We start from the raw sequence: 56,721 nt of genomic DNA, 5'->3' as shown, positions 1-56,721 counted from the left end.
CAGCCTTTGCGCATGGTGGGCGCTGGGTTTCATCATGCGGGCGTTCGTTGCGAGTTGGCCGCCCGGACCGTTCCAGGCTGCGGGAAAGGGTGCGGATGAACAGGAGACGGCCGATGAGCGCTAACGCCTTGGCAAAAAGATGCGAGCGCAAATTCGTCGATGTCGTGCTGGGCGATGTCGAGCATGACGGCACTTTCTCAGGCTATGCCAGCCTGTTTGGCCGCGTCGATCTCGGCAAGGACGTGGTCGAAAGGGGCGCGTTTGCCAACTCGCTTTCGAGGCGCAAGGCGTCCGGCATCCGCATGCTGTTCCAGCATGATCCGAACGAGCCGATCGGGATCTGGACCGAGATCACGGAAGACCAGCGCGGCCTTTTCGTGCGTGGTCGGCTCAACAGCGACGTGGGCCGCGCCCGCGAAGTGCTGAGCCTGATGCGCAGCGGCGCGCTGGACGGGCTGTCTATCGGCTTCAAGGCCTTGAAGACCAGGCGTGACGTGGCGCACGGCGTGCGGCGCATCTTCGAGGCCGATCTTTGGGAAATCTCGGTGGTGACATTTCCGATGCTGCCCGACGCACGCATCGAAACCGTGAAGGGCAAGCGCAGCCGGTTGCTGCCCACTCTCAAGGAATTCGAGACCTGGCTGCGGCGCGAAGCCGGGCTTTCAAGGAATGACGCGCGCACCGTCATGACCAAGGGTTTTGAAAGCCTTGTGCGCACGGTGGATGCCGCGCCCGGGTCGCCCAAGGACCTTGCCACGCGCATCCGCGAATTCACACGCATCATCAACAAAAAAGGACTGTCCATATGAGTGCAATTGAGAACCCTGCACCGATCGAAACGAAGTCGGCGGGCGGCGACTATCTCGACCTGAAGGATGCCTTCGGCGACTTCATGACCACGTTCGAAGCCTTCAAGGAGAGCAACGACGAAAAGCTGGCGGAACTGGAAGGACGCCTGGGAGGCGATGTGCTGACCACCGAGAAGGTGGAGCGCATTTCGCGCGCCCTGGACGAGCAAAAGCGGGCGATCGACAATCTTGCGCTGAAGAAGATGCGGCCGGTGCTGGGCCGCGACGGGCAGGCGGCGCCCTCGGAGCATAAAAGCGCGTTCGAGGCCTATATGCGACAGGGCGATGACCGGCTGCTGCGCTCGCTCGACGCCAAGGCGATGTCCTACGGGTCGGGGCAGGACGGCGGCTATCTGGTGCCGCCCGAGACCGAAACGGAAATCGGCAAGCGGCTTTCGACGCTGTCGCCGATCCGCTCTATTGCCTCGGTGCGGCAGGTTTCGGCGGCGGTGCTGAAGAAGCCGTTTTCGGTGAGCGGTCCGGCGGTCGGCTGGGTGGCCGAGACGGCGGCGCGCCCGCAGACCAATACGGCGACGCTGGCCGAGCTGCAGTTTCCGACCATGGAACTTTATGCCATGCCGGCGGCGACCGCGTCTTTGCTGGAAGACGCAGTGGTCGATCTCGACCAGTGGATTTCGAGCGAGGTCGAGGCTGCGTTCGCCGAGCAGGAGGGTGCGGCTTTCGTTTCGGGTGACGGCAACAGCAAGCCGAAAGGCTTCCTGAGCTACGCCAAAATTGCCGAAAGCGCCTGGGAGTGGGGCAAGGTTGGCTACACGCTGACCGGAGCGGCAGGCGCGCTGCCGGCTGAGGATGCCTCTGACGTGCTGATCGACACGATCTACGCGCTGAAGGCGGGCTATCGGCAAAATGCCAACTGGGTGATGAACCGCAAGACGCAGGCGACAATCCGCAAGCTGAAGGACGGTGACGGCAACTATCTGTGGCAGCCGCCTGCGGCACCCGGCCAGAAGGCGATGCTGATGGGCTTCCCGCTGGTCGAGGCCGAGGACATGCCCGACATCGGCAACGACGCGACGCCGGTCGCGTTCGGCGATTTCGGCCGCGGCTATCTCGTGGTCGACCGCACGGGGGTCCGCGTGCTGCGCGATCCTTACTCGGCCAAGCCCTATGTGCTGTTCTACACCACCAAGCGCGTGGGCGGCGGCGTGCAGGATTTCGACGCGATCAAGCTGCTCAAGTTCGGCACGGTTTGAGCATAGACGGCGCGTTTGGATCGCGCTGACAAGCATAAGAAGCGGCCCCGATTGCACAATCCGGGGCCGCATTTGTTTTCCTCGCTTCATAAGGCAATCGAATGACATTGATGCGAACCGTCGCTGCGGCGGTCGAACCCGTGACGCTGGCCGAGGTGAAGGCGCATCTGCGTCTCGACCATGCTTCGGAGGACGAGCTTCTGGACGGCCTGATCCGTGCCGCCCGCGAGGAGGTCGAACGCGCGACCGGCCTTGCGCTGATCGACCAGGACTGGCGGCTGGTGCTGGACGAATGGCCGGCCAATGGCACGGTCGCCATCGCGCTGCACCCGGTAAAGGCGATTACGTCGGTGACGGCATATGGAACCGAGGGCGAGGCTTCGCTGGTCGATCCGGCGACGTATCAGGTGGATACGGTGTCGAGGCCGGCGCGGCTGCATTTCGAGGCAGTGCCGAAGGCGCTGCGCGCCATGAACGGCATCGAGGTGGATTTCAAGGCTGGCTTCGGCGAGGCGGGGACGGACGTGCCGGACCTGTTGCGCCGCGCCATCCTGCTTCTGGTCGCGCATTGGTACGAATTCCGGGCAAGCTTCGGACCGAACGACCAGCCGGTGGGCTATCCTGCCGGCTATGAGCGGCTGATTGCCGGCTATCGCCTGCGGAGGCTGTGATGCAGGCGACATTCCTCAATCCGGGTGTGTTGCGCACCGAACTGGCGCTGGAGGCGGCAGCGCGCATTGCCGATGACCTCGGCGGCTTTTCCGAGAACTGGGCGGAAGTGGCGACGGTATTCGCGAGGATCGAGCCGCTGGCGGCGCAAAGCCGCTTCGGGGCGGACCAGACGCTTGAAACGGTGACGCACCGCATCACGCTTCGGCATCGGGACGGCGTGGCAAGCGGCATGCGGTTCAGGCGGCATGAGCGGCTGTTCGACATTCTCACCGTTCACGATCCCGATGAAAGCGGACGCTATCTGGTCTGCAGGGTGAAGGAGAAAGGCGCATGAACCTGACCATGGCGATAACGCTGGACGGGCTGGTTCGCGCCCTGCGCTGGAAGGCGCACGATCTCGCCGAAAGCACGGAAAACGGCTACGCTGGCAGTCGCAATATCCCGTCCGGGGAGCCATTGGCTCGCATTGGGATCGATGGCGAGCGGGCGCAAGGAGCAGGCGATGAACTCTCCAGCCGCTGACCTGCAAAAGGCGCTGTTTTCCAGGCTCAACGGTGATGCAACGCTTGTTGCCATCCTGGGCGGACAGAAGGTGTTCGACCAAGCACCGGACAAGACGGCGTTTCCTTATGTGACCTTTGGACGGACCAGCATATTCGACTGGAGCACCGGCACCGAAAGCGGCACCGAACAGCTTTGCACATTGCATATCTGGTCGAACGCCAAGAGCAAGAAGGAAGCGTTCGAGATCACGGCCGCGATGCGCGCGAGGCTCGATCAGGCACCGCTGGAACTAAGCGCGCATCATCTGGTCAATTTCCGCTTCGAGTTCGCAGAAGTGCTCTTCGACGAGGACCAGGCTGTCTACCACGGACTGCTGCGCTTCCGCGCCGTGATCGAAGACATCTGATCCGCCTGCGCGGATCGTCTCATTTTCCAGACAAGGAGACCGACATGGTCGCACAGAAGGGTAAGGACCTTCTTTTGAAGATCGATTCCGATGGGCTGGGTGCGTTTGTCACCGTTGCAGGTTTGCGTTCCAAGCGCATCGCCTTCAACAGCGAGACGGTGGACGTCACCGACGCGGATTCGGCCGGACGGTGGCGCGAATTGCTGGCCGGAAGCGGCGTGCATCGAGCGGCAGTCAGCGGTTCGGGCATATTCAAGGACGCCCAATCCGACGCCTTGATCCGCGCACGCTTCTTCGCCGGCGAGATCGGCAAATGGCAGATGGCAGTGCCCGACTTCGGGGTCGTGGCCGGCGCGTTCCAGATCACATCGCTGGAATATACCGGCGCGCATGACGGCGAGGTGACGTTCGAGATGGCGCTCGAATCTGCCGGGCCGGTCAGCTTTGCGGTGACGCCATGAGTGCCAATAGACGCCGGGGCGAGATTTCCGCCGAGCTCGATGGTCGGCAGGTCAGGCTTTGCCTGACGCTTGGGGCTCTGGCCGAACTTGAGGCAGCCTACGCCGCCGACGATCTCGGTATGTTGGTCGAGCGCTTTTCGACGGGCCGGCTGTCGGCGCTGGACATGATACGCATTATCGGCGCCGGCCTGCGCGGTGCGGGCGAAGACGTGAACGACGACGCCGTCAGGTCGATGCAAACGGCGGACGGCGCGGCCGGGTTCGCCGCCATCGTGGCTGACCTCCTGACGACTACGTTTGGAGTGGCATCGGCCAACGATACGTCCGCAAACCCTTAGCTGCCGCAGCGGGCCGAACGGCGTTTCCCTGGGACGACGTCATGGCGGTTGGCTTTGGCCTGCTGCGGCTTTCACCAAGTGCATTCTGGGCGATGACGCCGATCGAGTTCGAGCGGGCTGCGCGACCGTTTTCAAGGCGTGTCGCAGCACCGGCAAGGGCTGATCTGGCCAGACTGATGCGCGCGTTCCCGGACAATTTGAGCAAGGAGGCCGGTCTTGGCTGAAGATGTGGTCGTGGCGATCAGGGCGGATACCGCGCCTTTTCAGGCTGCACTGGCGAATCTCGAAAAACTGTCGGGAAGTTTCGGCTATCAATTGGCCGGCGCGCTGAAGGGTGCGACCGTAAACGGCAAGCAGCTTGACGATGTGTTGCGCAGGCTGGGTCTCAACCTGGCCGGCATGGCGCTGTCGCAAGGATTGAAGCCGCTGACGAACCTGGCCGGTTCGCTGTTTGCCAATCTGTTCGGCGGATTGGCAGGGGCGCTGCCTTTCGCAAAGGGCGGGGTAACGGGTGCGCCGATCCCATTTGCCTCGGGCGGCGTGGTGTCTTCGCCGACTTACTTCCCGATGGGTGGACAGCTTGGCCTGATGGGCGAAGCCGGCAGCGAGGCGATCCTGCCGCTACGGCGCGGAGCCGACGGCAGCCTTGGCGTCGCGGCCTCGACGGGAAGTACGCCGGTGAATGTTGTGTTCAACGTCACGGCGCAGGATGCGGCGTCGTTCCGCAAATCCGAGGCGCAGATCACCGGCATGCTGGCGCGGGCGGTATCGCGCGGAACGCGGACATTTTGAGGTGAATGGTGTCGGATCTGGCAAGCTTCCATGACGTTCTTTTTCCTGTTGCCGTGTCGTTCGGCGCGACGGGTGGACCGGAACGGCGCAACGAGATCATTTCGCTGACGTCAGGACGGGAAAAGCGCAACAGCCGCTTCGCAAATTCGCGCCGCCATTATGACGCCGGTACGGGGCTGCGATCGCTGGACGATTTGCAGGAGGTGATTGCGTTCTTCGAGGCGCGACGTGGTTCGCTGCACGCTTTCCGCTTTCGCGATCCATTCGAGATGAAGTCATGCGCGCCGGCTTCGGTTCCTTCCGCCACGGATCAGATAATTGGGATCGGAGACGGCGCGGCTTCGCGCTTTGCGCTGGTGAAAGTGTACGGTTCGGGTGCCGACGCCTATCGGCGGTCGATACGAAAGCCGGTTGCGGCAACGCTGCGCGTGGCGGTGGCCGGGTTGGAACGTTCCGACGCGGATTTTTCGTTCGATGATGCAACCGGTGAAGTTGTTTTCACTGAGGCTGCCAGGCCGGGCGCTGGCCAGCAGGTTACAGCCGGCTTCGAGTTCGACGTTCCAGTACGCTTCGATACCGAGCGTATCGCCATCAGCCTGAAGGCGTTCAAGGCCGGGCAGATTCCATCGATCGCACTTGTGGAGGTGCTGCTGTGAGCGAGTACCCGCAGGCATTGATCGACCATTTCGGCCTCGAAGTCACAAGCATCTGCCATTGCTGGCGTTTGACCAGGAAGGACGGAGCAACACTGGGATTTACCGATCACGACCGTAAACTGTTCGTGAACGGCACATTGTTCGAACCCGAAAGCGGGCTTAGTTCAAGCGAGGCGCGCCAGTCGCTTGGTCTTTCGGTCGACACCGTGGACGTGGAGGGCGTGCTGTCGTCCGACCGCATCACAGACGAGGACATCGCCTTTGGCCTCTACGACGACGCTAAGGTCGAGACCTATCTGGTCAACTGGCGGCAGCCTGAGCAGTTCGCCAGCATCAAGGTGGCGACAATCGGCAAGATCACGCGCCGCGACGGCAGTTTCGTTGCCGAACTTGAAAGCCCGGTGCACCAGTTGGATCAGCCGAACGGTCGCTATGTGACGCGAAAGTGCGACGCGGAACTGGGCGATGCGCGCTGTCGCGTGCTGCTGGACCAGCCGGCTTTCAATGGGTTGGGCGAAGTGGAAGAGTTCGATGCGGCCGAGGAACTTCGCGTTTCCGGGCTGAGCGGATTCGAGGCGGGATGGTTCTCGTTCGGCACGTTGATATGGACGAGTGGGGCGCGGACGGGACAAACGGAGCGGATCGTCGACCATCGGCGCGACGGCGAACAGGTGATGTTGGTTTTGCAAGCCATTGTCGGGCCGATCGTTCAGGCAGGTGACGCATTCAAGGTCGTTGCCGGTTGTGACCACAGCTTTGCGACATGCAAGGCCAAGTTTGACAATGCGTTGAATTTTCGCGGTTTTCCACACTTGCCGGGAAATGATGCAGCCTATGCCTATGTCTCCGATGGCGGCAATTTCGACGGTGGCCCGGTGGTGCCATGAAGGTGGCAGAAACCTTGAAGCAGCCGGGTGCGGACGAAATCGTCGCGGAAGCCTTGTCCTGGTTGGGCACGCCTTATCGGCATCAGGCTTCCAGCAAGGGAGTGGGCTGCGATTGCCTCGGCTTGATCCGGGGCGTGTGGCGTTCGCTTTATGGCAATGAACTTGAAGCGCCGGGCGACTATGCGCCCGACTGGGCCGAAGCCGGCGGAGAAGAGCGGCTGCTTCTCGGAGCGGCGTGCAAGCTGGAGCCAAAGCCGCTGGATGCGTTTTCCACCGGTGATGTCTTGATCTTTCGCTGGCGGCCGCATCTGCCGGCAAAGCACGCCAGCATAGCGGTAAGCCAAAGTCATTTCATCCATGCCTACCAGGGCGGTGGATCAGTGGTGAAATCAGCACTTGTGCCGCAGTGGCGCCGGCGTCTTGCGGGCGTGTTCGTCTTTCCGAATTTCTGAATTTCCTACGCCGGAGCATTTCATGGCGACAATCTTGCTGCAGGCGGCGGGCGCCTATTTGGGCGGCTTTCTTGGTTCGGTCGGCGGTGCCGTCGGCTCTGCCGTCGGCGCGCTTGCCGGTTATGCGATCGACCGCGCGCTGATCAACGGCACGCAACGCATAGAAGGCCCTCGGCTGGCAAACGCCAGGCCATTCAGCGCGGAGGAAGGAGCGGCAATTCCGCGCCTTTACGGCACGGCCAGGCTTGGCGGGACCTTGATCTGGGCGACGCGTTTCGAGGAAAGCCGCACGACCAGACGACAAGGCAAGATGGGACCGAAGGTTACGGAATTTTCGTACTACGCCAATGCCGCGTTCCTGCTGTGCGAAGGGGAGATTGCCGGCATAAGGCGGGTGTGGGCCGATGGTCGGGAAATCGACCGGGAAACTGTCGAGTTCAGGATCTATCGCGGCAGCGAAGACCAGCCGGCCGATCCGCTTATCGAAGCCAAGCAGGGCGAGGGCAATACGCCTGCCTATCGCGGTGTTGCCTATGTCGTCATCGACCGGCTCGACATCGGCAACTTCGGCAACCGTATCCCGCAACTGCAGTTTGAAGTGATCCGCCCGGTGGGCGCGCTGCACTCTGCGGTCAAGTCTGTGGCGTTGCTGCCCGGTGCTACAGAGTACGGCCTTTCGCCCAAGCTGGTGACGCTTCAGAAGCGGCCGGGCGAACAGCAGGCGCTTAACCGCAACGTGCTTTTCGCGGGCACCGACATCGCGGCCTCTCTCGATGAATTGCAGATGACGTGCCCGAACCTGAAGCACATTGCGCTGGTGGTGACATGGTTCGGCGACGATCTGCGCGCCGGGCATTGCCGGGTCCGCCCGGCGGTGACGACGAGCAATGGCGGCGGGCTTTCGAGCAACTGGCTGGTGTCGGGGACGGCGAGACAGGGCGCGATGGTGGTTTCGCAACATGACGGCGGCGCTGCTTACGGCGGCACGCCTTCGGACCGCAGCGTGCTCGACGCCATTGCCGAGATCAAGGCGCGCGGGCTTGGGGTGACGCTTTACCCCTTCATCATGATGGATATTGCCGATGGCAACGGCTTGCCGAACCCCTATGGCGGTTCGAACCAGCCAAGCTATCCTTGGCGGGGGCGCATCAGTTGCGATCCGGCGCCTTTGCAGGTGGGCACCGTTGACAAGACGGTAGCTGCGCGGGCGCAGGTGGCTTCGTTTTGCGGTAGCGCGCTGCCGTCCCAATTTGCCGATGGCGGCAATACGATTTCGTTTTCTGGAACGCCAGGAGATTGGGGTTATCGGCGCTTCATCCTTCACTATGCGCGCCTCGCGTTGAAAGCTGGTGGCGTCGATGCGTTCCTGCTTGGCAGCGAGTTGCGCGGCCTGACCACGGTGCGCGACGATGAAGGAGCATTCCCGTTTGTCGGCCAACTGGCGGCGCTTGCGGCTGATGTGCGGGCCGTTCTGGGGCCGGCAGCGCGCCTGACTTACGGTGCCGATTGGAGCGAATATTTCGGCTATCACCCGGCGGACGGCTCGGGCGATGTGCTGTTTCACCTCGATCCGTTGTGGGCGCATCCGGCGATCGATGCGGTTGGCATCGACAACTACATGCCGCTGTCGGACTGGCGTGATGGCGACTATGCCGGAGGCAATCCGGACGGATTTGCCGGGCCGTATGACCCGGTGGGTCTGAAGGCCGCGATAGCTTCCGGCGAAGGGTTCGATTGGTACTACGAGAACGACGAGGCGAGGGGCGCGCGGCAACGGTCGCCAATCGCCGACGGTGCCTACGGCAAGCCCTGGGTGTTTCGCTACAAGGATATCGTCAACTGGTGGTCGAACCCGCATTTCAACCGGATCGGCGAGATCGAGGCCGCGTCGCCAACCGCATGGGTGGCTCGGGGCAAACCGATCTGGCTGACGGAGCTTGGTGCGCCGGCGGTGGACAAGGGGCCGAACCAGCCGAACATGTTTCCCGATCCGAAGTCGGCTGAGAGCGGAGCGCCCCACTTTTCCAATGGTGGGCGTTCGGACCAGGCCCAGCGCCGCCTGATCGAAGCGCATCTGGCGCATTGGGACCCGGCGACGGCGGACTTCGACGAAGCCGGAAATCCGGTTTCGGAAGTGTATGAAGGCAACATGCTCGACCCGGAGCGGATTTGTCTCTGGGCCTGGGATGCGCGGCCGTTTCCGGCGTTTCCGCAGCGGACCGATTTGTGGTCGGACGGCGCGAACTGGTCATCGGGACACTGGCTGAACGGGCGACTGGCAAGCCCGGATATGGCTTCGCTGGTCAACGCAATCCTGGCCGATCATGGCCAGCCGCCGGCATGGGTCGAAGGCGCGGAGGGCACGGTCCACGGCTATGTCGTGGCGGATCCTTCTTCGGCAAGGGCAGCGCTGGAACCGCTGGTCGACCTCTTCGATCTCGCCGTGATCGAGCAGCCGGATGGGCTTGTTTTCGAAAAGGCAGGTGCTGGGCGGACAGGGGCCATCGAAGTCAGCGAGTTGGCGGGCGAGGAAGGCGTGCCGTTGGTCGAGACGGTTCGCAATCCGGATCACGGTTTTCCAGCCGAGGCGCTGCTGACCTTCACCGATCCGATGGCTGACTATCAGGCCGGGACGGCCCGGACGCGGCGGCTGGGTGCGGTTGGCAACCGGCAGCAGACGATTGTCTTTCCGGGCGTGATCGAGACGGGACAGGCAAGTGCCTTGATCGAGGATTGGCTGCAGCGGACCTGGTATCAGCGCGAGACTGTCAGCTTTTCCGTTGCGCAGCCGAATGCGGACATCGTTCCGGGCGCTGTGGTCAGGTTGCCGGGATCAGGGAGCAGTTCTGATTTCCTGGTGACCAGCGTCGAGGACGGTTTGGTGCGAAGGGTGGCCGCGCGGCAGGTTGCCTTTGCGCCGCCGAGCCCTTGGCGCAGCGTGAAGAACCAACCTCCGGCTGCGACGCTGGTGCCAGTTGGCCAACCGCATGCGGTGTTTCTCGATCTGCCGAGCGGCGTAGGTGAGGGGACGCCTGCCGAGCAGTTTCGTGTCGCGGTCTGGCAAAAGCCGTGGCGTAGCCAGATCCTGTTCACCTCGCCGGAATTGACCGGATTTACCCCGCGGGAAACGGTGCTGCGGCCGGCGATGCTCGGCCGCTTGCTTGAACCATTGGAACTGGGCATCGAGGGGCGGATTTCTGGCGCGCAGTCGGTGGCAGTCGAGCTTTTCGATGCCGAGGTCTCGAGTGTCAGCCGGCTCCAATTGCTGAATGGCGCGAATGCGGCTGCGGTTCGATCTCTATCCGGGGCCTGGGAGGTCCTGCAATTTCAATCTGCCGAGGAGGTCGCGCCGCAGAAGTGGCGGTTGACGGGGCTGCTCCGGGGGCAGTTGGGCACCAACGATGCGATGATTGTGGGCTCCGCTGCCGAAGCCGATTTCGTCATCCTCGACGATGGCGTTGTTCCCGCAGGGCTTTTGCCCGGGGAGATAGGCCTTGAGCTCAACTGGCGGGTTGGCCCGTCGGGTTCGGATATCTCCGATCTTCAATTCGTGACGAGCCAGCAAATCGGAGGCTTGCGCGCACAGTTGCCGCTTTCGCCGGTCCACTTGCGGGCGAGGCGCTCAGAGGGCGATTTCCTGCTGTCGTGGGTAAGGCGTGGCCGCATCGGCGCAGATAGCTGGGAGGCTGCCGAAATCCCGCTGGGCGAGGAGCGCGAGGAATACAGGTTGGAACTCGCCGGACCGGGCGGCCCGGTGGTGCGCACGGTGACGGTGGGCCAGCAACAATGGCTCTATCCGGCAGCCGATATCGCTTTGGATTTCGCAGTCGTGCCGCCAGCGCTGGATATCACGGTCCGGCAACTGAACACCTCGGTCGGGTGGGGAATTCCCGCGACTGCGCGCCTGGCGCTCATCTGAAATCGACCATCAACAAGCTAGCAAAGGAGCCGCGCAATGATCGCGACAAAACCATGGTATCTCTCGCGTACGATCTGGGCCTCGATCGTAACCATACTGACCGGTGCCGCCGGCCTGACGGGCTTGCCGCTTGACGGGCTGGACGGATCGGCGCTCACCGACACCCTTCTTCAAGCTGTCAGCGCGATTTCCGGCCTGATCGCCGTCTTCGGCAGGTTGTCTGCCAAGGAGCGAATAGGCTAGGATCGTGCCACGGCATGGCTGGGCGGGAGCCATGCCGTTTCTGGCACGCATTTGCCAAGCCGGGTGGGGGAAAATGTTGAGTAGGCATGGTGTTCATTCCGCGTTCAGCCGCAATTGGTTAGGACGTCGAGCATGAAAAAGTTTCGTCACCTCTTGCGAACGGTTCTGCCGGTGGTCTGCGCATCCGCACTTGGGATTTCCGAGGCGATCGCGTTGCCGGTGGCCGCGCCTCAACTCACAAATCCGGTCATCAATGTTGCCGCCGATTGCTACTCGATCGGCCAGCAGGTCGCCGCGCAGGCTGGAGGAACGTTGGCCAAGGCCTCTGAAGCAAGCAGGGGCGGCCAGCCAGTTTGCGTCATCGTTGTACTGGTTCCCGGCAAGGACGGGCAGCGTCCGCGCCGCGAGGAAATCGTGGTGCCGCAGGGTTGAGCGCCCGCGCGTTTCAATGGTTGTGGAATCGCCTTATAGCTGGCCGTGATTTCGGCTAGCTGGCCTTCGATCGAAAGGGACCGGTCATATGCGCGTACTCGTCGTCGAAGATGACAAGGACCTGAACAGGCAGATTTCCGACGCCCTGATAGATGCCGGCTACGTCGTTGACCGGGCATATGACGGCGAGGAAGGCCATTTTCTGGGCGATACCGAGCCTTACGATGCCGTGATCCTCGATATAGGCCTTCCGCAGATGGACGGCATCAGCGTCGTCGAACGCTGGCGGCGCGATGGAAAAAAGACGCCGGTGCTCATGCTGACAGCGCGCGACCGCTGGAGCGACAAGGTCGCCGGTATAGATGCTGGTGCCGATGACTATGTGGCAAAGCCTTTCCACATCGAGGAGGTTTTGGCGCGTTTGCGTGCATTGATCAGGCGTGCGGCCGGCCACGCCTCGTCCGAACTGACCTGTGGTCCGTTGCGGCTGGACACTAAGGCATCGAAAGCCGATGTGAACGGGGTGCCGTTGAAGCTGACCTCGCTCGAATTCCGGCTGCTGGCCTATCTCATGCACCACATGGGCGAGGTTGTATCGCGCACCGAACTCGTCGAGCATCTCTACGATCAGGACTTCGATCGCGATTCCAACACGATCGAAGTGTTCGTGGGTCGCTTGCGCAAGAAGATGGGCATGGACCTGATCGAGACAGTACGCGGCATGGGTTACCGCATCCGTGAGCCGGAGCAATAAGACGCCAAGCTCTCCCACCACCCGAGCGACCGGAAGTTTCGCGCCGCGCATTTGGCTGCGCTCGCTGACGTTTCGGGTCATAGCGCTCTCGACCATATGGGCAGTTCTTGCCCTGGTCGTCATCTTCACTTTGATAACGACGCTTTATCGGCAGGCGAGCGAACGCGGTTTCGACAGCCTGCTTTCGGCTCACCTGTTCAACCTGATCGGATCCGTCGGAGTGTCGGAGCAGGGAGTGCTGACTGGAGCGCCGGATCTCGGCGACTTGAGGTTTTCCGAACCGCAGTCTGGCTGGTATTGGTCCGTCGAACCGGCATCGAAGGAACTTGCCGGTAATCTCAGGTCTTCCTCGATGACCAAGGGCATCCCTTCGCCAAGCGTTTTGGAGGTGCCGTTCGATTCCGAGTTCCAACGCAAGTATCTGGCCGAGGGCTTGGACGGCGAAGAGGTTCAGGTTTTCGAAAGCGAATTTGTGCTGGACGCGAAAAACCGCATCGCCCGCTTCCGCGTCATGGGCAACGAGACCGAACTTGAACAGGAGATAAGCGCGTTTCAACGCCGGCTGCTGACCTATCTTTCGCTGTTCGGTTTCGGCATGATAGCCATCAACGCGATTGCCATCTTGTACGGGTTGCAGCCGCTTCGGCGCGTGCGCAATGCTCTCGCCATGGTGCGACAGGGCACGGCTCAACGGCTGGGAGGGAGGTTCCCGGCTGAAATCGAGCCGCTGGCCAACGAAACCAATGCGCTGATCGAAAACAACAAACGCATCGTCGAGCGATCCCGAACGCAGGTCGGCAATCTCGCCCATTCGCTGAAAACGCCGCTTGCCGTTCTGCTTAACGAAGGCCGCGCGCTTGGCGGAGACAAGGGAAAGCTGATCACCGAACAGGCAACATCGATGCAGCAGCAGGTCGAATATTACCTGCAACGCGCCCGCATGGCTGCCCAGCGTGACAGTGTCGTCTATCGCACGCCAGTCAAGCCGCTGGTGCAGAGAATGGTGCGGGTGATGGAGAAGCTCAATCCGAAAATCGATCTGAGGCTGACGCTGCCGCAAGAAGAGGTCATTTTTGCTGGCGAGCGCGAAGATCTCGAGGAGGTTCTGGGCAATCTGCTCGAGAACGCGATGAAATGGGCAAAGAGCGTGGTGGCGGTCACTGTCGGACTTGTTGCGGACGAGGAAGGAAATGCCAGCCTCTTCGAAATCAGCATTGAGGATGATGGCCCGGGAATTCCTGAGGGCAAGGCGCGTGAAGCACTGAAGCGCGGAAAACGACTCGACGAAAGCAAGCCGGGTACCGGCCTTGGACTGGCGATCGTGGCCGATCTCGTCAACGAATATGGAGGCAAGCTGGCCTTGGAGCGGGCCACGCTGGGAGGGCTCAAGGCGGGTATCGTATTGAGAAACGTGGAGTGACGTCTACGGCCAACTACGAATGGCGCCGATTGCTTTTCGCACAGTCGGGCTTTCATCGGCCCGAATACGGTAACTACGGATTTCCAAAGATGATTTTCGATCGGACTGGCGCTTTTTCAGAAGCTTCCAGTGGATCAAGATGATACGATTCGGCCAAACTTCGGTCAAAGATCGAAACTATCGCGATGCGCGATCCGATAGCGCGGCAACGGGGACTTGTCTGGCATGAACTATCGCATAGTGCTTGTCGTTGGACTGCTTGCGCTTTCAGGCTGCGGCACGACCGGACTTCGCAGCGCCTCGACTGGCGTATCTGCGAGCGGGACGGCTTCAAACAGCGGCCTGGCTGGTACGACAGTGATTTCCGCAATGGGTGGCGGACTGGTCAGCGGCTCGATCGGATCTGGTCTCTCCGAAAGTGAGAGGCGCAAGGGTCTGGAAGCGGAATACAAGGCGCTGGAATACACGGCGGGCGGTCAGCCGGTGGCCTGGAAAGGCGACCAGGCCAACCACTATGGCGAAGTTGTCGCGGCGCAGCCCTATAGGGTTGGCTCACAGGATTGCCGGCAATATACCCATACCGTCGTCTCCGGCGGTCCGGCAGCGTCGGCTCGTGGCACGGCCTGCCGCAACGCCGATGGCAGCTGGACGCCATTGACTTAAGGGCGATTGGCGAAAGTCCTGCTGCGGCATTGGATGTTGCGCCAAGGCAAAGATGGCAGCGACGGCGAAGGCTATCTGGTCGCAAGTCAGCCACGAATGTGGCGATCAAGTTGACATCACGAAGATTCGTCAAAGGGTCGCAGCGTGTCCGTGTTGGCAGTCCGACGCACTACGGCTATTTAGAACGCCATGCTATTCTGGGTTATTGCCGCTGTTTTGACGCTGGTTGCGAGCTTGGCGGTATTGCTGCCCCTCGCGGCGAAGCCAAAGGCTGAAATTGACGGCGCGCGGCACGATCTCGAAGTCTATCGCGACCAGCTTTCCGAGCTGGACCGTGATGTGGCGAGAGGATTGATCCAACCGGTCGAAGCCGAACAGGCACGGGCGGAAGTGGCTCGCCGCATCATCCGTCTTGGCGGTGAAGAAAAGTCTGGCGACCCGGTACAGCGACCAGCATCGACCAGCTTGCGGTTGATTTCCGCCGCGGCGGTGTTGGCAGTCCCGCTGATCAGTTGGGGCACATATGCCCGGCTTGGATCGCCGGATATTCCCTCACAACCGCTTAGCGAGCGGATGCTCAAGAACCCGGCTGAGAGCTCGGTCGACGAACTCGTGGCGCGTGCCGAGGCACATCTCGAAGCTAACCCGACCGACGGGCAGGGCTGGGACGTTCTTGCCCCGGTTTATCTGCGCATGCAGCGCTTTGGCGATGCCGCAAACGCTTATCGCAACGCCATACGATTGCTGGGCTCAAGCTCTGACCGTCAATCGGGCCTGGGTGAGGCGCTGGTGAATGCCGAGCAGGGCAAGATTTCGGCAGAGGCAAAGTCGGCTTTTGACGAAGCGCTAAAGCTTGATGCGGCCAACCCGAAGGCTGCCTTCTTCGTGGCAATGGAAATGGCCCAGGATGGCCGCAAGGACGAGGCGATTGCAACCTGGCAGAAGATGCGCGCAGGTTTGCCTGAGGGGTCGCCCTGGCTGGAAGCAGTGGATCAGGCGCTCGCCCGCGCAGAGGCACCGGACGTGCCTGTGGCGAACGGGCCAAGCAAAGACGAGATGGAGGCCGCCGCCGCGATGTCTCCCGAAGACAGGGCGTCGATGATTGCCGGCATGGTTGCCCGCCTTGACGAAAAGCTGAAGCAAAATCCCAAGGATACGGAAGGCTGGATGCAGCTCATCCGTTCGTATCTTGTTATCGGGGAAGCCGACAAGGCCAAGGATGCGCTCAAGCGGGCGGTATCGGTTTTCGGCCCCGGTAGCGAGCAGGCGAAAGAGTTCATCGCCTTTGCTTCTTCGAACGGGCTTGAGGTTGCGGAGTAGGCGATGACACGCAAGCAGAAAAGACTGTCGGTGATTGTTGGCGGCCTCGCTTTTCTAGGCGCGGCGACAGGGCTCACTTTCTATGCGCTTGGCCAGAAAGCATCGTATTTCTATATGCCCGGCGACCTGGCGACGGCTAGCCTCCAGCCGGGGCAACGTATCCGCCTTGGCGGGCTGGTCGAAAAAGGCACCATCCAGCGTGGGCAAGGCACCACAGTCGCCTTTGCCGTGACCGACACCCAGAAATCCGTAAAAGTGACCTACACCGGCATCCTGCCCGACCTTTTCCGCGAGGAGCAGGGCGTGATCACGGAAGGCTCGTTCGGGACCGATGGCACCTTCGTTGCAGATAGTGTTCTGGCCAAGCACGATGAGAATTACATGCCCAAGGAGGTGGCCGACAGCATGAAGGCCAAGGGCATCTGGCAGGAGAGCACGAATGAATAGCGGGTTGCCTCGCCATGGTTGAAATCGGCCATTTCGCGCTTGTTCTCGCCCTGGCGCTGGCGCTCGTGCAGACAACAGTGCCCCTGATCGGCGCACGTATCCACAATGAAAGGATGATGGCGGTTGGGGGGCCGGTTGCCCTGACAGGGTTTGCCCTGACCGCGCTATCTTTTGCCGTGCTGATGATCGCCTATGCGCGCTCGGATTTCTCGGTGCAGACGGTGTGGGAGAACTCGCATTCGCTGCAGCCGTTCCTGTTCAAGATCACAGGTGTGTGGGGCAATCACGAAGGCTCGATGTTGCTCTGGGTGCTGATCCTGACCTTCTTTGGCGGGCTGGTGGCGCTGTTCGGCAGCAACCTGCCGCCGACGCTCAAGGCCAATGTGCTGGCCGTGCAGGGCGCCATCGGAACTGCGTTCTTCCTGTTTATTCTGATCACTTCCAACCCGTTCACGCGGATTTCGCCTGCGCCGATTGAAGGCCGCGACCTGAACCCGGTGCTGCAGGATATCGGGCTCGCCGTTCATCCGCCGCTGCTCTATCTCGGCTATGTCGGCTTTTCGATCTGCTTTGCGTTTTCGGTCGCCGCGTTGATCGAGGGTCGGATAGATGCCGCCTGGGCACGCTGGGTGCGGCCGTGGACGCTGGTTGCGTGGGTGTTTCTGACAGGCGGCATCGCCATGGGCTCGTACTGGGCCTATTACGAGCTTGGTTGGGGCGGGTTCTGGTTCTGGGACCCGGTCGAAAACGCTTCGTTCATGCCGTGGCTGGCCGGCACCGCACTGCTGCATTCGGCAATCGTGATGGAGAAGCGGTCGGCATTGAAGATATGGACGCTGCTTCTGGCGATCCTGACGTTTTCGCTGTCGCTGCTCGGAACCTTCCTGGTGCGCTCAGGCGTGCTCACGTCGGTTCACGCCTTTGCGACGGATCCGGAGCGCGGCGTCTTCATCCTGGGCATATTGCTGCTGTTCATTGGCGGCTCGCTATCGCTGTTTGCGCTGCGGGCCTCGTCGCTGACGCAAGGCGGTCTGTTCCAGCCGATCTCGCGCGAAGGCGCGCTGGTTCTCAACAATCTGTTCCTGACCACGGCGACCGCGACGGTTTTCATCGGCACGCTCTACCCGTTGTTCATCGAGGCGGTATCGGGCGACAAGATTTCGGTTGGCGCGCCGTTCTTCGACCTGACCTTCGTTCCGTTGATGATCCCGCTCTTGCTGATCGTCCCGTTCGGACCGTTGCTGGCGTGGAAGCGCGGCGATATCTGGGCAGTCTCACAGCGCCTGATGTTCGCTTTTGGAGCTGCGCTGCTGGTGGCGCTGGTCACGGGTTTCCTGATCGATGGTTCCTCCGTGCTGGCGGCGTTCGGCACCGGGCTGGCAGCTTGGCTGATTTTTGGCGCTTTGACTGACCTCGCCATCAAGGCCGGTATCGGCAATGTCGCGCCTGCCGTAGCGGTTAGGCGTCTTGCCGGCCTGCCGCGTTCAGTCTTCGGCACGGCGCTCGCCCATCTGGGGCTTGGGCTTACTGTGCTGGGACTTGTGGGAACGCTTTGCTTCGGCACCGAACACATCTTGACGATGAAGCCCGGCCAGACTGTCGAGGCGTCGGGCAAACTGGTGCGCTTCGATGGACTTGCGGAATATAAGGGACCGAACTTCGACGAGGAACGGGCGCACTTTTCCTTGCTCAACTCGGCCAATGCCGTTGTCGATGAAATCTACTCGGCCAAGCGGCTCTATCCGGTGCGGCAGACGACGACGACCGAAGCCGGCATCAAAACGATGGGTTTCAGCCAACTCTATATTTCGATCGGTGATGATGGCGACGATGGCTCACTTGTGGTTCGCGTTTGGTGGAAGCCTTTTGTCACGCTGATCTGGGGTGGCGGACTGGTGATGATGGCGGGCGGCGCGATGTCGCTCATGGATCGGCGGCTGAGGGTCGGCGCGCCGTCACGCCGGCGCAAACCGGTTGGCGCTACACCGGCGACGGACGCTGCCTGATGCGCAGGCTGGCACTTGCAGGCCTTTGGCTGGGTCTGGCGCTGCTGTTCTCGTCTCATGTACAGGCGGTAACGCCGGATGAGATGCTGAAAGACCCTGCGCTTGAAGCGCGGGCGCGGGCGCTGTCCGAAGGTCTGCGCTGCCTGGTCTGCCAGAACCAGTCGATCGATGCATCGGACGCCGATCTAGCCCGCGACCTGCGCATCCTTGTTCGCGAGCGCCTCACGGCAGGCGACACCGACGATCAGGTAATGAATTACATCGTTTCGCGCTACGGCGAGTTCGTTCTGCTGAAGCCGCGTTTCGACCTGCGCAACGCCCTGTTGTGGGGTGCGCCGTTCTTGCTTTTGCTGGGCGGCGTCGTGTTCGTCTATGCCGCCTCCAGGAAGAGGCAGCCCGTCGACGCTGCGAAACTGAGCAAGGAAGAGCAGGACGCGCTCAACGATGTCCTGAACCGGGACTGATCCCGCCTTAAGCTCGGAATACTTTCGTACATTACCAAACTTTCATGCACCGGAAATGGCGCTGTAATGTAGCGGGCTCTATCTCTCTTTCCGAGGATGCGTCGCGCATCTCTTGCAAAGAGGATCGAAATCCATGTCTAGCGCCCCCAAAATTTTCTCTCGCAGCCGCAAGGGTCTGGCCGCCGCTGTCGCATCGCTGGCAATCGCCGGCGCAGTCGGCCTCGGCGCCGTAACCGCTGGAACGGCACCTGTTCTGGCCGATGCGGTCCGTGTCCAGGCACCGCAGGTACCAAGCTTCGCCGATGTCGTGTCCAATGTTTCCCCCGCTGTCGTCAGCGTGCGCGTGAAGGCAAAAATCCAACCCGCGGCCGACGATGGCTCAGGGTTCTCATTCGGCCCGGATGGCTTGGACAATCTCCCGCCGGATCATCCGATGCGCCGTTTCTTCAAGGATTTCCGCGGGTTTGGCGATCAGAACGGTCGCCCGCATCGCTTTGACCGGCGCGGCGACAACAACAAGCCCCGGCCAGTGGCTCAGGGCTCCGGCTTCTTCATTTCCGAAGACGGATATCTTGTGACGAACAATCACGTCGTCGATGAGGGCACGGCCTTTACGGTTGTGACAAATGACGGCAAGGAACTCGACGCCAAGTTGATCGGAACCGATCCGCGCACCGACCTCGCAGTTCTCAAGGTCGATAGCGGCGACAAGTTCACCTATGTCGATTTTGCCGATGACGCCTCGGTTCGCGTTGGCGACTGGGTGGTTGCCGTTGGCAATCCCTTCGGTCTCGGCGGCACCGTGACGGCCGGCATCATTTCGGCGCGTGGCCGCGACATCGGCGCGGGTCCATATGATGACTTCATCCAGATCGACGCAGCCGTGAACCGGGGTAACTCCGGCGGCCCGGCATTTGACCTCAACGGCCAGGTCGTTGGCATCAACACCGCGATCTTTTCGCCCTCCGGCGGCAATGTCGGTATTGCGTTTGCGATTCCCGCCTCCACTGCCAAGCAGGTCGTGCAGGACCTCATGAAGGACGGCTCGGTGGCCCGTGGCTGGCTAGGCGTGGAAATCCAGCCTGTCGGAAAGGATATCGCCGAGTCTCTTGGCCTGCCATCTGACAAGGGCGCGTTGGTTTCCAACTCGCAGGATGATGGCCCCGCCAAGAAGGCTGGAATCGTCGCTGGCGACGTGATCACGCAGGTCGATGGCAAGAACGTCGATTCGACGAGGGAACTCGCCAGGCTGGTTGCCGGATATACACCGGGTCAGTCGGTTGATGTGACGCTCTGGCGCAACGGCAAGTCTGAGAACGTGAAGGTCAATCTCGGCGAATTGCCCAAGGCTGAAAAGCAGGCTTCGGCGGATGACCAGTCAACGCCAGCCACGCCGACGGATTCACTGGCCGACCTTGGCCTGACGGTCACTCGCTCGGATGACGGCAAGGGGCTCGTGGTGACGGACGTCGATCCTGATAGCGATGCAGCAGACCGTGGCATCCAGGCTGGCGACATCATCACGGCGGTAAATTCCGAGGAAGTCGGTAGCGCGAAAGATGTCACCAATGCGATGGCGCAAGCCGAAAAGGCCGGCAGGAAATCGGTCCTCGTCCAGATCAGCCGCAACGACAGCAATCGCTTCGTCGCGTTGCCCCTCGACAAGGGCTGAACGGCACGTTCCTGAGCGTGGATGTTTCGTCCCCCGAACATCCACGCCAACAGCGGCACCGAAGCATCGAGTCAGTTATTAGTCTTTCGGTGCCGGCGGCAGCGGACCACAGCGTCCGCTGCCGCGCTGACACAAGGATCCGCGCAACATGCCGTCCACTCGACCTGCAGAAATCGCGTATAGTGATCCAATGAAGATTCTCGTCATTGAAGATGATCGTGAGGCCGCGGATTACCTTCAGAAGGCATTTTCTGAAGCTGGGCATACGGCGCATGTGGCCGGCGACGGGGAAACCGGCTTCGCGCTGGCCGATTCCGGCGACTATGACGTCATGGTGGTGGACCGCATGATGCCAAGGCGCGACGGGCTTTCGGTGATTGCAGCGCTCCGTTCTCGCGGAAACACGACGCCCGTGTTGATCCTGTCGGCTCTCGGCGAGGTGGATGACCGGGTCACGGGTTTGCGGGCCGGCGGCGATGATTACCTTACCAAGCCCTACGCATTTACCGAATTGCTTGCGCGCGTAGAGGTGCTGAACCGTCGCGCAGGCGCAAGGGAAAGCGAGACGGTTTACAGGGTCGGCGATCTTGAACTGGACAGGCTGTCCCATTCCGTGAAACGCGCGAGCCAGGAAATCACCTTGCAGCCGCGCGAGTTCCGCTTGCTGGAATACCTGATGCGCCATGCGGGCCAGGTGGTGACCCGCACCATGCTGCTTGAAAACGTGTGGGACTATCATTTCGACCCGCAGACCAACGTGATCGACGTTCACGTGTCGCGCTTGCGCAGCAAGATCGAAAAGGGCTTCGACAAGCCGATCCTGCACACCATTCGGGGTGCAGGATATATGCTGAAGCACGGCTGACGCCGCATGGCCCTATCCATGCCGGCCATCATGAAGACCACGGCAGCGCGGCTTTCGGCGCTCTATCTTCTGCTTTTCGCGCTGTGCGCAATCCTGCTGGTTTTCTACATCACGTCGCTCTCAGCGCGCATGCTGATCACGCAAACGCAGGAAACCATCAACGACGAAGTGCTGGGTCTTGCCCAGGCTTACAAGCGCGGCGGCTTGCCTACCCTTGTGCGCGTCGTTGAACAGCGTTCGCGCCAGCCAAGCGCCAACCTCTATCTGATCGCGGACGCGAATGGCCAGATACTGACCGGAAACGTGCAGAGCCTGGAACCCGGAGTGCTGGGCAACGAGGGATGGACGACGCGACCTTTCTACTACCGCCGATATGGAGAAGGAGAACTCGACCGACAAAGGAGCGAGACCAGTCAGAGCCAGACCAAGGAGGAAAGCGGGCGTGGTCACGACGCAGTTGCGGTTGTTCTCACGCTTCCCAACCAGATGATCATGCTTGTGGGCCGTGATCTCGGTGAGCCGCAGCGCTTTCGCGACGTGGTGCGCAGGGCGTTGATGCTCGCCCTTGGCATGATGGGACTCGGCGGTATCCTGATCTGGTTTTTTGTCGGGCGCGCGGCGTTGAAACGCATCGACGGGGTTTCGTCCGCAAGCAAGCGCATCATGGGCGGCGATCTGAGCGGAAGATTGCCGGTAACGGGCGCTGGCGATGAATTCGACCGGCTATCGCAAAACCTCAATACCATGCTGGCGAGGATTGCGACGCTCAATGAGGGGCTGAAGCAGGTTTCGGACAACATCGCCCATGATCTGAAAACACCGTTGACGCGGCTGCGCAACCGGGCTGAAGCCACGCTTGCCGGCAAGCACAAGGTCACCGATTACCGCGAAGCGCTTGAAGCGACGATTGCCGAGTCCGACCAGCTCATCAAGACGTTCAACGCCATTCTCATGATTTCCCGCCTCGAGGCGGGCTATTCGTCGGAGAATCTGGCGAAGGTCGATCTGGCGGCGGCCATTCACGATGTTGTTGAGCTTTATGAGCCCGTGGCGGAAGAGGGCGGCGTTTCGCTGGAAGCCGCGCCTATGGACAACATCGAGATCGACGGCAACCGCGAATTGATTGGGCAGGCACTGTCGAACATCGTCGACAACGCGATCAAATATTCGACCGATGCCAGCGAAAAGCCAACCGTTCTTGTGACACTGGAAAGGGCGAATGGGCAAATTCGGCTGGCCGTGACCGACAATGGCCAAGGCATACCCGACGAAGACGACAGGGCGCGCGCCACGGAGCGTTTCGTCAGGCTTGAGAAAAGCAGGTCGCAGCCCGGATCAGGGTTGGGTTTGAGTCTTGCCAAGGCGATCATGAAATTTCATCGCGGGAGGCTTGATCTTTTGCCCGCCAATCCCGGATTATCTGTCGTGATGAGTTTTCCCGAACAAGACAGGTCCTGATCCCCGATGGCGCCACGCATGGCAGCAGATCGTGCCCAAGCAGATTGGCTTTTGCAGCCGGTGGCGCAACTAGAACCGCTCGATGGCGAACGTGCCGAACAGGAAATCACCGAACTTGCGGTCATAGCCGCTGAGGAGGGGCTTCCAAGGCTTGCACGGCTTTTGAAGGCCAATGGTGTCGCGCGCCGATTTCTTCTGGCCGCCTTTGACCTTTCGCCGTTCCTGCGCGATCTGGCGCGGCGACGCCCTCAAATGCTCGACGTCCTTTTTGACCAATCGGTCGAGCAAAGGCTGCATGCGATAGCGAATGAAATTGCAGCGTCCTGGCATGTGGAGGGCACGAGCGAAGCCAGCCTGATGGCGGAACTGCGCCAGCTCAAGACCGAAGCACACTTTCTGATTGCCTTGTCTGATCTCGCTGAGGAGAGTGATACCGTTTTGACGGTGCGCCGCTTGAGCGACCTTGCCGACAGTTGCACCGCGGCGGCAGTCAATTTCCTGCTTGTCGATGCAAACAGGCAAGGGAAGCTCAAACTGGTGGACCCAGCCAACCCATCACTGAAGTCCGGCTGGATTCTGCTTGGCATGGGTAAGCTTGGCGCGCACGAGCTGAACTTTTCCTCGGACATAGACCTGGTGGTTTTTTTCGAACCCGATGGACCGGCCGTTGTCGATCCTATGGAGGCTACCGATACTTTCTCGCGGTTGACCCGCAGGCTGGTGCGCATTCTCCAGGACCGGACCGAAAACGGCTATGTGTTCCGCACCGACTTGAGGCTGCGGCCAGACCCCGGCTCCACGCCGTTGGCCATTCCGGTAGAGGCGGCGCTGAATTACTACGAAGGCCGCGGCCAGAATTGGGAGCGCGCCGCCATGATCAAGGCGCGGCCCGTCGCCGGGGACGTGGAGGCGGGCGAAGCCTTCCTAAAGGAACTGCAGCCCTACATCTGGCGCAAGTATATGGACTATGCGGCGATAGCCGACGTGCACTCCATCAAGCGCCAGATACACGCACACAAGGGCCACGGCGAGATCGCCGTGAAGGGGCACAACGTGAAGCTCGGGCGCGGCGGCATTCGCGAGGTCGAGTTCTTCGTGCAGACCCAGCAGTTGATAGCCGGCGGCCGTTTTCCTGAACTGCGCGGTCGTGAAACAGTTCCGATGCTTGCCAAGCTTGCGGACCGCAACTGGATCACGGCGGAAGCGCGCGATGCCCTGACGCAGCAATACTGGTTCTTGCGCCGCGTGGAACACGCCATCCAGATGGTGGCCGACGAACAGACGCACATGCTGCCCGAAGACGACGAAGGCTTGGCGCGCATTGCGCATATGCTTGGCTACGCTGACGGCGACGCTTTCTCGACCGCGTTTCGCGCCTCGCTGCAGCAGGTGGAGCGCCACTATGCTGCTCTGTTCGAAACCGCGCCTGAGCTTTCGGCCGGCATAGGCAACCTGGTTTTCACCGGCGATGTCGATGATCCGGACACCTTGCAGACGCTGCACCGCCTTGGCTTCCAGCGGCCAAGCGATATCTGCCGCGTCATCAGGGCGTGGCATTTCGGGCGCTACAGGGTCACCCGTTCTGCCGAGGCGCGTGAAAGGCTGACGGAACTGACGCCGGCGCTGCTTGAGGCATTCGGCAAGACGCGGCGCGCCGATGAAGCCTTGATGCGCTTCGACGAGTTTCTCGCCGGTCTTCCAGCCGGCATCCAGCTTTTCTCGCTTCTTCAATCAAATCCAGCTCTGCTGAAGCTGCTTGCAACCATAATGGGAGCGGCGCCCCGGCTGGCGGCGGTGATCACGCGCAGGCCGCACGTGTTCGATGGATTACTCGATCCGGCACTGCTGAGCGAACTGCCGGACCGCAAATATCTCGCGGCCCGGCTTGCCGCGTTCATCGAAGGTGACCGTCCCTATGAGGACGTGCTCGACCGCCTGCGCATTTTTGCCTCCGAGCAGAAGTTCCTGATCGGGGTCAGGCTGCTTGCCGGTTCAATCGATGCAAGGCGGGCAGGACGGGCCTTTTCGGACCTTGCCGATCTGACCATCGGTGCCGCTCTCGATGCGGTTGCGGCCGAATTTGCGGCGCGCCATGGCCGCATAGCTGGCGGAACGGTGGCATTGCTGGGCATGGGCAAGCTGGGCAGCCAGGAACTGACGGCTGGATCCGACGTCGATCTGATCCTGCTCTACGATCATGATGCCGATGCCGATGAATCGGACGGCGACAAACCGCTTGCGCCGGCGCACTACTACAGCCGCATGACCCAGCGGCTGATCGCGGCCGTGTCGGCGCCGACAGCCGAGGGTGTGCTCTACGAACTCGATCTTCGCCTGCGCCCCTCGGGAAACAAGGGACCGGTGGCTACGCATATCGAGTCGTTTCGCAAGTATCAGCGCCAGGATGCCTGGACCTGGGAGCAGATGGCTATCAGCCGCGCCCGTCCGATTGCCGGCGATTCCGGCCTGTGCGACGAGCTGCGAGCTGAAGCCGCCGCTATTGTAGCCCTGCCGCGCGATGCCGCCAAAGTACGCCGCGAAGCCTTCGACATGCGCAAGCTGATCGAAGAGGAAAAGCCGCCACGCGACCTCTGGGACATCAAGCTGATCCCCGGCGGGTTGATCGATCTGGAATTCATCGCACAGGTGGCCGTGATAACCGGCCAGTTCGAGGGGCCGCCTGGCACAACGGCAACGGCGGATGTTCTGGCGCATCTTTCCTCTGGTTATGCAGATGCGCAGGTGCGTCGGGAATTGAGCGATGCCTACGCGTTCTATCTGGCTGTGACCCAGATGACGCGGCTATGCCTCACCGGTGCATTCGACAGGAATGATGTTCCGCCCGGGCTTTCCGATCTTCTGCTCGCCGCGACCGACCTGCCGGACTTTTCCGTGCTGGAAGCTCATTTGAAGGATGTGTCGGCAGGCGTCAGGAAAAGTTTCGACCAGCTTTTCAGGACAAAGCGGAAATGATCACGCCGCTGCCTTGAGCTGGCGGACGGGCTTTTTCAGCGGGATGCGGACGGAAACGATGGTGCCGGTCCCTTCGGTCGAGCGGATCTTGAGGGCTCCGCCATGCAGTTCTGCCAAGGAACGCGAGATGGCCAGCCCAAGTCCCGAGCCATTGTGGTTCTTGGAAAACTGGTTCTGAACCTGTTCGAAGGGCCTGCCTAGTTTGCTCAAGGCCTGTTTGGGAATTCCGCAGCCATTGTCTTCAATGGTCAGGATCAGTGCGCCGGAAGCATTGCGTGCTCGGAGCGAGATACGGCCGCCTTGCCCAGTAAATTTCACCGCGTTGGATAGCAGATTGATGACGATCTGCTTGATGGCGCGCCGGTCGGCGACAAGCGTCAGGGCGTCCGCAATATTGGTTTCCACCGTGATGGCTTTGGCGGCCGCCTGCAGGGAAACGACGCGCACCGTTTCGCGTATCAATGGGCAAAGGTCGATCGCCTCGCGCTCCATCGAGAATTGGCCGGCCTCGATCTTCGACATATCAAGAATGTCGTTGATGACGCCGAGCAGATACTTGCCGCTGGAGTTGATGTCGCCGGCATATTCGTCATAGCGGTCGGAACCGAGAGGACCGAAAAGCCGCTGTTGCATAAGCTCCGAAAAGCCGATGATGGCATTCAGCGGCGTGCGCAGTTCGTGCGACATGTTGGCGAGGAATTCGGACTTAGCCTGGTTGGCGGCTTCCGCGCGTTCCTTTTCCTTCACATACTTGCGGTTAAGTTCGGCAAGCTCGCGCGCCTTTTCCACTTCCGCCCTGCGAGCAAGGCTGAGATCGTGGATGGTGGACATGAGCCTGCGCTCGCTGTCGACCAGCTTGTCTTGGTGCTGCTTGATCTGCGTGATGTCGGAGCCGACCGAAACGGTGCCGCCGTCGCGCGTCTTCAACTCGTTGACCTGGAGCCATCTGCCATCGGCAAGTTGACGCTCGTAAGAAGCGCCCCCGTGCATGCCGTTCATGTTGGCAAGACGCCGCTCTGAAGCGAAGGCCAGCATGCGTTCCTCCAGAATGGCGCGGGATGCACCCGGCATCACATCGCGGTCCGAGAGGCCGTTGTCCTTTTGGTATTTCGAATTGCACATGACCAGGCGGTTGGCAGAATCCCAGAGGACGAAGGATTCGTTGATGTTTTCGATGGCCGTGCGCAAACGTAGGTCGGCAGCTTCCGAGCGCAGGGCGAGATGCCGCTGCTCGGTGACATCGACGGCGATGCCGATGAGCTGGATTTCGGAGGCGTCGGGGTCCATGACCTGTGCGCGGGCACGCATCCAGATCCACTGCCCATCGGCGTGACGCATGCGGAAGACCTGGTCGATGTGATCGATTTCCCGGGACACTACCCGATTTGCAATCTCGAACAGATTGCCGTCGTCGGGGTGAATGATGGCGTCGACTTCGCCAAAGGAGAGCATTGCTTCGCAGGGCTCGTAGCCAAGCATGTCGTACATGGACGACGACCAGTACATCTTGCCGCGGACCATATCCCAATCCCAAAGGCCGCAACGGCCGCGTACCAGCGCCATGTCGATACGCTGGTGTCCTTCGAGATAGAGGCGGTCTGCGGCCTCGGCTCGCGCTGCCTGACTGAAATACGCGTAGAGGATGACGATGAGCACGCCGGCCGTCAGCACAAAAAGCGTAACATTGAGCGAAACGGTCTTGCGCCAGTCGGCAAAAACGGCGTCCTGAGGCACCAAGGCCGCTGCTGCGCCACCGTCTTGAAGCGCCACCGCTGCGTACCAGTCCTGACCGTTGACCTTGACCTCGAGAATTCCGGCCTTTTCACCGAACAGGAACAGCGGTTGCCCTCCGGAGACAATGCTGTCCAGGTTGCGGCCATACCAGCCAGTTGAGCGGGGCGTCACGGCAGTGATCTTGAATTTGCCATCGGTGATGGCAAGGACATGGCCCGGCACCATCGCTGCCTGGCGACCAACCGTCTCCAACAATTCCTGTGCGGTTTCGTTTGATGCCGTGATGTCGTCTGCAGATGCCAATTGACCTGCAGCGAGTGTCAACAGCGCCTTGGCACTGCGATCGACATCGTCGTGCCAGTTCATCAGCGAAATACAGCGCACCGCTGCGATGACGACAAGAAACAGGATTATCAGCGCGGGAATGAGTCTGCGCAAAAAAGGTTCGGCGGCAAGCAGCCGTTGGTAGGCGGGTTGGGCGATGAGCCGCGTGTTGCCTGCAAGGCCACCGCAGCGCTCAAAAGCCGTCCCACCGGGCGCGCTCCACGCGTCCGCCTTGGCCATGAAATGGCTCTCCCCAAAAGCTCTATTATGCTTGGCGATCCGGTTACACCGCACGTCCGAATCGCCATTAAAGAATCAAAGGTGATTCGCCTTGTCCAGTGGCCAGGCCAAAAAAGATGAAAAATCGGCAAACAATATTCGAGCGAGAGACAACAACGCTCAATTTGGCCTGCGTTCGCAGGTCAAATCAAGCGAGCGTGCGATCGATGATATCCCTGAGATCGGCTGAAAGGTCTGGAGTGCTGGCAATCGTCAAAAGAGCCTCTCTTGCCTTTGCCTGCCGCCCCGGTTCCAGGGACCGCCAGGACCGCAGTGCCGTCGCCAATCGTGCCGCGACTTGAGGATTGCGTTTTTCGATCTCAAGCACCGTCTCGGCGAAGAACCTGTAGCCAGCACCGTCGGCGCGATGAAAGCCGGTCTGGTTCCCACTGGAAAAGGTTCCAATCAGGGAACGCAATCGGTTTGGATTCGTCGAAGAAAATGCAGGATGCGTCATCAGCGCACGCACCGTTTCGACGGCCTGAGGCCCTGGTATGCTGGCCTGAATCTGGAACCACTTATCCATCACCAGCGGATCGGATGCGAACTTTGCCGCAAACGCCGCGATCGCAGCGTCCGCCTGCGTCGATCCCGGATGTCGGTGCGCAAGCACCATCAGGGAGGCCGCCAGATCGGTCATGTTGGTTGCGGCTTTGAAATGCCGCGCGGCGGTTTCCACGCCTCCGTCCAGTCGTGACAGATAGTCGAGCAGCACATTGCGCAATGCGCGGCGGCCCGCGCTCGCTGCGTCGGGACTGAATGGATTGTTGTCACCCAGACTTGCGTAGAGGGTCTCGAAACGACCCTTGTTGGTGAACGCGATGAAGGTGGCAAGCGCCTCACGTGCGGCAAAGATCGCGTCGGGGTCGATCTCCTTGCCGATTTCGCGCGCGATGTCCGCTTCGCTTGGCAACGTCAAGGCAAGCGCCCGGTAGGCCGGCTCCAACCCATCATTTGCGGCCATGGTTCCGGCAAGTTCACCTAGTCTCATCGTGAACTCCGGCTTCTTGCCGCCGCGCTGGCGGCGGAATGCGGCGATCAGGGCATCGGTCAAAAGCGTATTCACAGCCTGCCAACGCGAGAATTCGTCCCGGTCGTGCGCGGCCAGGAAGAACTGATCGTCGGCCTTTTGCATGACCGATAATGTTACCGGCGCCGAGAAGCCGCGATTGAGTGAGAGCGCAGGTCTTTCGGTAAGTCCGCTGAAACGGATGGTATGACGGCGCTTGCGAACGTGGATGACGCCATTCTCGACGGTCGCGCCGTCGACCGCTTTGTACGCCAAATCCTTGCCGCCTTTTCCGACCAGGCCGAAGGCCAGTGGAATGTGCATCAGCCGCTTACGGCTTTCCGATGGTGTTGGCGGAACCGATTGCTCGATTTCGAGCGTTAGCTGCTTTTCCGTGGCGTCATAGTGCGAGCTCACAGTCAGGTTCGGCGTTCCGGCCTGATTGTACCAGAGCGCAAACTGCGACAGGTCGCGTCCTGAAACGTCCGCGAATACCTGGACGAATTCCTCGATTGTCGCGGCCTGTCCGTCGTGGCGCAGGAAATAAAGGTCCATGCCCGCTCGAAACGTTTCCGCGCCAAGCAGGGTGCGGATCATGCGCACCACTTCGGAACCTTTTTCGTAGACGGTTGCCGTATAGAAGTTGTTGATCTCGCGGTATCGGCGTGGCCGCACCGGATGCGCCAGCGGTCCCTGGTCTTCCGGGAACTGGAGTGCACGCAAAGTTCGAACTTCGGCGATGCGTTTGACACCGCGCGAACGCTGGTCAGCCGAGAATTCATGATCCCGGTAAACGGTCAGCCCCTCTTTCAGGCAGAGCTGGAACCAATCGCGGCAAGTGATTCTGTTGCCTGTCCAATTATGGAAATACTCGTGCGCGATAATCGCCTCGATATTGGCGAAATCGGCGTCTGTCGCCGTCTCCTCGTCGGCCAGAACATATTTGTCGTTGAAGATGTTGAGGCCCTTGTTCTCCATCGCTCCCATGTTGAAATCGGAGACGGCAACAATGTTGAAAACATCGAGATCGTATTCGCAGCCGAAGACCTCCTCGTCCCATTTCATTGAGCGTTTGAGGGCGTCCATTGCGTAGCCGGCCAGCCGTTCTTTGCCGTGCTCGACATAGATGCCCAGCGCGACATCGCGCCCTGACATGGTGACGAAGCGATCTTCGATTTTGCCGAGATCGCCCGCCACGAGCGCAAAGAGATAGGAAGGTTTGGGGTGGGGGTCTTTCCAGACGGCATAGTGCCAGCCATCGGCAAGGTCGCCGCTCTCGACCGGGTTGCCGTTGGACAGGAGCAGCGGAGCCTCCTTGCGGGAAGCCTCGATGCGAACTGTATAGACGGACAGGATATCCGGACGATCGAGGAAATAGGTGATGCGCCGGAAGCCTTCCGCTTCGCACTGCGTGCAATAGACATTGCTCGAACGGTAGAGACCCATCAAAGCTTCGTTGTGGGCCGGATCGATCAGGGTTTCGATGACGAGCGTGAAGCGCGCTTTGGCAGGCGGAGAATTCAGGACAAGTTGATCCGGACCGGCGACATAGGCTGATGGAAGCACTGCCTTCCCATCCACCTCGATACGCCGCAGCGTCAAACCATCTCCGTCTAGCACAAGCGGCGTGACAGTCGGTCCTTCGGCGCGGCGCTCGACCGTCAGCTCAGCGACGACGACGGTGGCTTCCGGCGAAAGGCGAAAGGTCAGCCGCGTTTGCGGAATGAGATAGTCGCTTGGCCTGTAGTCCTCCAGCTTGAAGACCTGGCCGGTATCGGTGCGCATCCGCTTGCTTTCCTTCCGTTTTTGGTTAGGCGAGGCAAAGCCGTTGGCCCAAGACATCCAAAGCCCGGTTCTTTACATCAAACGGGGCCTCGTCAACATGTCCGCGACACCAGCGCACACCCAAACGGCAACAAAGGACGCCACTTCAACGTGACTTCACTGGAAGTCCCCGCTTCACGGGGCGTTCTCACCGCAATTGCGCTAAAAATCATGTCGGTGACGATTTTCGTTGCCATGTCCTCGCTGATCAAGGCCGCGGGACCGTTGCCCGCAGGTCAGATCGTGTTCTTCCGGTCTTTCTTTGCCGTTTTTCCAATCCTGGTTTTCCTGTTCTACAAGCACGAACTCCGTACCGCCTTCGCAACCAAGCGTCCTGTTGGCCACATTTTTCGCGGCGTGGTCGGTGTGTGTTCGATGGGCTTTACTTTTTTCGCGCTGACCCGGCTGCCCTTGCCCGATGCGATAACGCTAAACTACGCGCAGCCATTGCTTGTTGTCGTATTCAGTTCGCTTTTCCTTGGCGAGGCGATCCGCTTTTACCGCTGGAGCGCGGTTGCGGTCGGGTTGATAGGTGTCGTCATCATCTCATGGCCGGAATTGACGCTGCTCAGTTCGGGTTCCGCCATGGACGACCAGGAAGTGCTGGGCGTCATGGCGGCTCTCGCCGGCGCGGGCAGTTCTGCGGTGGCAGCACTTCTGGTCCGTAATCTGGTTCACAGCGAGCGCACGGCCACCATCGTCCTATGGTTTTCCATGATGGCAAGCGTGCTGGCCCTTTTGACGCTGCCATTTGGCTGGGACGCTATGAGCTCGGCCCAAGTCATGCTGCTGATCACTGCCGGCTTCTGCGGCGGCATAGCGCAAATCTTCATGACCTCAGCATACCGGCACGCGGAGGTTTCGGTGGTTGCTCCGTTCGAATACACCTCGATGATCCTGGCCATCATCGTGGGTTATGTCATCTTCGACGATGTTCCGACGGCCTATATGCTGGTCGGCGGCCTGATCGTTGTCGCGGCTGGGATCTTTATCATCTTCCGAGAACGGCAGCTTGGATTGGAACACGCGCGCGCCCGGAAAGTCATACCATCCCAAGGGTGAGCAAGATTCGGCTGGCCGCTATGCTAGCGATCGCAACTTCATTTTCACTTCGAGGAAGTCGCGCCAGGCCAGGCGCTTGTGCGCAGGCGTTCTGAGCAGATAGGCGGGATGCAGCGTCGGCATCGCAGGGATAGTCGCTCCCGATGCGGCAGAATAGGTGCGCCAGTTGCCCCTCAAGCGCAGGATGCCTTCGGTGGTGTTGAGCAGGGTCTTGGCCGAGGCTCCGCCAAGATGAACCAGCACTTTGGGGCCGACCAGTTCGATTTGCCGTTCGATGAAAGGCCGGCAAATCTCTGTTTCATGCGGCGTTGGCGCGCGGTTGCCGGGTGGCCGCCAAGGGATCACATTGGCGATGTAGACAGTATCCCTGTCGAGCCCGATCGCCGCCAGCATCCGGTCGAGTAGCTGGCCGGAGCGACCTACGAAAGGCCGCCCTTCCATGTCCTCGTCTCGCCCCGGCGCTTCGCCGACAAACATGATGTCGGCCTGCGGGTTGCCATCGGCGAAAACCAGGTTTTTCGCGGTAGATTTCAGGTTGCAGCCGTCGAATGAGGCCATCCGCTCGCGCAATTCCTCAAGGTTCATTGCCCCGGCAGCCAACTGCCGCGCCATGGCTGCCTGTTGCTCGTCTGGGACTGCCGCTATGGTCGCACGTTGAGGGGAGGGCGCGGGTTGGGCAGCCGCCGGCTGGAGGCTGCGCCTTGGCTCGCGCGGCTGAACAGACGCGTTCGATGTTTTGGGCGGCGCATCAGCTTGCCTTGCAATCTGCTCAAGCCGGTTCACCGGGTCATCGGCCAGCGCATCGTCCACCCCTGCTTCGGCATAGAAGGCAAGAAGGGCGGTGAGATCGGAGAGCGTGTCGAAGGTGGCGGTAGTCATGGCGGCACATTCGACGTATGGACCCCGCTTTGCAAGTTCACATTGAGCGGATTGTCGGATTTCACGTGGAGGGGATGCGGGGATCCTGTACCAGATAGAACGTCCAACGGGGCGTGTAATCGGTGACGAGGAATTGAAACGATACCGATGCCAGCGGATCGACCTGTCCGGTAGTGAAAAGCAGCCGGTCATAAGGTTCGAAATCGCGGTCAAACTTCGCGAAGTTGCTGGATATGATGTTGGTCGGCGACTTGTTGCGCTGGTCGAAGGAAAGGCCGTCACCGAATACGCTCGGTCGGTCGAGTATTTCCTGCAGCTCGAATTCGAACTCGATCCAGGGGTGGCCGCTGTTGTTGAGCGCCTCGATGCGCATGTAGAGGACGCCGTTGACATAGTCTCCCGAAGGGTCGAACGGCCGTATCTCGCGCCTCGCTCGAATGGTGAGCGTTACCGGCGTTGCCGATTGGAATTCCTCGGAAATGACAATCGGGTCGTCCTGGGTGCCTTTCCCCGACACGCCGGTGATCTCGAACCCACCCAGTTCATCGGAAAATGTGTAAGGCCCGGCAGCCCAAAGTTTTTGCTCATCTGCCCTGGCAGCCCACCCAAAAGCCGCCACCAGGATGAACATCAAAGCCACCAGCGGCCCTGCATGGCCGGGCAGCCGCAGAAAGCGCGTCAATGACAAGCCCTGCCGTGCAAAGGTGCGCATTCGTCCACTATGGCGGATAAGGATGGAGCCGCACACTCAAAAAACTGCGATGATCCTGCCAGGCAAAGGTGCGCAATTATTTGACGTTTACGTGAACGTAAAATATTGTGAGCCAACCGTTTGCCGAGGGAAAACGCCGGTGTTCTGATGCCACCGGTTTTCCGTCGCGATTTGATGCGCTATGGAGCGCAAGAGCCAGCAAAGTACCGGCCAGCCAGTGCGGAGGGATTGATGAGCGATATCGAGCGCGAGAGCATGGAGTTCGACGTGGTTATCGTCGGCGCGGGGCCGGCTGGGTTGGCCGCTGCGATCCGTCTCAAGCAGGTCAATCCGGACTTGTCGGTGGTTGTGTTGGAAAAGGGCGGCGAGGTCGGCGCACATATCCTTTCAGGCGCGGTGGTTGATCCGATTGGCATCGATCGTCTGCTGCCGGGTTGGCGCGACGAGAGCGATCATCCCTTCAAGACACCCGTGACGGACGATCATTTCCTTGTGCTCGGGCCGGCCGGATCCGTCCGCCTGCCGAATTTCCTGATGCCGCCGTTGATGAACAACCACGGCAACTACATCGTCTCGCTAGGCAATGTGTGCCGTTGGCTTGGCGCGAAAGCAGAGGCGCTGGGCGTCGAGATCTATCCGGGATTTGCCGCCGCCGGCCTGCTTTACGATGAGGCTGGTGCCGTCACCGGCGTCTACACAGGCGATATGGGCGTGGAGAAGGACGGTTCGCATGGGCCGGCCTACGCCCCCGGCATGGCGCTGATGGGCAAATATGTGCTGATCGGGGAGGGCGCGCGGGGCTCGCTCGCCAAGCAACTGATCGCCAAGTACAATCTTGCGGACGGGCGCGACCCTGCCAAGTTCGGCATTGGCCTGAAGGAACTGTGGCAGGTCCAGCCGGAAAATCACAAGCCGGGACTGGTCCAGCACTCGTTCGGCTGGCCGCTCGACATGAAGACCGGCGGCGGCTCATTCCTCTACCATCTGGAGGACAATCAGGTCGCCGTTGGCTTCGTCGTCCACCTCAACTACAAGAACCCTTATCTTTCGCCGTTCGAAGAGTTCCAGCGTTTCAAGACGCATCCGGCGATCCGTGGCACGTTCGAGGGCGCCAAGCGCGTCGGCTATGGAGCGCGCGCCATCACAGAGGGCGGCTGGCAATCCGTGCCCAAGCTGTCCTTCCCCGGCGGTGTGCTGATGGGATGTTCTGCGGGTCTGGTGAACGTGCCGCGCATCAAGGGTTCGCACAATGCCGTGCTTTCCGGCATGCTGGCGGCCGAAAATGTCGCCGAGGCAATCGCGGCGGGCCGTGCCAATGACGAGTTGTCGGCTTATGAAGATGCATGGCGCGGCAGCGCCATTGGCAAGGATCTGAAGAGGGTACGCAACGTCAAGCCGCTTTGGTCGCGCTTCGGTACGATTGCCGGTGTCGCTGTCGGCGGGCTCGATATGTGGTTGAATACGCTATTTGGCTTCTCGCCTTTCGGCACGCTGAAGCACGGCAAGACCGACGCCGCATCGCTGGAGCCGGCGTCCAAGCACCAGAAGATAAATTACCCGAAACCGGACGGCGTGCTGACTTTCGACCGTCTGTCCTCGGTATTCCTCTCAAATACCAACCATGAGGAAGATCAGCCTGTCCATCTTCAGGTCAAAGACATGGCGATGCAGGAGCGGTCGGAGCATGATGTTTTTGCCGGGCCCTCGACGCGCTATTGCCCGGCCGGTGTCTATGAATGGGTGGATGCTGACGGCAATGCGGCCGCCGATCCATCGGCCAAGGATGTGCATTTTGTCATCAATGCGCAGAACTGTGTTCACTGCAAAACATGCGACATCAAGGACCCGAACCAGAATATCAATTGGGTTCCGCCACAGGGCGGCGAAGGTCCCGTCTACACGAATATGTAGTGGGCCATCATCGCGCCGTCCGGGATACCGGCGGCGCGAAGCTGTGACGACAACGGGTACTAACCGCGCAGTTGTTCAGCAGAAACGGTCGCCGTTTCGTCTTCTTCGTCAGGCCGGTCATTCCCAGGCTTGATCGAGAACTCGACCAAGACCGGAAGATGATCGGAACCAACGCTTTCCAGGCGTTCAGCGGAGTGGATGAGGACATCCCCCTTGCTGAATACATTGTCGATTGGCAGGCCGGCAAAGCGTATTGAATCGGGCAACTGAAGGAACAGCCAGGTTGCGCCGACCGAGGGCATGAGCGTCAGGTCGCCTGCATCGGCAATGTTGCGAGCCGCCGCGCTCCACGGCGTTGCATTCAGGTCTCCAGCTAAAATTGTTGTTGGAGCGAGCGAGGCGATGGACGGCGAAAGCAGCGCGATCTGGCGCGCCTGTTCGAAAGGCCACGGCCAGCCCAGGTGAATTGCGGCAACGTCGATCTCAGCCCCGGCAAAATCGACGGTCGCCGTAGCCAGCGCGCCGCGCTCGAAGCAATGTGTTTCCGTGCCTTGTGCGAACGGCCGGCGTGAAAGAATTGCGGCGCCAAAAACCCCGTTTGGCCGCGGGCAGGTCACGCGATAGGGATAGGCGCTTTTCAGCAGGTCCAGTTTCCCGTCCCACATGGTTGAGACTTCGTCGAGAGTAACGACATCGGGCGTGGTCCGCCCGATCAGCGACAAGACCTTTTCCGGCGTGCGATTATCGAAGCGAAGATTGATCTGCAGAAGCCGATAAACTGCTCTATCTGTCGGTTTGGCTTCGAACGCGGCATGCACGGTCTTCAAGCCAATGAGGTTCAGCGTATCCGTCGTTGTGGAAAACGCTGCGACCGCAAAGACCAGAGCTGAAACGGCTTGCACCAGATGGGTCGTCGCTAAAAGCGGCAGCGCCAAAATGGCCACGACGATGGCAAGATGCACGCGAAAATGGCCAAACGAGTCGAAAGCCGGGTGCAGCGATCCGAAAAATCCCAGCAGCAGCGGAATGGTTGCCGCAGTCAGGCAAAACAGGATCGAAGACTGGAAAAAGGGTGAAACCCGGCTCATGCGCGTTGATTGGCCAAGGAATTGCGGCTCATTGATGGTAAGGCCCGCAGTCCGTATGTTTCGGGCGAATTTTTACCGATAACTAATGGAGCCGAGATGCGATCAGCCGCGAGGCCTTGGATAGTTTTGCTGGTGATCGCTCTGGGAGCCAGTGTGCCGAGCACCCATGCCAGCGCCGAGACAACTGAACGTGTTGAAAACTACGCGATTTCCGGTAGCTCAGGCATCGAGCTTTACCGGTCGATTGGCGAGCGTGGCCCCAAGGTCGGCGTTGCACGAGCCATAGCGCACACCAACTTCAAGCTGACGTGGTCGCGGAAATACGAACCACAGGACGATGGCGGCTGCACCTTGGTTTCGGCGCGTCCAAAGCTGATCATCACTTACACATTGCCCAAGCCCGCCGGCAATCTGCCGCCTGCCGTCAAGAAGCAGTGGGACACCTTCATCGAAGGTGTTCGCCTCCATGAGGAAGAGCACGGCGTTCATATCAAGGAGATGCTGGCGGAAATCGAGGCTGCCACCATTGGCTTTTCGGCTGCTGACGACCCAAAATGCCAGAAGGTAAGGAAAGCAATCATTCCGTCGCTGTCACAGGCCTCAGTTCGGCAAAGAGAGCGCAGCCGGGATTTCGACCGGGTTGAGATGGCCAATGGCGGCAACATGCACCGGCTGATACTGGCGCTGGTAAACGCAGAACAATAGCCGGTCGACCTCGCCCCTACTGGAATGCCGTTTCCGAAAAACTCCGCAATTTGCGCGAATGCAGCCGATCCATCGGCATCTCCGCCAGCTTTTCCATGGCCCGGATGCCGATTGTGAGATGCTGGGCCACCTGGCGCTTGTAGAACTCAGTTGCCATGCCCGGCAGCTTCAACTCGCCGTGCAGAGGCTTGTCGGAAACGCACAGCAGCGTGCCGTAAGGGACCCGGAAGCGGAAGCCATTCGCCGCAATCGTCGCCGATTCCATGTCAAGCGCGATAGCGCGCGATTGTGAAAGCCGCTGGACGGGACCACGCTGGTCGCGCAGTTCCCAGTTGCGGTTGTCTATGGTGGCGACGGTACCGGTGCGCATGATGCGCTTGAGGTCATATCCGGAAAGCCCGGTCACTTCCTGCACGGCCTCCTGAAGCGCCACCTGGATTTCCGCCAGCGGCGGGATAGGCACCCACACGGGCAGGTCGTCGTCGAGGACATGATCCTCGCGCACATAGGCGTGGGCCAGCACATAGTCGCCCAACGCCTGCGTATTGCGCAGCCCCGCGCAGTGGCCGAGCATGACCCAGGCATGCGGCCGCAGCACCGCGATATGATCGGTAATCGTCTTGGCGTTTGAAGGGCCGACACCGATGTTGACCATGGTGATGCCGCCATGGTTGGGCTTCTTCAGGTGATAGGCGGGCATTTGTGGCAGCCTGAATGCGACGGTATCGCTCGAGCGGCTTTCACCCGCTTTCGTTACCGTGTTGCCGGGCTCCACGAACTCCGTATAGCCGCCGCCACCGGCCGCCATAAGCTCTCGAGCCTGGGCGACGAACTCATCTATGTAGAACTGGTAGTTGGTGAACAGCACGAAGTTCTGGAAGTGATTGGGCGTGGTGGCCGTATAGTGCGACAGCCGGTGCAGTGAGTAGTCGATGCGCTGTGCTGTGAAAGGGGCCAGCGGCCGGGCTTCGCCAAGCGCCACTTCGAAGGTTCCGTTGGCGATCTGGTCGTCGGTGCCATCCAGATCCGGCACGTCGAACAGGTCACGGATCGGCCGGCGGATGCGTTCGGCTGCAGCTCCATCGACATAGCTGCCTTCAAGGAAGGCAAAATGCAGCGGTATCGGTGTTCTTGATTCCGAGACCATCACCGGAACGCCGTGGTTGCGAATAATCAGGCGAAGCTGTTCCTCAAGATAGCTCTGGAACAGGTCCGGGCGCGTGATCGTGGTCGAGAAATGGCCAGGTGTCGGCATATGGCCATAGGCCTGGCGTGAATCCACCTGCGTGAAGGAGTTGGTGACGACGCCTACTTCCGGATAAAAAGCCCGGTAGCGCGTGTTGATGTCGCCGCCCGAAGCAAGAGCCGAAAACGAGTCGCGCAGGAACTTTGTGTTGCGCGCGTAAAGCATTTGCAATGCCGCGACTGCTTCGGCGGGATCGTCGAAACTTTGCCGCGCGAAGGGCTCGGGCATCACGACGTTTTCAATGGCTTGCGGGTAGATTCGGTTTTCCATGGCCCACTATAGGGCCTTGTCTGGACAGTGGGGAGGGGGTGACCATCCTCCTCCATATATCGGTTACTCTTGCAGCTTAGCCGCGCTGCAAGCTCACAAGAAGGACAAAGCCGACGCCGTTTTTCTTCAGGGCTGGAGCTTCGATGGTAGAGCCTGCATGGTCACGCATGCTGGGCACCGCCAGGACTGGAGCCGCCAGCACGAGCAGAATGCAAAAAGCGCGCGGCAGCAACCGCAGGGCTTTGATGGCATTGTTGGAGAAGTTGTTCATGGTGGCGATCCAGATCTCGGTTAACGGCCGAACTGGCCGCAAGTGGTGAAGCAAGCGCCTGACCGGGCCTCGTCCCAATGCCGAGGCTGGCGACTGGCTTCCGCAACGATGATCGCAAAGCCGATACCGAACAAAGTCGTGAGCAGGCAGACGATGGTGAAACGGCGAGCAAGCATGTCAGTCCCCTTTGTTGGACCGACAATGCCCCCACGCCCCTGAACCGCCTCTGAGAAGGCCGTTCATCTTCGGTTCAAATTTATTGACGGTGTTTTGACGCCCGTGTGCCTTGCGTCCATCGGTGCGAGGCCTATGTGCAAGGACATTCATCCATTCGGAGAAACTGGAATGACGTCGCAGACAATGCCAATTGAGCTTTACTACTGGCCAACTCCGAACGGCCACAAGATTTCGATCCTGCTGGAGGAACTTGGCGTCCCGTACGCAATCAAATACGTGAACATAGGCCGTGGCGAACAGTTTGAGCCGTCGTTCCTGAAAATTTCTCCCAACAACCGCATGCCGGCGATCGTCGACCCGGAAGGGCCGGATGGAAAGCCGATTTCCGTTTTCGAGTCAGGCGCCATCCTGCAGTATCTGGGTCGCAAGTTCGGCAGGTTTTATCCCGCCGACGAGCGTCAGCGTGCGGAGGTCGATCAATGGCTGTTCTGGCAAATGGGCGGGCTTGGTCCGATGGCCGGACAGGCGCATCATTTCCGCCAGTATGCTCCGGAAAAGATTCCTTACGCCTTCGACCGTTACACCAATGAGGTCAACCGGCTCTATGGTGTCATGAACAAGCGCCTCGCTGATCGGGATTTTCTTGCCGGTGAGTATTCGATCGCCGACATGGCCGCATTTCCCTGGGTGAGGCCCTACAAGAACCAAGGCCAGGACCTTGCGGATTTCGCCAACCTGAAAAGGTGGTTCGAGGAAATAGCGGAGAGGCCTGCCGTGGTGAAGGGTGTCGAAATCGGACAGGAGCATCGCCGCAATCTGGCCGACGACAAGGAAGCGCAGAAAGTGCTGTTTGGTCAGAAGGCGCGAGCCTAGCCAAGCAAGTGGAAAGCTGCCGGTTTTGCCGGCAGCTTTCCGTAGTCAAATGCAAATTACTGACGGGCGAGGTTCTCGCTCTTGCAGATCAGGCCGCCCAGCACGCAGCCGGACAGTGACAAGGTGTTTCCCGAAACACTTGCCTTGCCATTGTAGGTCTTGCCTTCGTCAAGTTTGTTGACCGTGCCTTGATACTGGCCATTGGTGCCATTCATGCAGCCGATCGACTTGCCCTTATATTCACCGGTCATCACTGTGCCGCAGAATTTCGATCCACTCCCGGCATAAGAGATCAAGGTGCCGTTCGGGCGTTTCCACGTTCCCTCGATGGGATCGGCTGAAGCCGATCCAGCCGCCACGAGAATGGCGATTGCTGCCAAGCAAGACTTATAAAACATCGTCTCCTCCCTGTCGGCCTGTTAGGTTCAGCCCGCTTTGCCTCTTACGCAAACGTAAGCTAATTCAGTCTTCACCAAAGAAAAAGCGGTGCCGCAACGGAAAGCGGTGCGTTTTTTTGAGCCTTTTTTGCCCCTCATTGCCATTGGAATGAAGCTATCGCGATGGCCTCATGCTTTTCTGTGGTTAGCGAAGTCTTGAATTCCGTCCGGCGTATTTTCATCAATTTGATCGAGAAACCGCGTGGTTGCTGGATTTCTATCCTTAACGAATTAACACGTTTACCTATTGTTTTAGCTTTGTTTTCTTCAAGTTAAGCACGTCATTTAACGACGGATTCAAGCCCCTGCTGCATTCTCCAAACCATCGAACGGGCAGCCTCCACGGACCAAGCAAGGCGGCGCTCAGGAGCAGGACAGGGGACTAAAATGGCACGTTTTGAAATGCTTGAGGCTGGCTTCGGCACGATGGGCGCCACGGCACAGGCCGACATCCTTTTTGAACTCGGCATGATGTACGCAACCGGCCGCGATTGTGCGGTTGATCCGGTCGCTGCCCACAAGTGGTTCAACATCGCAGCGATCAAGGGTTCGGCCCGAGCGGCAGAATTGCGCTCCGAGTTGTCGGCAACCATGTCGAAGATGGAAATTGCCCAGGCGCTGCGCGAAGCGCGTGAATGGATGACGATGCACTGACGAATTGCAGCACCGGGCTGCTCCAAGAGCCCTGGCCCGGAACAGGGAAGGCAAACGGGATTTCGTGGCGCGGGGGCGTCGGGGAAGCTTGTGCCAGCTAGGCCGCGACCGATCGAAACAAGATCGGCGCGGCCTTTGCTTTTTGCCGCAGTCGCGGAAAGCGCTGTCTCTGGACAGGCATGATGAAACAGGCAAATGTTGCGCAGCATTGAACCAGCGCAGCCGTCTGTGGCGTTGCGCGAGCAAGGGAGTGCAACGCGATGAAGAGCAAGTTTCTGGCTGGTGCCATTCTGGGCCTGGCTCTCGGCACTACGGCAGCCTATGCCGCAGACATTACGATTGCCGTTGTCGGGCCGATGACGGGGCAACTGGCCACCATTGGCGACCAGTTCAAGCACGGCGCCCAGGCGGCTGCTGATGCGATCAACGCCGCCGGCGGCGTTAACGGCAATCAGATCAAGCTTTCCATAGAGGACGACGTGTGTGACCCGAAGCAGGCGGTGTCGGTTGCGAACCGCATTGTCGCCAACGGCGTCAAGTTCATCGATGGCCATGCCTGCTCCGGCTCGAGCATTCCGGCTTCTGCGGTCTATGCTGAGTCCGGCGCGCTGATGATGAGCCCTGCCTCGTCCAATCCGGTTCTGACCGATGATGCGGCGGCCAAGGGTTGGCCGACAATCATGCGCCTTTACACGCGTGACGACGCACAGGGCAATTTCATCGGGCCGTGGATCGCCAAGAAGTATGCCGGCAAGAATGTCGTCATCCTTCACGACAAGAGCGCCTACGGCCAAGGTATCGCCGACGCGGTTCGGGCAACGATGAACGCTGGCGGCCTCAAGGAGGTAATGTACGAGGGCATCAACGCCGGCGAGAAGGACTATGCCGCGCTTGTGACCAAGCTGAAGGAATTGAAGGCCGATGTCGTCTATTTCGGCGGCTATCATCCGGAGGCGGGCTTGATCCTGCGCCAGTCGGCTGAGCAGGGCTTCAAGTTCCAGCTCATCATGCCCGACTCCATTGCATCGCCGGAATTCTGGCAGATTTCCGGCCCGGCGGGCGAAGGCACGATGTTCGTGTTCCCCTCCGATCCGCAGGCCAAGCCGGAGGCCAAGGAAGCGGTTGAAAAGATCAAGGCTGGCGGCTTCACGCCGGAAGGCTTTACGCTGTTTTCCTACGCCGTCGTGCAGGCTGTCGCCGAGGGTGTGAAGCGTGCGGGCACCGATGACCCGATGAAGGTTGCCGAAGCGCTGAAGAATGGCGAGCCGATCAATACGGTGGTCGGCCCGGTGACCTTTGACGAAAAGGGCGACCTGAAGAACGCCAGCTATGACATCAATCAGTGGCACGACGGCAAGTACGCCCCGATCTCGCAGGATTGATGCTGTTGCGAGACAAAAAGGAAATGGCCGGGTCGCCCCGGCCATTTTCGTTTTTCCAGCCCATTCCAGCGAGATCGACGCTCGTCAGGCCTCTTCCGCGAATTTCACCAGGACCGTGCCGTCGCTGACCTGCTCGCCTTCGGCGGCGATTTCGGCAATGACTCCGTCATGCGGAGCCGCGATGGTATGCTCCATCTTCATCGCTTCGAGGATCAGCAGCGGTTGGCCCTTGGCGACGCCGTCACCCTTGGCCGCGCGCACCACCTTGACCAGTCCCGGCATTGGCGCGCGCAGGCTGCCCGTTCCGGCCAACGCTTGCTCCGCGCGCGCCAGCGGGTCCGGCACCTGGAAGGTGTGGCCGACTGCTCCGTCGAAGACGGTGACATGCCCCGGCCAGCGCGCCACACGCTGGCCCTTGACGGATCCGAGTCTGACGATCTCGCCGTATAGCCTGACGGTGGTGCCGTCGGTTCCGGTCATGAGCCTGGCCGGAACCTCGTGTTCGCCATACTTCAAGCGGATTTCCCGCTCGAGCCCATGGAAATGGGCATATCCGCCGATCCCCGACCAAGGGTCATTCGAAGCCTGCCGTTCGTTGAGACCCGAGGCGGCGAATGCCGCAGCGGCCACAGCCAGGGAATTGGGCAAGGGGAGGGCCGTCAGCGCATCTTGGTGCCTGCCTATCAATCCGGTGTCGACATCGCCGGCCGCGAAGTCCGGGTCGCTTGCCAATGCAGCAAGAATGGCGGTGTTCACAGTGGAGCCGGCAACTTCCGTTCGCGCCAGTACATCGCGCAACGCCGCAAGGGAGGTTTCCCTATTGTCGGCATGGACGACAAGCTTTGCGATCATCGGGTCGTAGAAGGGCGATATACTGTCACCAGCCCGCACACCGGTCTCGATGCGCATCGAAGCGTCCTGCGGCGGAACATCGGGGAACTTCAGGTGGTGTAATGTTCCGGTTGCCGGGAGGAAGCCTTTCGTGGCGTCTTCCGCATAAAGACGCGCTTCGAACGCATGGCCGTCGAGCTTTATTTCGTCCTGCTTCCTGGGCAGTATTTCACCCGAAGCCACCCGCAACTGCCATTCGACAAGGTCGATGCCGGTGATCATCTCGGTCACCGGATGCTCGACTTGCAGGCGCGTGTTCATTTCCATGAACCAGAAGCGATCGGCCTTTAGGCCCTGCGAAGCATCGACAATGAACTCGATGGTGCCTGCACCGGAAGAGGAAATGGCCCTCGCGGCCGTAACTGCCGCTTCTGTCATCGCTGCGCGCAGTTCCGGTGTCATGCCCGGCGCAGGGGCTTCCTCGATGACCTTTTGGTGGCGGCGCTGGGCAGAGCAGTCGCGCTCGTAAAGATGGACTGCATTGCCGTAATTGTCGCCGAATACCTGCACTTCGATATGGCGCGGCTTGTCGACATACTTCTCCACCAGCACCCGGTCGTCGCCAAAAGCGGTCTTGGCTTCGCGCCGCGCCCCTGACAATGCCTCGGCGAAATCGTCCGGATCATCGACCCGCCGCATACCCTTGCCGCCGCCGCCGGCTCGCGCCTTGATGAGCACCGGATAGCCGATCTCGCGCGCCTTGGAGGCCAGCACCACGATCTCCTGCGCCTCGCCATGATAGCCGGGCACAACGGGTACGCCAGCTTTCTCCATCAGCCGCTTGGCCGCATCCTTGAGGCCCATCGCGCGGATTGAAGTGGCTGAGGGTCCGATGAAGGTGAGGTCGGCAGCCACTACCTGATCGACGAAATCGGGGTTCTCGGAAAGAAAGCCGTAGCCGGGATGGATTGCTTCTGCCCCAGTCTGCTTGGCCGCCGCAATGATCTTGTCGCCCCGCAGATAGCTTTCCCCGACTGGAGACGGGCCGATATGCACCGCTTCGTCGGCCATTTCGACATGCAGGGCACGCGCATCGGCATCGGAATAAACCGCGACCGTCTTGACACCCAGCCTGCGCGCAGTCCGGATGACCCGGCAGGCGATCTCGCCTCGATTGGCGATCAGGATTTTCGAGAACATTAGCGCAAATCTCCCGAATCCGTTTGCAGGTATGAGAGGATGTGAGCGAGGTTCTTGGGTAAGTCTTGTTGATGGCGCATCGATCACATCCTGAACACGCCGAACTTCGTTTCCGGGATCGGCGCGTTCAACGCAGCGCTGAGGCTGAGCGCCAGCACGTCGCGCGACTTTGCCGGATCGACTATGCCATCGTCCCACAGCCGGGCGGAGGAATAGAGGGGGTGACCCTCGCGCTCGTATTTCTCCAGCGTTGGCTGCTTGAACGCGGCTTCTTCCTCGGCACTCCAGGTGCCGCCCTTTCGCTCGATGCCTTCGCGCTTGACCAGCGCCAGCACCATTGCGGCCTGCTCGCCGCCCATCACTGAAATGCGCGCGTTCGGCCACATCCATAGAAAGCGCGGCGAATAGGCTCTGCCGCACATGCCGTAGTTGCCAGCGCCGAATGAGCCGCCGATGATCATCGTCACCTTTGGCACTTGTGCGGTTGCCACCGCCATCACCAACTTGGCGCCGTCCTTGGCGATGCCCCCGGCCTCGTATTTGCGACCGACCATGAAGCCGGTGATATTTTGCAGGAAGACCAAAGGAATGCCGCGCTGGCAGCACAATTCGATGAAATGCGTGCCTTTGACCGCCGACTCGGAAAACAGAACGCCATTATTTGCGATGATGCCGACCGGCATGCCGTAGAGATGGGCAAAGCCGGTGACCAGAGTGGTGCCGTAATTCTGCTTGAATTCGTCGAACTCTGAGCCGTCGACAATGCGTGCGATGACCTCGCGCACGTCATACGGCTGGCGCGCATCGGTGGGTACGATGCCGTAGATCTCATCCGGGGCGTAAAGCGGGGACGCAGGTTCCTGCAGATTTAAGCCTATGGCCTTGTTACGGTTCAGGTTCTTCACGATCCGACGCGTGATGGCCAGCGCATGTTCGTCATTGACTGCCAGATGATCGGCCACGCCGGATTCGCGCGTGTGCAGGTCCGCGCCGCCGAGGTCTTCTGCGCTGACTTCCTCGCCTGTTGCAGCCTTCACCAGCGGCGGCCCGCCGAGGAAGATGGTTGCCTGTTTGCGAACCATGATCGATTCATCTGCCATCGCCGGCACGTATGCGCCGCCGGCAGTACATGATCCCATGACGCAGGCGATCTGCGGAATGCCCGCCGCCGACATGGTAGCCTGATTGTAGAAGATGCGCCCAAAATGATCGCGGTCGGGGAATACCTCGTCCTGGTTGGGCAGGTTGGCGCCTCCAGAATCGACAAGGTAAATGCAGGGCAGATTATTCTGCAGCGCGATTTCCTGCGCACGCAAATGCTTCTTCACGGTGAGCGGGTAATAGGTGCCGCCTTTCACCGTGGCATCATTCACCACCACCATGACTTCACGGCCTTCGACGCGGCCAATGCCCGCGATCATGCCAGCTGATGCGATGTCTCCGCCATACATGTCGAAGGCAGCGAACTGGCCGATCTCGAGGAAGGGAGAACCGGTGTCGAGAAGTTGCGCCAGCCGGTCACGCGGCAACAGCTTGCCGCGTGCCGCATGACGGTGGCGGGCTTCTTCCGAGCCGCCGCGCTGCACATGCGCGGCCTTGTCCGAGATGTCGGCGACCAGCGCCCGCATCTTTTCGGCATTGCTGCGAAAGGCTTCGGAGGAGGGGGAGAGTTGCGAATGCAGGACGGCCATCGCTAGACCTCTTCGGACATCATCTCGCGGCCGATCAGCCAGCGGCGGATTTCGGAGGTGCCGGCGCCGATCTCGTAGAGCTTGGCGTCGCGCAGTAGGCGGCCGGTTGGGTAATCGTTGATGTAGCCGTTGCCGCCCAGGAGTTGGATGGCGTCGAGCGCGCACTGCGTCGCCTTTTCTGCGGCGTATAGGATACAGCCGGCGGCGTCCTTGCGGGTGGTCTCGCCACGGTCGCAGGCCGACGCTACTGCATAGACATAGGCTCGGCAGGCGTTGAGCGTGGTGTACATGTCGGCCAACTTGCCCTGGACGAGTTGGAAATCGCCAATCGGGCGGTCGAACTGCTTGCGCTCGTGCACGTAAGGAACGGCCACGTCGAGGCACGCGGCCATGATACCGAGCGGGCCGCCGGCGAGCACTGTGCGTTCGTAATCAAGGCCCGACATCAGGACTTCGACCCCGCGCCCTTCTTCGCCGAGCACGTTCTCGAACGGCACCTCGACATTGTCGAACACCAGTTCACCGGTGTTGGAGCCGCGCATGCCGAGCTTGTCCAGCTTCTGCGCCACGGAGAAGCCGGCAAAACCCTTCTCGATCAAGAATGCGGTGATGCCGCGCGACTTCCGCTCCGGGTCTGTCTTGGCATAGACAACGAGCGTGTCGGCATCGGGCCCGTTGGTGATCCACATCTTGGAGCCGGTAAGCACATAGCGGTCGTTCTTCTTTTCGGCGCGTAGCCGCATGGAGACGACGTCGGAACCGGAGCCGGGTTCGGACATGGCGAGCGCGCCCACCGCTTCGCCCGAGCAGAGCTTCGGAAGATACTTTTCCTTTTGCTCGTTCGTGCCCCAGCGGTTGATCTGGTTGATGCACAGGTTGGAATGCGCGCCGTAGGAGAGGCCGACTGAGGCGGAAGCGCGCGAAATTTCCTCCATCGCTACGACGTGGGCGAGGTAGCCCATGCCAGTGCCGCCATAGCGCGGGTCGGCGGTGACGCCGAGCAGGCCGAGTGCGCCGATCTCCTGCCACAGATGTGCGGGGAACTCGTTGCTGCGGTCGACCTCCGTCGCGAGCGGCGCAATCTTTTCCTGGGCAAAGCGCTGAACGAGATCGCGAAGGGCCGCGACGTCCTCGTCAAGCCCGAAGTTGAGCGCGTGTGTGTACATGGTCTTGCTCCCGGCTCATTGTTGCGCCGACAAGGCGCATTGTCATCGAAAGATATGTTTCCGTCACGCCTTCGACCGATAGCCGCTCACCCGGTCGAAACCAGACGATGACGCCCGTCATCATCTGGATCAGCGCCATGGCGGTGAGCCCGGTGTCATCGATGTCGAAGCAGCCGTCGTCGCTACCGTCGCGCAGGATGGCGCGCAGTTCCTTCTCGTAAGCGGTGCGCAGCTTGAGAATCTGCGTCAGCCGTTCGGGCGAGAGGCTACGCAATTCCATGTTGGAAATATGCGTCGACGGTCGCCGCTCAATATGGAACGCGATGTGGTTGGCGACATAGGCAATGAGGCGCGCTATCGGGTCTGACGTTGCGGGGCGCCCGGCGTTCCATGCGGCCAGCAGGGCGTTCATATGCTCGCGCATGAGCGTGAAAAGCAGATCTTCCTTGGTCGGGAAGTATCGATAGAGTGCCGCCACCTGCACGCCGACCTCTGCAGCGAGCTGGCGCATCGATACGGCTTCGTAGCCGTAGCGCGCAATCAGCTCGACCGCTGCCTCGCGGATCGCTGCTTCCGTCTTTTCGCCGTCCGAACCGGTCGTGCGCGCCATCGCTTCCCTCGTTGTTGAAATAATAAAACGAACGTTCAATTAATTCAAGGGGTAGCAACCATAGCGCGGGCAAGTCAGGTTTATCCGCGTCGTTTGGCGTCGTCGGGTTTTCGTCTTGTCATGCCGGCAAGGACAAATGGGCCTGCCACCAAGACCGTAGCAAAGCCCGAAAAGGCGGCTAGGCTGGGCAGATGAGTGGGCACATCGCTCAAGACGGGACGGACGAGGCTCGCCGTATTGAAGGATTCGGCGCTGTACTGGCACTGCACGAAGGATGCTTGGTTGCGCACCATATCCACGTCGATACGCGAGATGAGGTCTTCTACAGCCTGCCTGTCGGGTGATGTCTCGCGCATATAGGCGAGCAGTTCGCGAGCTGCTGAAAGATAAGCGTGACTGCATTCGTTGAAGGGACTGGTTTCGTCCTTTAGGCTGCCGGGCACCAATCCCCAAAGGCAGTATGTGTACTGGATCGCGCCGAAGTTCTTGAGGCGATGGAATGTTTCGTCAGTCCGGCTTTGGCGTTCAGCTAGATCGAGAATTTCGCTGCGGTATTTCGAAATTACCGCCATCTGGCCGTGTGAAAGGCTGGCTATCGGTAGGCCACTCATATCGCCGTCGGACGTTCGCCGGTGGGCGAATGCGTCTGTGGACGCCAGCACGGTCAGGCCGAGGCAAATGCTGACAGCGGCGCATTTCGATTTCGAAATGCGCCGCTGCATGATTTTAACGCAAGGCTGCGCGGCGGCGGTCGGAACGGCTTGCAAAGCTTTTTTCTGCAAGGGCGCCGAACGCCAGGCCGATAACAGTCCAAAGCACGGCGTGCATTCCGAGCGACGAGGTGCGGAAGCGCCAGAGCAGATCAGCCGAATAGCCTTCCGGGATCTCGTTGATCGTCGGCAGCGCATATTGGACGACGACCATAATGGCGATGAAGGCCGCAGCGCCGACAATACCGGCATTCCAGGCTCCATATTGGGCCCACAGGCGCCGAGCCAGTGCGACCGCCGCAACGGAAGCTGCAATCGAGACCAACAACATCACGAAGAACAGTTCGGTTCGCGCGCCGATTGTTTCAGGATTGCCCACGGCCGGCGGAGTTGCCGGGTATTTCAATGCCGGCGCAAGGACGACCGCAATGAATGCGCCCAGCGCGAGCAGGGCGGCTGTGGCGCGCGGTCCGAGCGGGCTGATCCGACCGTAAACATAGGCAAACACAAGTGCGAACAATCCGCCGATGGCAGCGCCATAGATGACGGAACCCGTCAGCAGGCCGATGCCCGCCTGTGTTCCACGGCTAACCAATTCGGGCTCTTCTTCAGCCGGTTGCCCGGATGCAGCCGCTTCCGCCGAGGCCATCTGCTCTTCATAAGCAATGGCGCGGTCGACCTGGGGTTCACCGAAAATGCGGGCGAATCCAAACGCAAATAGTCCTGCCAGGATGCCGACCAGCATCCCGCGCAACAAAAGACTTCCAACCATTTTCAGTCTCCTAGTGGCAGGGGAAACCGAGCAGATGGCGGGCGTCATGAACGAATTCATGCGTGTTCAGCCCCGAGACAAGCGTCATAGCGCCCTCTTCGGAACCAATGAAGTAAATCGCGATCAGCATGAGCAGTCCGCCGAAAAGCGCCCAAGGCAGAATTTCGCGCACAGGAATAGGCTGAGGTAGCGCACTTGGTGCGTAGGCGACATCGGACATTTCATAGCTCCTGGGATACTGCGTCCCGTTGATTCAGTGCCTGGTAGCGGGAAAGTCCTGACTCTCGGCAAAGTGCCGATCACAGTGGCGCGACCGTGCCGGATTCCCACCGGCTTCCAAACCCGTTACCTACAAAAAACAGTACCGGCGCGGCTCATGACTGTCAATGAAATGCGCAGTCGATCAGAGATCGACGCTTTAAATCCGGGCGCACAAAGCACTAGGGTCTCCGGGTCTAAAAATTGGATTCATCATCATGACGGCGCGCTTGACCTTTTTATGCAGTGGGGCAACCGAGGCCAATCGGAAGGGGACATTTCCGCTCAATGAACCGCTGGTGCAGAACGCTGCCGATGCCGCGGTTGCGCAGGCAGGTAGATTGCCCAGGGCCGACCGCGTATGGACCAGCCCGCTTTTACGCGCGACGCAGACGGCCACAGCGTTCGCATTAGCAAGCGAGCCGATTGAGGCGCTCCGCGATCTGGATTTCGGTCGATGGGCAGGAAAGAAGCTTTCAGACCTGCAGAAATCGGAGCCGGAAGCGCTTGCCATTTGGCTGAACGACCCGGAAGCCGCGCCCCCTGGCGGCGAATCGCTGACCACGTTGGTTGCGCGGATCGTGCCTTTCCTGGGTGAGATCATGGTGCTGAAGGGGCACACGATTGCGGTTACGCATCCGGCGGTGATTCGCTCAGCGCTTGTCACTATCCTGGGGGCGCCGATGCGAGCATTCTGGAAGATTGATGTTGAGCCTCTAAGCGTAACCGAACTCACCAGTGATGGCAGGCGTTGGGCGCTAAGGATAAACGGCCGGAGAGCCTAACTGACTGAATCAAAACTTAATATGAGCTGCCATCCACTGCGTCAGTTGCCCCGTGCGGTAGCGAGAGCACCCGGCAATTCTTCGGCAAAAATATCCAGTTCGTGATCGAGGCCGACACTTACACGGATGCAGCGGTCGAGCCCCGGCGCCATCGGTTTGCGGATAAAGACATCGCGCGCGAGCATCGCTTGCAGCACCTTGAGGGCAAAAGCGCCATCACGTCCGCAATCGATGGTGACGAAATTCGTCGCGGATGGAAGCGGCACCAGACCGTTGTCTGTAGCGGCCGTCGCGATCCGCTGCCTGCCTGCATCCACCTGACTTACGACTTTGGCGAGGTACGCTTGGTCTGCCAAGGCGGCTTCGCCGGCGATCTGAGCCATGCGGCTGACGCCATAGTGATTTCGGATCTTCTCGAACGCAGTGATTACCTGCGCTTCACCGACGGCATAGCCGCAGCGTATGCCCGCCAGGCCATAGGCTTTCGAGAACGTCCGCATCCTGACAACATTCGGCCGGGCAACATCTATTGGCGGTACGGCCGAGGCCGGGCCCAGTTCGCAATAGGCTTCGTCAAGAATGAGCATGGTGGTTTCGGGCAAGACGTCGATGAAGTGTTCGATTTCTGCCGCTTCCCACCAGCTTCCCATCGGGTTGTCCGGGTTGGACAGATAGACCAGCCGCGCATTCTCCCTGCGAACCGCGGAAAGCAGGCCGTCCAGGCTCTCCTTGTCATTCTCATAGGGTACTGTAACCAGCCTTCCGCCGACGCCAGCGACATGGAAATTGAAGGTTGGATAGGCCCCAAGCGATGTAACCACTGGTTCGCTGGGGGCGAGATACATGCGGACGATCAGGCCGAGCAGGCCATCAATGCCTTCGCCGACGACAATATTCTGCGGTTGGACACCGTGGTGTGCCGCCGCAGCGACCTTCAGGTCATGATTGTCAGGGTCGCAGTACATCCACATGTCACGGGCGACATCGCGCATCTTCGCAATGACAGTGGGCGAAGGGCCAAAACTGCTTTCATTGGCGCCAATACGCGCACGGAAAATCCTGCCGCTGGCACGTTGCTGCGCTTCTGGCCCGACAAAAGGGACTGTAGAGGGCAGTGCTTCGATAAGCGGGGTGAGGGGAGGTAGCATGAAATACCTGTTCGGCTTGGGTCGGTTCAATGGCTGGAAATTTATTATGACCTTTCCAGTCCTGCGATAATACCGTGCCGTCAAGGTGTGGGGACAAATACCTGCACCACGCAGGCGGTTGCGCACATATGCCGGAACCTAGGTCAATCGCTCGATCAGGGGTTGGAGCTTGTCGCCGTAACGCTTCCAGAGATCGATCGAGCCTTTGTACATCGGCTGGCGTACCTGTGCGGCCGAAGCAGTACGCACCGGTCTGTCGGTTTCATGAAAATTCAGGCAAGCGTTGTTCCAAGGCAGCCCAAGATGGCTGATCAGTGCTCGCGTCTGGGCCTCCTGATCCGCGACGAAATCCTCGTAGTGCACCTCATGGATCACGCCGGGCAACACCTTGCGCCAATGCGCCATGATGTCGGTGTAAAGGTTGTGAAAATCTGCCAGTTCCTCAAGGTCGTAGCTGTAGGCGTGGCTGTCGCCACGGAAATGCGTCTTGAAGATCGACAGGCAGGTTGCCACTGCATCACGCCTACAATGAATGATCCGGGCGTTCGGTAGCATCATGTGCAGAAAGCCGATCAGCATGAAATTGCCCGGCATCTTGTCGGTGACGTGCTTGCTGTCCGGATAAAGGGCATGCAGCATCTGAACATAGTCTTTGCCCGCATCGGCAAAGGCCCGGTCGGGCATATGTGCAACGCCAGCCGGAAAGCCTCCCTTCATATCGACAGGAAAGTTCCCGCCCACAGCCATTTTAAGGATCGATAGTTCGCCGGCGCCACGGACCTCTGGGTGACTCGCGATGATCTGTTCTACCAGCGTGGTGCCGGAACGCGGCATTCCGACGATGAAGATCGGCGTCTCGTCTCTAACCGCACTCGGTTTGTGCTCAGTGAAGAACTCAGCGTCAAAAGCCGCCTTCATTGCCTCGAAATCGGCTCGCGTGCGTGCCTTGTCGTAATTTAGCCGCCTGCGATTTAGTGCGTTGCCCTCGGTGAAGAAATCGAAAGCCTTGTCGTAGATTTTGAGGTCATCATGGGCTTTGCCAAGACCAAAAGAGAGCTGCATCCGCTCAACGCTGTCGGCGGCGGATCGCTGGTGCTGCGCCTGCATCGCTGCAAGTTCGGCGTCGGCGTTTTCTTGGTGCTTGACGCGGGAAAGCATGAGCCACGCTTTTGCCAAAGCGGGTTGCACCCCCAAGGCGGCGCGAAATTGCGTCATTGCCTCTGCGATCCGGCCCTTTTCCATCAAGCATACGCCAAGTCCGTATAGAAGGTCGGCATCCTTGGGCCGAATCGACAAGGCTTCGCTGAACACGTCAATCGCGGCGTCCAACCGTCCAGCTTCCTGCAGAGTCTCCGCCAATCCGATTCTGGCGCGCATATGAAATGGATGCAGGGCGATCGTGGTACGAAACGTCTCTTCAGATTCCTCGAATTGACCGAATTGACGCTGCATGGAGCCAAGATTGTCTCGTGCGCCAAGATGGTCGGGCTTTTGGGTTATAGCCTTGCGGAAAGCGTCCGCCGCGGCATCAGGGTTGCCGATGTCACGCAGGACTGTGCCGTAGTTGTTCAGGAAATCCGAATTGTTCGGAGCGCCCTTGATGGAGCGCGCGATCAAGGCCACGCCTTCCGAACGCCCTGTCTGGTGCAGGAGCAGTCCGAGGAAATGCTGTGCGGCGACGTGATTGGCCTGTTGGGCGAGAACTCGCCGATAGAGGGCTTCGGCGTCTGCCAACCGGCCCGATTGGTGCAGGGCCAGCGCTTGCTTGACCTGCTGGTCCAAGGCTCCGCCGACCGGCGGTTGCCCGCCTGCTCCACCATTGGCGCCTCTGGCACCCTGCTGTCGTCTCAAAGCCCGGTTTATGATCGATCTGCCGCGTTCGGTGAGCCTCAGGTGGGTCTAAGCCAATATGCCAAGGGCTTCAAGATCGGGGAGAGGGCTTCACGCCTTGTCCAAAAATAGAAACGGCCCGTGATCCGAAGATCACGGGCCGCAATTCAGATCAGCTTGTCAGCTGATTAGAACGAGCGCTGGAAGCGGAGCCAGCCGCCGACCGTGCTGTCACCAGCTGCGGGGTCGGTGAAGGTTACTTCCGGCGTTACAACGAGGCCGGGAACAACCGTGTAAGCAACGTTAGCTGCGAGAGCGAACGTCTCATCTTCATCATAAGAAGCCTGGAAGTTGAAGGCAGCCTTCTCGTTGAACTGGTAGGACGCGCCGCCCCAGACAGCCCAGTTCTCATTCCAGGTCTTGAAGAAGTTGGAGCCAACATTGTCGTCCGTGCCGTAGCCGGCCATGACGAACAGCGACAGCTGCTCAGACGCATTCACGTCCAAACGGATCTTGCCAGCCCATTCTTCCCAGTTGCTGTCGTAGCCGCCGACGGCAGTGATCGCACCCCAGCCCTGCGTATACTTCGCACCAACAACAACGTGCGGGACGTAGCTGTCGATCGAATCGGCGCCAGCGCCTTCTTCGAGCGAGACCACGGCCGAGAAGCCGTTGCCAGCGTCGAAATAGTAGCTGATCAGGTTGGTGTCGAACGAGCCGTAGGAAACGATATCGTCGCCGATCACATTGCCAGCATAGCCGGTGAAGGTCGTGAAGACCGACTCGTCCTTACCAATGCGGAGACCGCCGAGCTGGATCCAGGCGAAGTTCAGCGACCAGCCAGATTCACTGGAGAGCGTGAAATCGGTGTCGCCGTCGCCGTCACCATCATACGCGGTGGCGTGGTGGCCTTCGCGGAAGTTGAAGCGGGTCTCGGTGTAGGTCTTCAAGGTGCCGAGTTCGGTTTCCGAACCGGTCCAGGTGCGCAGCGTAAAGCGAGCCTGCTTGTGGAAGGTGTCGTTGGTGCCACCGTCGAGAAGATCCGGAACGTCATTGTGGCCGCCGTAAGCGCCCTCGCCAACGCCGATGTCGTAACGGACGTAGCCGCCGACGCGCAGGCAGGTCTCGGTGCCGGGGATGTAGAAGTAGCCAGCGCCGTACACGTCGCAGATCTTGACGTATTCAGCCGGTTCCGGCTCGGCGACGACGACAGCGTCGGCGGCGCGCGCACCGGAGACTGCGAACAGAGCCGCAGCGGAGCCGAGAAGAAGGCTCTTAATGTTCATTTTCTGACCTCCAGTCAAAAGTTAAAAAACGGGTCTGGGTATTTTTTGCTGAAGGACAGCGTTCCCTGCCCCATCCCCACTACCGAAAAAGACGCGCACCGCGCCTCTCCTTCGAAAGTGACATTACCCATCGATCTGCCCGGTTCAACAATGATCGTACCGCCAATGGGCTATGGTGAATGCTATCCACCGTTGTTGTTGCACAAATGACACGATTTGGCCCCGTGCCGAAAGCACTCATTAACCATAGGGCGGTCTGGGCCGCTTGCATCCGGCCATTTCTGGGCTTTGGACAGGAATCAGCACAGACAGGTGTGCAAGTTCGCGCAGTTGGCCTTGTTGCGAACCGATATTTGCAAGGTTGGCGGCATTTTTCAAAGAATGCGGTGCGCCCCTTATTGATTGTGCCGCCCCTTTTCTTTATCCACCGCCGCAACGGAGAGGTGGCCGAGTGGTCGAAGGCGCTCCCCTGCTAAGGGAGTAGAGGTCAAAAGCTTCTCGTGGGTTCGAATCCCATCCTCTCCGCCAGTCTTTATTTATCTCACGCCAGTTCGCTTCGCTCACGGCTCCGATGGGGCGCGCTGACCGCGCGACGCCCGGTCGGGCTTGCGGACGCTTCGCATTCGTTAGCGTGTCTCACACCCAGTCGCTGGCCGCGGATTGCGATTCGCCGACTCAGCCCTGCTCCGCCCGGTCAATGAAGTCGGCAATGGTTTGCGGCAGGTTTCCGGTCTCCAGGAACGGCGCGTGGCCTTGACCCGCAACGATGACGGTTTCCATGCCGGGATGGTGACGCTGCATGTCCTCAAGGGTCGCGGCCGAAAGCAGCCGAGAGTTTTCGCCGCGAATGGCGAGCATGGAGATTTTCGCCAGTGCATCGAATTGCGGCCAAAGCGTCGGCAGGGGCTGTGTGAAATCTATGCCGGCAAGAGTGTCCACTAGCGCCGGGTCAAAGTCTGGCAGGAGTTCTCCGCTGCCTTTGCGGTAGAGCGCTTCAACCATGCGTTCCCAGTCGCGCTCGTTAAGTGCGGGGAAGTCCGCACCGTGCGCCGCCTTCTGTGCCGCTACGGCTTGGGCAAAGCTGAGTGGGCGGGGCGAACGTTGCAGGTAGGCGCGGATGTTGGCAAGCCCCGCTGCTTCAATGACTGGGCCGATGTCGTTGAGAACGATGGCTTTCAGTATGTCTGGCTGCATCGCGCCAAGCACATGGATGATGAGGCCGCCGCGCGAGGTGCCGATGAAGGCCGCCTGCTCGATGCCGAGTGCGGCGAGGCCGGCGATGATGTCTGCCGCTTCCATTCCGACATTATAATTGTTGTGGTTCGGATCGTGGTCGGACTGGCCACGCCCGCGATAGTCGAATGCCACGACCTGCCGAGGGATCGGCGCGCTTTTCGACAGATGGAGCGCCAGTTCGTGAAAATCGCGCGCGTTGCGGGTGAGGCCGGGCAGGCAGACCGCTGGCCATATGTCGGACCGCGATTCGCCGTAGATGCGAGCGTGAAGCCGCAAACCATCCGCAGACTGGTAGAAGAAGTCGGAATAGGACTGGTTGTCGGCGATGTTCATGACAGCGATTGGTATCGGGAGGGCCAAGAACGGTCAAACGCGAGATATGTCATGCCGGTGACAGGCGGGGCATGATCCAGCGCGCCTTCTGCCTTGCCTGCGCACTTCCGGTTTGTCACGGAATGGATCCCGGACAGCATCGCCATCGCTTTGCTCGGCTCG

The 56,721-nt window shown here is 60.3% G+C and carries 55 protein-coding genes, 1 tRNA gene and 1 riboswitch (1 of these 57 only partly in view); of the genes, 36 read left to right on the top strand and 20 right to left on the bottom strand.

The window, feature by feature from the left end; genetic code table 11:
• The 28 genes from ACODTY_RS16610 to ACODTY_RS16475 form a co-directional block, all read left to right on the top strand.
• Positions 1-124 carry the 3' end of a DUF6107 family protein gene (locus ACODTY_RS16610; protein ID WP_488995318.1) on the top strand. 236 nt of this gene lie to the left of the window's left edge, so 124 of the gene's 360 nt are visible here — the last part of the coding sequence; the start codon falls outside the window, past its left edge; it ends in the stop codon at positions 122-124.
• On the top strand, positions 114-809 hold the full coding sequence (locus tag ACODTY_RS16605; protein ID WP_488995317.1) for an HK97 family phage prohead protease: 696 nt from the start codon (positions 114-116) through the stop codon (positions 807-809). The genes ACODTY_RS16610 and ACODTY_RS16605 overlap by 11 nt, the downstream gene beginning before the upstream one ends.
• Positions 806-2,062 carry a phage major capsid protein gene (locus ACODTY_RS16600; protein ID WP_488995316.1) on the top strand — a complete coding sequence of 419 codons (1,257 nt, stop codon included), beginning with the start codon at positions 806-808 and terminating at the stop codon, positions 2,060-2,062. Before ACODTY_RS16605 ends, ACODTY_RS16600 begins: the two co-directional genes overlap by 4 nt.
• Positions 2,063-2,163: 101 nt before the next feature.
• Positions 2,164-2,733, top strand: a complete 570-nt coding sequence (locus ACODTY_RS16595; protein ID WP_488995315.1) for a head-tail connector protein — start codon at positions 2,164-2,166, stop codon at positions 2,731-2,733.
• Positions 2,733-3,068, top strand: coding sequence for a phage head closure protein (locus tag ACODTY_RS16590; RefSeq protein ID WP_488995314.1), 336 nt, complete (start codon positions 2,733-2,735; stop codon positions 3,066-3,068). The genes ACODTY_RS16595 and ACODTY_RS16590 overlap by 1 nt, the downstream gene beginning before the upstream one ends.
• Positions 3,065-3,256, top strand: a complete 192-nt coding sequence (locus ACODTY_RS16585; protein WP_488995313.1) for a hypothetical protein — start codon at positions 3,065-3,067, stop codon at positions 3,254-3,256. The genes ACODTY_RS16590 and ACODTY_RS16585 overlap by 4 nt, the downstream gene beginning before the upstream one ends.
• Positions 3,237-3,644 (top strand): DUF3168 domain-containing protein, encoded by a 408-nt coding sequence (locus ACODTY_RS16580; RefSeq protein ID WP_488995312.1) that lies wholly within the window; start codon positions 3,237-3,239, stop codon positions 3,642-3,644. The genes ACODTY_RS16585 and ACODTY_RS16580 overlap by 20 nt, the downstream gene beginning before the upstream one ends.
• A 44-nt stretch (positions 3,645-3,688) precedes the next feature.
• Positions 3,689-4,105: a phage major tail protein, TP901-1 family gene (locus ACODTY_RS16575; RefSeq protein ID WP_488995311.1), complete on the top strand. Its 417-nt coding sequence runs from the start codon at positions 3,689-3,691 to the stop codon at positions 4,103-4,105.
• Positions 4,102-4,443, top strand: coding sequence for a gene transfer agent family protein (locus tag ACODTY_RS16570; RefSeq protein WP_488995310.1), 342 nt, complete (start codon positions 4,102-4,104; stop codon positions 4,441-4,443). The genes ACODTY_RS16575 and ACODTY_RS16570 overlap by 4 nt, the downstream gene beginning before the upstream one ends.
• The gene (locus tag ACODTY_RS16565) at positions 4,413-4,667 is read left to right on the top strand and encodes a phage tail assembly chaperone (protein WP_488995355.1); all 255 of its coding nucleotides are present in this window, start codon (positions 4,413-4,415) and stop codon (positions 4,665-4,667) included. Before ACODTY_RS16570 ends, ACODTY_RS16565 begins: the two co-directional genes overlap by 31 nt.
• Complete coding sequence (locus ACODTY_RS16560) at positions 4,660-5,235, top strand: phage tail tape measure protein (RefSeq protein ID WP_488995309.1); 576 nt, start codon at positions 4,660-4,662, stop codon at positions 5,233-5,235. The genes ACODTY_RS16565 and ACODTY_RS16560 overlap by 8 nt, the downstream gene beginning before the upstream one ends.
• A gap of 5 nt (positions 5,236-5,240) precedes the next feature.
• The gene (locus ACODTY_RS16555; RefSeq protein ID WP_488995308.1) at positions 5,241-5,891 is read left to right on the top strand and encodes a phage distal tail protein, Rcc01695 family; all 651 of its coding nucleotides are present in this window, start codon (positions 5,241-5,243) and stop codon (positions 5,889-5,891) included.
• A complete protein-coding gene (locus ACODTY_RS16550; RefSeq protein WP_488995307.1) occupies positions 5,888-6,778 on the top strand; it encodes a DUF2163 domain-containing protein in 891 nt (296 codons plus the stop codon). Before ACODTY_RS16555 ends, ACODTY_RS16550 begins: the two co-directional genes overlap by 4 nt.
• Positions 6,775-7,230 carry an NlpC/P60 family protein gene (locus ACODTY_RS16545; protein WP_488995306.1) on the top strand — a complete coding sequence of 152 codons (456 nt, stop codon included), beginning with the start codon at positions 6,775-6,777 and terminating at the stop codon, positions 7,228-7,230. Before ACODTY_RS16550 ends, ACODTY_RS16545 begins: the two co-directional genes overlap by 4 nt.
• Before the next feature lie 22 nt (positions 7,231-7,252).
• The gene (locus ACODTY_RS16540) at positions 7,253-11,149 is read left to right on the top strand and encodes a baseplate multidomain protein megatron (protein ID WP_488995305.1); all 3,897 of its coding nucleotides are present in this window, start codon (positions 7,253-7,255) and stop codon (positions 11,147-11,149) included.
• Positions 11,150-11,185: 36 nt separating this feature from the next.
• Entirely contained in the window at positions 11,186-11,392 is a 207-nt protein-coding gene (locus ACODTY_RS16535; RefSeq protein ID WP_488995304.1) for a hypothetical protein, read from the top strand.
• A gap of 132 nt (positions 11,393-11,524) precedes the next feature.
• Complete coding sequence (locus ACODTY_RS16530; RefSeq protein WP_488995303.1) at positions 11,525-11,824, top strand: hypothetical protein; 300 nt, start codon at positions 11,525-11,527, stop codon at positions 11,822-11,824.
• An 88-nt stretch (positions 11,825-11,912) separates the two neighbouring features.
• Positions 11,913-12,578, top strand: a complete 666-nt coding sequence (locus ACODTY_RS16525; protein ID WP_488995302.1) for a response regulator transcription factor — start codon at positions 11,913-11,915, stop codon at positions 12,576-12,578.
• 49 nt (positions 12,579-12,627) lie between these two features.
• The gene (locus ACODTY_RS16520) at positions 12,628-13,998 is read left to right on the top strand and encodes an ATP-binding protein (RefSeq protein WP_488995354.1); all 1,371 of its coding nucleotides are present in this window, start codon (positions 12,628-12,630) and stop codon (positions 13,996-13,998) included.
• Between the two features lie 225 nt (positions 13,999-14,223).
• Positions 14,224-14,661, top strand: coding sequence for an RT0821/Lpp0805 family surface protein (locus ACODTY_RS16515; protein ID WP_488995301.1), 438 nt, complete (start codon positions 14,224-14,226; stop codon positions 14,659-14,661).
• 189 nt (positions 14,662-14,850) lie between these two features.
• Positions 14,851-15,981, top strand: a complete 1,131-nt coding sequence (gene ccmI, locus ACODTY_RS16510; RefSeq protein ID WP_488995300.1) for a c-type cytochrome biogenesis protein CcmI — start codon at positions 14,851-14,853, stop codon at positions 15,979-15,981.
• Positions 15,982-15,984: 3 nt separating this feature from the next.
• Positions 15,985-16,428 (top strand): cytochrome c maturation protein CcmE, encoded by a 444-nt coding sequence (gene ccmE, locus ACODTY_RS16505; RefSeq protein ID WP_488995299.1) that lies wholly within the window; start codon positions 15,985-15,987, stop codon positions 16,426-16,428.
• 14 nt (positions 16,429-16,442) lie between these two features.
• Positions 16,443-18,434 carry a heme lyase CcmF/NrfE family subunit gene (locus tag ACODTY_RS16500; RefSeq protein ID WP_488995298.1) on the top strand — a complete coding sequence of 664 codons (1,992 nt, stop codon included), beginning with the start codon at positions 16,443-16,445 and terminating at the stop codon, positions 18,432-18,434.
• Positions 18,431-18,898, top strand: a complete 468-nt coding sequence (locus ACODTY_RS16495; protein ID WP_488995353.1) for a cytochrome c-type biogenesis protein — start codon at positions 18,431-18,433, stop codon at positions 18,896-18,898. The genes ACODTY_RS16500 and ACODTY_RS16495 overlap by 4 nt, the downstream gene beginning before the upstream one ends.
• Before the next feature lie 133 nt (positions 18,899-19,031).
• Positions 19,032-20,570 (top strand): Do family serine endopeptidase, encoded by a 1,539-nt coding sequence (locus ACODTY_RS16490; protein WP_488995297.1) that lies wholly within the window; start codon positions 19,032-19,034, stop codon positions 20,568-20,570.
• Positions 20,571-20,760: 190 nt separating this feature from the next.
• Positions 20,761-21,435: a response regulator transcription factor gene (locus ACODTY_RS16485; protein ID WP_056245524.1), complete on the top strand. Its 675-nt coding sequence runs from the start codon at positions 20,761-20,763 to the stop codon at positions 21,433-21,435.
• 6 nt (positions 21,436-21,441) lie between these two features.
• A complete protein-coding gene (locus ACODTY_RS16480) occupies positions 21,442-22,893 on the top strand; it encodes a sensor histidine kinase (RefSeq protein ID WP_488995296.1) in 1,452 nt (483 codons plus the stop codon).
• A gap of 18 nt (positions 22,894-22,911) precedes the next feature.
• On the top strand, positions 22,912-25,866 hold the full coding sequence (locus tag ACODTY_RS16475; RefSeq protein ID WP_488995295.1) for a bifunctional [glutamine synthetase] adenylyltransferase/[glutamine synthetase]-adenylyl-L-tyrosine phosphorylase: 2,955 nt from the start codon (positions 22,912-22,914) through the stop codon (positions 25,864-25,866).
• On the opposite strand, the gene ACODTY_RS16470 is transcribed toward ACODTY_RS16475, so the two are convergent.
• Positions 25,867-28,164: a PAS domain-containing sensor histidine kinase gene (locus ACODTY_RS16470; protein WP_488995294.1), complete on the bottom strand. Its 2,298-nt coding sequence runs from the start codon at positions 28,162-28,164 to the stop codon at positions 25,867-25,869.
• A gap of 187 nt (positions 28,165-28,351) precedes the next feature.
• Positions 28,352-30,997: an aminopeptidase N gene (pepN, locus tag ACODTY_RS16465; protein WP_488995293.1), complete on the bottom strand. Its 2,646-nt coding sequence runs from the start codon at positions 30,995-30,997 to the stop codon at positions 28,352-28,354.
• A 150-nt stretch (positions 30,998-31,147) separates the two neighbouring features.
• Between pepN and ACODTY_RS16460 the strand changes: the two genes are divergently transcribed.
• Entirely contained in the window at positions 31,148-32,098 is a 951-nt protein-coding gene (locus ACODTY_RS16460; RefSeq protein WP_488995292.1) for a DMT family transporter, read from the top strand.
• An 18-nt stretch (positions 32,099-32,116) separates the two neighbouring features.
• Here ACODTY_RS16460 and ACODTY_RS16455 read toward each other — a convergent pair whose 3' ends face one another.
• The gene (locus tag ACODTY_RS16455) at positions 32,117-32,977 is read right to left on the bottom strand and encodes a uracil-DNA glycosylase (RefSeq protein WP_488995291.1); all 861 of its coding nucleotides are present in this window, start codon (positions 32,975-32,977) and stop codon (positions 32,117-32,119) included.
• 61 nt (positions 32,978-33,038) lie between these two features.
• On the bottom strand, positions 33,039-33,608 hold the full coding sequence (locus ACODTY_RS16450; RefSeq protein ID WP_488995352.1) for a hypothetical protein: 570 nt from the start codon (positions 33,606-33,608) through the stop codon (positions 33,039-33,041).
• Positions 33,609-33,920: 312 nt separating this feature from the next.
• Between ACODTY_RS16450 and ACODTY_RS16445 the strand changes: the two genes are divergently transcribed.
• Positions 33,921-35,600, top strand: coding sequence for an electron transfer flavoprotein-ubiquinone oxidoreductase (locus ACODTY_RS16445; RefSeq protein ID WP_488995290.1), 1,680 nt, complete (start codon positions 33,921-33,923; stop codon positions 35,598-35,600).
• A gap of 59 nt (positions 35,601-35,659) precedes the next feature.
• On the opposite strand, the gene ACODTY_RS16440 is transcribed toward ACODTY_RS16445, so the two are convergent.
• On the bottom strand, positions 35,660-36,544 hold the full coding sequence (locus tag ACODTY_RS16440; protein ID WP_488995351.1) for an endonuclease/exonuclease/phosphatase family protein: 885 nt from the start codon (positions 36,542-36,544) through the stop codon (positions 35,660-35,662).
• Between the two features lie 240 nt (positions 36,545-36,784).
• Here ACODTY_RS16440 and ACODTY_RS16435 point away from each other — a divergent pair, with 240 nt between their 5' ends.
• The gene (locus ACODTY_RS16435) at positions 36,785-37,393 is read left to right on the top strand and encodes a DUF922 domain-containing Zn-dependent protease (protein WP_488995350.1); all 609 of its coding nucleotides are present in this window, start codon (positions 36,785-36,787) and stop codon (positions 37,391-37,393) included.
• 16 nt (positions 37,394-37,409) lie between these two features.
• Here ACODTY_RS16435 and ACODTY_RS16430 read toward each other — a convergent pair whose 3' ends face one another.
• The 3 genes from ACODTY_RS16430 to ACODTY_RS16420 all read right to left on the bottom strand — a co-directional run bounded on the left by ACODTY_RS16430 (position 37,410) and on the right by ACODTY_RS16420 (position 39,356).
• Positions 37,410-38,867, bottom strand: coding sequence for an AMP nucleosidase (locus ACODTY_RS16430; RefSeq protein ID WP_488995289.1), 1,458 nt, complete (start codon positions 38,865-38,867; stop codon positions 37,410-37,412).
• 118 nt (positions 38,868-38,985) lie between these two features.
• Entirely contained in the window at positions 38,986-39,180 is a 195-nt protein-coding gene (locus ACODTY_RS16425; RefSeq protein ID WP_488995288.1) for a hypothetical protein, read from the bottom strand.
• Between the two features lie 20 nt (positions 39,181-39,200).
• Positions 39,201-39,356, bottom strand: a complete 156-nt coding sequence (locus tag ACODTY_RS16420) for a hypothetical protein (protein WP_488995287.1) — start codon at positions 39,354-39,356, stop codon at positions 39,201-39,203.
• Positions 39,357-39,525: 169 nt separating this feature from the next.
• Between ACODTY_RS16420 and ACODTY_RS16415 the strand changes: the two genes are divergently transcribed.
• Positions 39,526-40,230, top strand: coding sequence for a glutathione S-transferase N-terminal domain-containing protein (locus ACODTY_RS16415; RefSeq protein WP_488995286.1), 705 nt, complete (start codon positions 39,526-39,528; stop codon positions 40,228-40,230).
• 56 nt (positions 40,231-40,286) lie between these two features.
• Here the strand turns inward: ACODTY_RS16415 and ACODTY_RS16410 are convergent, their stop codons facing one another.
• Entirely contained in the window at positions 40,287-40,628 is a 342-nt protein-coding gene (locus ACODTY_RS16410) for a DUF2147 domain-containing protein (RefSeq protein ID WP_488995285.1), read from the bottom strand.
• A 426-nt stretch (positions 40,629-41,054) separates the two neighbouring features.
• On the opposite strand from ACODTY_RS16410, the gene ACODTY_RS16405 reads away from it, so the two are divergent.
• Together ACODTY_RS16405 and ACODTY_RS16400 are read left to right on the top strand one after the other, a co-directional pair.
• Complete coding sequence (locus ACODTY_RS16405; RefSeq protein ID WP_488995284.1) at positions 41,055-41,321, top strand: sel1 repeat family protein; 267 nt, start codon at positions 41,055-41,057, stop codon at positions 41,319-41,321.
• A 260-nt stretch (positions 41,322-41,581) separates the two neighbouring features.
• On the top strand, positions 41,582-42,703 hold the full coding sequence (locus ACODTY_RS16400; protein WP_488995283.1) for an ABC transporter substrate-binding protein: 1,122 nt from the start codon (positions 41,582-41,584) through the stop codon (positions 42,701-42,703).
• 84 nt (positions 42,704-42,787) lie between these two features.
• On the opposite strand, the gene ACODTY_RS16395 is transcribed toward ACODTY_RS16400, so the two are convergent.
• The 7 genes from ACODTY_RS16395 to ACODTY_RS16365 all read right to left on the bottom strand — a co-directional run bounded on the left by ACODTY_RS16395 (position 42,788) and on the right by ACODTY_RS16365 (position 49,903).
• Complete coding sequence (locus ACODTY_RS16395) at positions 42,788-44,734, bottom strand: acetyl/propionyl/methylcrotonyl-CoA carboxylase subunit alpha (RefSeq protein ID WP_488995282.1); 1,947 nt, start codon at positions 44,732-44,734, stop codon at positions 42,788-42,790.
• 83 nt (positions 44,735-44,817) lie between these two features.
• Positions 44,818-46,425, bottom strand: coding sequence for a carboxyl transferase domain-containing protein (locus ACODTY_RS16390; RefSeq protein WP_488995281.1), 1,608 nt, complete (start codon positions 46,423-46,425; stop codon positions 44,818-44,820).
• A 2-nt stretch (positions 46,426-46,427) separates the two neighbouring features.
• Positions 46,428-47,591 carry an isovaleryl-CoA dehydrogenase gene (locus ACODTY_RS16385; RefSeq protein ID WP_488995280.1) on the bottom strand — a complete coding sequence of 388 codons (1,164 nt, stop codon included), beginning with the start codon at positions 47,589-47,591 and terminating at the stop codon, positions 46,428-46,430.
• Positions 47,560-48,201 carry a TetR/AcrR family transcriptional regulator gene (locus ACODTY_RS16380; protein WP_488995279.1) on the bottom strand — a complete coding sequence of 214 codons (642 nt, stop codon included), beginning with the start codon at positions 48,199-48,201 and terminating at the stop codon, positions 47,560-47,562. The genes ACODTY_RS16385 and ACODTY_RS16380 overlap by 32 nt, the downstream gene beginning before the upstream one ends.
• Positions 48,202-48,281: 80 nt before the next feature.
• Entirely contained in the window at positions 48,282-48,983 is a 702-nt protein-coding gene (locus ACODTY_RS16375; protein ID WP_488995278.1) for a hypothetical protein, read from the bottom strand.
• Positions 48,928-49,683: a CbtA family protein gene (locus ACODTY_RS16370; RefSeq protein WP_488995277.1), complete on the bottom strand. Its 756-nt coding sequence runs from the start codon at positions 49,681-49,683 to the stop codon at positions 48,928-48,930. The genes ACODTY_RS16375 and ACODTY_RS16370 overlap by 56 nt, the downstream gene beginning before the upstream one ends.
• 10 nt (positions 49,684-49,693) lie before the next feature.
• Complete coding sequence (locus ACODTY_RS16365; RefSeq protein WP_488995276.1) at positions 49,694-49,903, bottom strand: CbtB domain-containing protein; 210 nt, start codon at positions 49,901-49,903, stop codon at positions 49,694-49,696.
• 2 nt (positions 49,904-49,905) lie between these two features.
• Positions 49,906-50,047: riboswitch (adenosylcobalamin (AdoCbl) riboswitch) on the bottom strand.
• A gap of 112 nt (positions 50,048-50,159) precedes the next feature.
• On the opposite strand from ACODTY_RS16365, the gene ACODTY_RS16360 reads away from it, so the two are divergent.
• Positions 50,160-50,726, top strand: coding sequence for a histidine phosphatase family protein (locus ACODTY_RS16360; RefSeq protein ID WP_488995275.1), 567 nt, complete (start codon positions 50,160-50,162; stop codon positions 50,724-50,726).
• A 41-nt stretch (positions 50,727-50,767) separates the two neighbouring features.
• On the opposite strand, the gene ACODTY_RS16355 is transcribed toward ACODTY_RS16360, so the two are convergent.
• From ACODTY_RS16355 to ACODTY_RS16345, 3 genes are all read right to left on the bottom strand, one after another.
• Complete coding sequence (locus ACODTY_RS16355; protein WP_488995349.1) at positions 50,768-51,874, bottom strand: pyridoxal phosphate-dependent aminotransferase; 1,107 nt, start codon at positions 51,872-51,874, stop codon at positions 50,768-50,770.
• 138 nt (positions 51,875-52,012) lie between these two features.
• A complete protein-coding gene (locus ACODTY_RS16350) occupies positions 52,013-53,656 on the bottom strand; it encodes a sulfotransferase (RefSeq protein ID WP_488995274.1) in 1,644 nt (547 codons plus the stop codon).
• A gap of 236 nt (positions 53,657-53,892) precedes the next feature.
• Complete coding sequence (locus ACODTY_RS16345; protein ID WP_488995273.1) at positions 53,893-54,990, bottom strand: porin; 1,098 nt, start codon at positions 54,988-54,990, stop codon at positions 53,893-53,895.
• 437 nt (positions 54,991-55,427) lie between these two features.
• Here ACODTY_RS16345 and ACODTY_RS16340 point away from each other — a divergent pair.
• Positions 55,428-55,518 (top strand) — tRNA-Ser (locus ACODTY_RS16340).
• Between the two features lie 147 nt (positions 55,519-55,665).
• On the opposite strand, the gene ACODTY_RS16335 is transcribed toward ACODTY_RS16340, so the two are convergent.
• Positions 55,666-56,559: an alpha/beta fold hydrolase gene (locus tag ACODTY_RS16335; protein ID WP_488995272.1), complete on the bottom strand. Its 894-nt coding sequence runs from the start codon at positions 56,557-56,559 to the stop codon at positions 55,666-55,668.
• Positions 56,560-56,721: the final 162 nt, after the last annotated feature.

It is taken from the genome of Mesorhizobium sp. FG116, from assembly GCF_057809835.1.
Note: the sequence above shows the minus strand (reverse complement) of the source record. Positions and strands in the feature narration are given on the sequence as shown.

Bases quoted from the DNA above. Each gene is read 5' to 3' on its own strand.
- ACODTY_RS16605 (WP_488995317.1), top strand. From the start codon at position 114: ATGAGCGCTAACGCCTTGGCAAAAAGATGCGAGCGCAAATTCGTCGAT.
- ACODTY_RS16600 (WP_488995316.1), top strand. From the start codon at position 806: ATGAGTGCAATTGAGAACCCTGCACCGATCGAAACGAAGTCGGCGGGC.
- ACODTY_RS16595 (WP_488995315.1), top strand. From the start codon at position 2,164: ATGACATTGATGCGAACCGTCGCTGCGGCGGTCGAACCCGTGACGCTG.
- ACODTY_RS16590 (WP_488995314.1), top strand. From the start codon at position 2,733: ATGCAGGCGACATTCCTCAATCCGGGTGTGTTGCGCACCGAACTGGCG.
- ACODTY_RS16585 (WP_488995313.1), top strand. From the start codon at position 3,065: ATGAACCTGACCATGGCGATAACGCTGGACGGGCTGGTTCGCGCCCTG.
- ACODTY_RS16580 (WP_488995312.1), top strand. From the start codon at position 3,237: ATGAACTCTCCAGCCGCTGACCTGCAAAAGGCGCTGTTTTCCAGGCTC.
- ACODTY_RS16575 (WP_488995311.1), top strand. From the start codon at position 3,689: ATGGTCGCACAGAAGGGTAAGGACCTTCTTTTGAAGATCGATTCCGAT.
- ACODTY_RS16570 (WP_488995310.1), top strand. From the start codon at position 4,102: ATGAGTGCCAATAGACGCCGGGGCGAGATTTCCGCCGAGCTCGATGGT.
- ACODTY_RS16555 (WP_488995308.1), top strand. From the start codon at position 5,241: ATGGTGTCGGATCTGGCAAGCTTCCATGACGTTCTTTTTCCTGTTGCC.
- ACODTY_RS16545 (WP_488995306.1), top strand. From the start codon at position 6,775: ATGAAGGTGGCAGAAACCTTGAAGCAGCCGGGTGCGGACGAAATCGTC.
- ACODTY_RS16540 (WP_488995305.1), top strand. From the start codon at position 7,253: ATGGCGACAATCTTGCTGCAGGCGGCGGGCGCCTATTTGGGCGGCTTT.
- ACODTY_RS16535 (WP_488995304.1), top strand. From the start codon at position 11,186: ATGATCGCGACAAAACCATGGTATCTCTCGCGTACGATCTGGGCCTCG.
- ACODTY_RS16530 (WP_488995303.1), top strand. From the start codon at position 11,525: ATGAAAAAGTTTCGTCACCTCTTGCGAACGGTTCTGCCGGTGGTCTGC.
- ACODTY_RS16525 (WP_488995302.1), top strand. From the start codon at position 11,913: ATGCGCGTACTCGTCGTCGAAGATGACAAGGACCTGAACAGGCAGATT.
- ACODTY_RS16515 (WP_488995301.1), top strand. From the start codon at position 14,224: ATGAACTATCGCATAGTGCTTGTCGTTGGACTGCTTGCGCTTTCAGGC.
- ccmI (WP_488995300.1), top strand. From the start codon at position 14,851: ATGCTATTCTGGGTTATTGCCGCTGTTTTGACGCTGGTTGCGAGCTTG.
- ccmE (WP_488995299.1), top strand. From the start codon at position 15,985: ATGACACGCAAGCAGAAAAGACTGTCGGTGATTGTTGGCGGCCTCGCT.
- ACODTY_RS16500 (WP_488995298.1), top strand. From the start codon at position 16,443: ATGGTTGAAATCGGCCATTTCGCGCTTGTTCTCGCCCTGGCGCTGGCG.
- ACODTY_RS16490 (WP_488995297.1), top strand. From the start codon at position 19,032: ATGTCTAGCGCCCCCAAAATTTTCTCTCGCAGCCGCAAGGGTCTGGCC.
- ACODTY_RS16485 (WP_056245524.1), top strand. From the start codon at position 20,761: ATGAAGATTCTCGTCATTGAAGATGATCGTGAGGCCGCGGATTACCTT.
- ACODTY_RS16480 (WP_488995296.1), top strand. From the start codon at position 21,442: ATGGCCCTATCCATGCCGGCCATCATGAAGACCACGGCAGCGCGGCTT.
- ACODTY_RS16475 (WP_488995295.1), top strand. From the start codon at position 22,912: ATGGCAGCAGATCGTGCCCAAGCAGATTGGCTTTTGCAGCCGGTGGCG.
- ACODTY_RS16470 (WP_488995294.1), bottom strand. From the start codon at position 28,164: ATGGCCAAGGCGGACGCGTGGAGCGCGCCCGGTGGGACGGCTTTTGAG.
- pepN (WP_488995293.1), bottom strand. From the start codon at position 30,997: ATGCGCACCGATACCGGCCAGGTCTTCAAGCTGGAGGACTACAGGCCA.
- ACODTY_RS16455 (WP_488995291.1), bottom strand. From the start codon at position 32,977: ATGACTACCGCCACCTTCGACACGCTCTCCGATCTCACCGCCCTTCTT.
- ACODTY_RS16450 (WP_488995352.1), bottom strand. From the start codon at position 33,608: ATGTTCATCCTGGTGGCGGCTTTTGGGTGGGCTGCCAGGGCAGATGAG.
- ACODTY_RS16445 (WP_488995290.1), top strand. From the start codon at position 33,921: ATGAGCGATATCGAGCGCGAGAGCATGGAGTTCGACGTGGTTATCGTC.
- ACODTY_RS16435 (WP_488995350.1), top strand. From the start codon at position 36,785: ATGCGATCAGCCGCGAGGCCTTGGATAGTTTTGCTGGTGATCGCTCTG.
- ACODTY_RS16430 (WP_488995289.1), bottom strand. From the start codon at position 38,867: ATGCCCGAGCCCTTCGCGCGGCAAAGTTTCGACGATCCCGCCGAAGCA.
- ACODTY_RS16425 (WP_488995288.1), bottom strand. From the start codon at position 39,180: ATGAACAACTTCTCCAACAATGCCATCAAAGCCCTGCGGTTGCTGCCG.
- ACODTY_RS16420 (WP_488995287.1), bottom strand. From the start codon at position 39,356: ATGCTTGCTCGCCGTTTCACCATCGTCTGCCTGCTCACGACTTTGTTC.
- ACODTY_RS16415 (WP_488995286.1), top strand. From the start codon at position 39,526: ATGACGTCGCAGACAATGCCAATTGAGCTTTACTACTGGCCAACTCCG.
- ACODTY_RS16410 (WP_488995285.1), bottom strand. From the start codon at position 40,628: ATGTTTTATAAGTCTTGCTTGGCAGCAATCGCCATTCTCGTGGCGGCT.
- ACODTY_RS16405 (WP_488995284.1), top strand. From the start codon at position 41,055: ATGGCACGTTTTGAAATGCTTGAGGCTGGCTTCGGCACGATGGGCGCC.
- ACODTY_RS16400 (WP_488995283.1), top strand. From the start codon at position 41,582: ATGAAGAGCAAGTTTCTGGCTGGTGCCATTCTGGGCCTGGCTCTCGGC.
- ACODTY_RS16395 (WP_488995282.1), bottom strand. From the start codon at position 44,734: ATGTTCTCGAAAATCCTGATCGCCAATCGAGGCGAGATCGCCTGCCGG.
- ACODTY_RS16390 (WP_488995281.1), bottom strand. From the start codon at position 46,425: ATGGCCGTCCTGCATTCGCAACTCTCCCCCTCCTCCGAAGCCTTTCGC.
- ACODTY_RS16385 (WP_488995280.1), bottom strand. From the start codon at position 47,591: ATGTACACACACGCGCTCAACTTCGGGCTTGACGAGGACGTCGCGGCC.
- ACODTY_RS16380 (WP_488995279.1), bottom strand. From the start codon at position 48,201: ATGGCGCGCACGACCGGTTCGGACGGCGAAAAGACGGAAGCAGCGATC.
- ACODTY_RS16370 (WP_488995277.1), bottom strand. From the start codon at position 49,683: ATGGTTGGAAGTCTTTTGTTGCGCGGGATGCTGGTCGGCATCCTGGCA.
- ACODTY_RS16365 (WP_488995276.1), bottom strand. From the start codon at position 49,903: ATGTCCGATGTCGCCTACGCACCAAGTGCGCTACCTCAGCCTATTCCT.
- ACODTY_RS16360 (WP_488995275.1), top strand. From the start codon at position 50,160: ATGACGGCGCGCTTGACCTTTTTATGCAGTGGGGCAACCGAGGCCAAT.
- ACODTY_RS16355 (WP_488995349.1), bottom strand. From the start codon at position 51,874: ATGCTACCTCCCCTCACCCCGCTTATCGAAGCACTGCCCTCTACAGTC.
- ACODTY_RS16345 (WP_488995273.1), bottom strand. From the start codon at position 54,990: ATGAACATTAAGAGCCTTCTTCTCGGCTCCGCTGCGGCTCTGTTCGCA.
- ACODTY_RS16335 (WP_488995272.1), bottom strand. From the start codon at position 56,559: ATGAACATCGCCGACAACCAGTCCTATTCCGACTTCTTCTACCAGTCT.